The sequence below is a fragment of the Stenotrophomonas sp. Steno-Z10-BAI genome, assembly GCF_056393115.1.
The window spans coordinates 680,022-737,692 of the sequence record NZ_JBWJOZ010000001.1; the positions used below are offsets into that span (position 1 = coordinate 680,022).

Genomic DNA, 57,671 nt, shown 5'->3' on the forward strand with positions numbered 1-57,671 from the left:
CCAGCCGCCTTCAGCGTGCCGACGATGCCGACCTGGTCGGTGACGGCATTGGTCAGCGTGGAGACCAGCGGCGCACCGGCCTGGATCGCGAACAGGTCATTGGCACCGCCCCACACGGTGTACAGCGCGTTCGGGTCGGCCTTGCCACCGTTGGCCGCCAGGTACTGCGCGGTCTGGGTCTTGAGCGAGTACACCGGCACGGCCGGGGTACCCGGGGCGAGCACCTGGCTGGTGTCCACACCGACACGAGCGCCGCCGATGGCGTAATTGTCACCGTTCTGGCCGTTGCCGTGGGCAGCGCCGTTGGTTCCGTAGTAGCTGGCCACATGCTGTGCCCAGGTCCAGCCCGGGTTGGTGGTGAACTGGCCCGTCACCGGCTGCACCGCGGCCGGCAGCAGCGGGCGGAAGTAGCCCGCATCGGTCAGGCTGTCGCCGATGAAGACGGTCTTGGTGTACGGCGACTGCGCCATGGCCGGCATCGCGGCCAGGGCGATGGCCACGGCCATGAGGGAACGGATCGGGCGTTTGCTGAGCAACATGAAAATTCCTTTAGGGTGGGGAAGACGGCGGACGTACGCCGGCGCACGGTGCCATGTTTCCACTGCACCTCGCCGGCATCACGCTGCGCTGCGGCATGACGCCCGGCAGCCCGCCGCCCGGCCATCATTGGCCTGACGCTCGCGGCACCTCTGCCGCGGGGCGCACAGGGTACGCACTGTGGAGTGATTGCGGGACAATACCGTCATGAACATCCAGCTCAACGGCGAGAACCGCCAGCTTCCGCACACCGCCACCGTCCACGACCTGCTGCGCAGCGAGGACCTGCTCGAGCGCCGCGTGGCGGTCGAGGTCAATGGCGAGATCGTCACCCGCAGCCAGCACGCCAGCCACCCCCTGCGCGAGGGCGACGTGGTCGAGATCGTGCATGCGCTGGGCGGCGGCTGAGGCAGCATCGTGACGCGCGATAGGCGATAATTCCGGCCATGAATGCACCTGCCCCCACTGATTCGCTGGTGATCGCCGGCAAGACCTATGCTTCCCGCCTGCTCACCGGCACCGGCAAGTTCAAGGATCTGGAAGAAACCCGCCTGGCCACCGAGGCCGCGGGCGCCCGGATCGTCACCGTGGCGATCCGCCGCACCAACATCGGGCAGAACCCGGGCGAGCCGAACCTGCTCGATGTGCTGCCGCCGGACCGTTACACCATCCTGCCCAACACCGCCGGCTGCTACACCGCCGAAGACGCCGTGCGCACCTGCCGGCTGGCCCGCGAACTGCTGGACGGCCACAACCTGACCAAGCTGGAAGTGCTGGGCGACCAGAAGAGCCTGTACCCGGATGTGGTGCAGACCCTCAAGGCGGCCGAGCAGCTGGTCAAGGACGGCTTCGAGGTGATGGTCTATACCTCCGATGACCCGATCCTGGCCAAGCGCCTGGAAGAGATCGGCTGCGCTGCGGTGATGCCGCTGGCCGCGCCGATCGGCTCGGGCCTGGGCATCCAGAACAAATACAACCTGCTGCAGATCATCGAAGACGCCAAGGTGCCGATCATCGTCGATGCCGGCGTGGGCACCGCCTCCGATGCGGCCATCGCGATGGAACTGGGCTGCGACGGCGTGCTGATGAACACCGCCATCGCCGGCGCGCGCAACCCGATCCTGATGGCCAGCGCGATGCGCAAGGCCGTGGAAGCGGGCCGCGAGGCCTTCCTGGCCGGGCGCATTCCGCGCAAGCGCTACGCCAGTGCCTCCTCGCCGATTGACGGGTTGATCGGCTGATGACCAATCCTTTCGACAGCGCCGGTGCCAAGGCGCCGCCCAAGCCCTTCACCATCACCGAAGGCCGCCGCGAGGTCCGCAGTTTCGTGCTGCGCCAAGGGCGCTTCACCCCCGCCCAGCAGCGCGCGTTCGATGACCGCTGGCCGCGCTTCGGGCTGGATTTCACCGGCGAGCCGCGCGATCTGGATGCCACCTTCGGGCGCGATGCGCGCAAGGTGCTGGAAATCGGCTTCGGCAATGGCGCTGCGCTGCGTTTCGCCGCGCAGCAGGACCCCAGCCGCGATTACATCGGGCTGGAAGTGCACGCGCCCGGCGTGGGCCGCCTGCTCAATGCCCTGGCCGACGACAACGCCGGCCACGTGCGCCTGTACCACCACGATGCCGTGGAGGTGCTGGAAAAGGAAATCGCCGATGGCGCGCTGGATGAAGTGCGCATCTACTTCCCGGACCCGTGGCACAAGAAGCGCCATAACAAGCGTCGCCTGATCCAGCCCGGCTTTGCCGCGCTGCTGGTGCGCAAGCTGCGCGTCGGTGGCCGCCTGCACTGCGCCACGGACTGGGAAGACTATGCCGAGCAGATGTGGGACGTGCTCGACGCCACCGCCGGGCTGAGCAACCGTGCCGGCCCGCGTGGGCAGGTCGAGCGGCCGGAATGGCGCCCGCAGACCCACTTCGAAACCCGTGGCCAGAAGCTTGGCCATGGCGTGTGGGACCTGTTGTACGACCGCACCTGATCCGACAAGGAACCGCGCCACCCCATGGATACCGCGCTGACGCTGACCACCGACATGAAGCTCGTTCTGGGGCTGGTCGGCTTCACGATGGCGATGTTCCTGTTCGAGCGCATCCGCGCCGACGTGGTGGCATTGGTGGTGCTGGTGGTACTCGGCGTTACCGGCCTGATCGCTCCGGAAGAAATCTTCGGTGGCTTCTCCGGTAACGCGGTGATGAGCATCATCGCCACCACCATCCTGGGCGCGGGCCTGGACCGCACCGGGGCATTGAACCGGTTGGCGGCGTGGCTGCTGCGGCGTGGGCATGGCGTGGAGACACGCCTGTTGATGATGACCACCGCGATCGCCGGCTTGAACTCCTCGTTCATGCAGAACCCCTCGGTGATGGCGCTGTACCTGCCGGTCGCCTCGCGGCTGGCCGCACGCACCGGGCTGACCCTGCAGCGCCTGCTGCTGCCGATCGCCGCGGCCATCGTGATGGGCGGTGCGCTGACCATGGTCGGCAACTCGCCACTGATCCTGCTCAACGATCTGCTGGCCTCGGCCAACAACAACCTGCCCTCGGGCCTGGCCACCATCGAGCCGCTGCGCATGTTCGCGCCGCTGCCGATCGGCGTGGCGCTGCTGATCGCCTCGCTGCTGTATTTCCGCTACTTCGGTGATCGCAAGCTGGTGGAGGAAGAGACGCTGGCCAACGACGGCGTCACCCCGTCGCGCACCGAGAGCTACTTCGCCAAGACCTACGGCATCGAAGGCGATGTGTTCGAACTGGTGGTCACCGCCGAGAGCCCGCTGGTCGGCATGACCCTGGGCGAGGCCGAGAACGTGCACGATGCGCCGCTGCTGCTGGCGCTCAAGACCGGCAATGACACCCGCCTGGCGCCGCCAGCGGAGATGCGGATCTGGGTCGGCAGCGTGCTGGGCGTGATGGGCGCGCGCCAGCAGGTCAGCGATTTCGCGCAGAACCAGTTCCTGCGGATGTCCTCGCGGCTGAAACACCTGGGCGACCTGTTCAACCCGAGCCGCGCAGGCATTTCCGAAGCGGTGGTGCCGCCGACCTCCGATGTGATCGGCAAGAGCGCCTCGGACCTGCGCCTGCGCAAGCAGCGCGGCATCAGCCTGCTGGCGATCAACCGCGACAAGCAGGTGATCCGCGAAGACGTGCGCAACGTGGCGCTGCGCGCCGGCGACATGCTGGTCTTCCACAGCATCTGGACCGACCTGGCGCAGGCGGCCAAGAGCCGCGACTTCGTGGTGGTCACCGATTACCCCAAGGGTGAGCAGCGGCCGCACAAGTTCAAGATCGCGATGAGCATCTTCGCCATCACCATCCTGATCGCGCTGACCTCCAAGCTGCCGGTGGCGCTGACCCTGATGACCGGCGTGGCCGGGATGCTGCTGACCGGCGTGCTGCGCATGGACGAGGCCTACGCCTCGATCAACTGGAAAACCGTATTCATGATGGCCGGGCTGATTCCGCTCGGCTGGGCGATGGACAGCAGCGGCGCGGCGGCGTGGATCGCCGGGCACACGATCGACCGCCTGCCGACCGGCATCCCGGTGTGGGTGCTGGAAATCGCGCTGGCACTGTTGACCACGATGTTCTCGCTGGTGATCAGCCACGTGGGGGCAACCATCGTGATGGTGCCCATCGCGGTGAACCTGGCGCTGGCCGCCGGTGGCAGCCCGACCGCGTTTGCGCTGATCGTGGCGTTGTCGGCCTCGAACAATCTGATGACGGCCTCCAACCCGGTGATTTCGATGATCACCGGCCCGGCCAATTACACCCCGCGCGAGCTGTGGCGGGTCGGCGCCCCGCTGTCGTTGATCTATACGGCGGTGGTGGTGCTGATGATCAACCTGATGTTCTAGGGCGTGCCGGCCAGCGGCCGGCACTACCGGTCGGTGGGCGACATCTGAGACGTAGCGGCCAACGGTCGCTACCTACCGATGGGCCCGGGCCCACCGGTCGTTGTCACGCCAGCCAGACCTGCCCGTCGCGCACCTGCACGGACACCGCGCGCAGGCGATCACCGCGACACGGGCCGGCCACGCAATCACCGTTGTCCAACGAGAACGAGGCGCCATGCGCTGCGCACACCAGGTGGCCATCCTTGCTTTTCAGGAACTGCCCCGGGGCCCAGTCCAACCGGCGGCCCGCGTGCGGGCAGATGTTCAGCCACGCGCGCACCTGGTCACCCTCGCGGTACAACACCACCGATTCGCTGTCGCCCTCGATGGTGGCATCGGTTTCGGCGAAACCCCCGTCGGCCATGGCATCCAGGGCGATGAGGGCGGTGGCGGTGGACTCTGGAACGGACATGGCATCTACAACAGGCAGTGGAAGCACAGTGTCTCACGCACTCATGTCACTGGCTCCCGGATGAATACAAGTCATTGATTTGAAATGAACACGCGGTACGTTTAACGACTTTTTCACTCAATGACAAAAGCCAGCACGGATACTCGTCCACTGCTGACCTCAGCCAAAAAGAGTGCCATGTACAGCCGCATCTTCCAGTTCAACCAGTTCCGTGCCCTGTTCGCGCCGCGCAAGCCGCGCCACCCGTTGGTGCGCGTCGCGGTCGGTCTGTTGGGCCTGGCGATCCTGGCCGCGCTGGTGTTCGTGGGTGTGTTCGTGGGCGCGGCGATGATCATCGCCGGTCTGGCATGGAAGCTGCTCGCCCAGCGCAAGAGTGCGCGCACCGTTCCGTCGCAGGTCGTGGACGGCGAGTACCGGGTGGTCCGCAAGCAGGCCTTGCCGATGTCGCGTTGATCCACGCGCATTGCTCCTGATGACGGCCGCGCCCTGCGCGGCCGTTTCTGTTTGTGGCGGCGGGAAAACGCTCTAGACTGCGGCGAAACCTCTCCACAGGACGCGCGCATGACCGATGTAATCCCCACGCCCGAGCAGCCCCGCATTCCGGTCGCCGGCGGCGGTACCTTCCCGGTGCGTCGCATCTACTGTGTGGGCCGCAATTTCGCTGATCACGCGCGCGAAATGGGCGCGGCCGTGCCGTCTGCCGACGATCGCGGCCGCCCGATGTTCTTCAGCAAACCAGCCGATGCCATCGTGGTCGGCCATGACGATGTGATCCCCTACCCGCTCGCCACCCAGGACCTGCACCACGAGGTGGAGCTGGTGGTGGCGATCGGCAAGGACGCGCCTGCCGGCGAGTTGCCGGTCGACCAGGCCGAGGCGCTGGTGTTCGGCTATGGCGTCGGCCTGGACCTGACCCGCCGCGATCTGCAGGCGCAGGCCAAGGCCAAGGGCCACCCGTGGGATCCGGCCAAGGGTTTTGACCAGTCCGCCCCCGTGAGCGAGCTGGTGCCGGCCGGTGAAGTGGGCGATCTGGCCGCCCTCAATCTGTCGCTGGAGATCAATGGCGAGGTGCGTCAGCAATCACTGCTGGACCAGATGATCTGGAACGTGCCGGAGATCCTGCACGAGCTCTCCAAGCTGTGGGCACTGCGCGCGGGCGATCTGGTCTTCATGGGCACGCCCTCGGGCGTGGCCGCATTGAAGCCGGGCGACCGTTTCAGCGCGCGCCTGGAAAACGTGGCCGAGCGCCACGGCATCATCGCTGGATGACATCCGCTGCGTTACGCTGCTGCGTCTTTTTCCCCACTGCGACAGGAGAGCCCGATGGGTGTACTGACTGAGTTCAAAGAATTCGCCATGCGTGGCAACGTCATCGATCTGGCCGTGGGTGTGGTCATCGGTGCGGCGTTCGGCAAGATCGTCACCGCACTGGTGGACAAGATCATCATGCCGCCGTTGGGCTGGATGATCGGCCGGGTGGACTTCTCCGAGCTGGCCTGGACCCTCGCCCCGGCCCGGATTGCCGCCGATGGCAAAGAGATTCCGGCGGTAGTGATCGGCTACGGCGATTTCCTCAACACCGTGGTGCAGTTCGTGATCGTGGCCTTTGCGATCTTCATGGTGGTCAAGTTCATCAACCGCCTGGCTCGCAAGAAGCAGGCCGAGCCGGCCGCCCCGGCCGCGCCGAGTGAAGAAGTGCTGCTGCTGCGCGAGATCCGCGACAACCTCAAGCACTGAGGCAGCACCACCGGTAGTGCCGAAAGCCCCGCTCCGGCGGGGCTTTCGCTTTTGGAAAACAGTATCTGCCGGAGCATGACGTCCCGCCCATGTGCGTGCGGGAGAGGCTGGTAAGCTCGGACGCTTCCGCCCCGTTTCCCGGAGTTCGTCCATGCGTCGCCGCGTCCTTGCCATCGCATCTTCCCTCGCCCTGCTGGCCGCGCCCGCGTTCGCGGCGACCGGTATCACCACGCTGCCGCCGACCTCGCTGGCCACCGCCGCCGAGCTGCGCGAGCAGGCCCTCAAGGACGACACCGGCTGGAAGGTGGTCGAATCGCTGACCACCGAGATCGGCCCGCGCATCGCCGGCAGTGAAGCCGACGCACGCGCCGTGGCCTGGGCGGTGGCGAAGTTCAAATCACTGGGCTTCGACAAGGTCTGGACCGAGCCGGTCACCTTCCCCAAGTGGGAGCGCCGCAGTGAGCACGCCGAAGTGATGGGCAAGCACGCCCAGCCGCTGACCATCACCGCACTGGGCGGCAGCCCGGGCGGCACGGTGGAGGCCGAGGTGGTGCGCTTCGCCGATCTGGCCGCGCTGCAGGCCGCGCCGGCCGGCTCGCTGAAGGGCAAGATCGCCTTCGTCGATTACCAGATGACCGCCTACCGCGATGGCCGTGATTACGGCAACGGTGGCGCGGTGCGCAGCAAGGGCCCGTCCGAGGCGATCCGCAAGGGCGCGATCGGCTTCGTGATGCGCTCGGCCGGCACCGATTCGCACCGCGTGCCGCACACCGGCATCACCCGCTTCGATGACGGCCTGACCCCGGTCCCGGCTGCCGCGCTGTCGGTGCCCGATGCCAACCAGCTGGCGCGCCTGGTCGCGCTCGGCAGCACCACGCTCAAACTCAGCCTGGATTGCGGCTGGGACGGCAAGGCGACCTCGTACAACGTGATCGGCGAGATCACCGGGCGCAGCCTGCCCAAGGAAGTGGTGGTGATCGGCGGTCACCTCGATTCCTGGGACCTGGGCACCGGCGCGGTGGATGACGGCGCCGGCGTGGGCATCACCATGGCGGCCGGCCATCTGATCGGCCAGCTCAAGCAGGCGCCCAAGCGCACCATCCGCGTGATCGCCTTCGCCAACGAGGAGCAGGGCCTGTACGGCGGCAAAGCGTATGCCGAAGCGCACGCCAAGGATGTGGTGCTGCACCAGCTCGCGGCCGAGAGCGATTTCGGCGCGGGCCGCATCTACGCCTTCAACACCGGCTCACCGAACCCGGCCACCTCGCGCGAAGCCACCCGCCAGATCGCCGAGGTGCTCAAGCCGCTCGGCATCGAGTACGCCGCCGACAAGGGTGGCCCGGGCCCGGACGTGGGTCCGCTGGCGGCCAAGGGCGGCGCCTGGGCATGGCTGGCGCAGGACGGCAGCGACTACTTCCACCTGCACCACACCGCAGACGACACGCTCGACAAGATCGACCCGGCCGCACTGGCGCAGAACGTGGCGGCCTACACCGTATTCGCCTATCTCGCCGCCGAAGCCGAGGGCAGCTTCGGCAGCGAAGCCAAGCCGACCACGCCGCCGAGCGAATAAAAAAAAAGCCCGGTCGCAATGCGACCGGGCTACCGGGATAACGTCACACCCCACGCGGTGAGCGCCGCTAGACCTTCGCGGTCCGGACAAGCGGATCGCCGCGCTGCGGGGGTGTCTCTCCTCACCCACGCAGCACAGCGCCCGCCCGGCACTGTGCGCAGTTTGCACTGCATGCACTATGCGATTAATCCGAATCGGATGTAGTCACGACGATTTCGGTGAAACCGATCACACCGTGGGTGGCGCGAATGACGCCGCGCTCCCCCCGAAAACGCTCGCAGTGGTCAAACGCGACTGCGTCCGTACCACTGCGCCAACAATACGGCCGTCGCCGAGGCGACGTTGAGGCTTTCCACGGCACCGGTGCCCGGGATGGAAACCTGGTGGTCGCAGTCCTGCGCCAGCTCGCGATCCATGCCCTCGCCTTCGGCGCCCATGACGTAGACCAACCGCGACGGCAGCGTAGTGGCGAACAGATCATCCCCGCCTTCCACCAGCGTGGCAGCCAGACTCAACCCGGCCGCGCGCAGCTGCGCCATCGCCTCGGGCAGTTCCGGCAGACGCACCAGCGGCACCGCCTCGGCGCCACCTTCGGCCACGCGCGCGGCCGCACCGGACAGCGCCAGCGTGGAATCCGGTGGCAGCAGCAGCCCGGCCACACCGAAGTGCGCCGCCGAGCGCAGGATCGCGCCGAAGTTGTGCGGGTTGCCCACGCCATCCAGCCACAGCGCCAGCACCGGCTTGTCGGCCGGCAGCGTGGCCAGCCATTCGTCCAGCGCCAGCATCGGCGCACGCAGCACGTCGGCCACCAGACCCTCGTGGTGGGTCGTCGCGGCGAGCTTGTTCAGATCGCCGTCTTCCACCACGCGGTAACCGACGCGGTTGGCCACGCACCATTTCAGCACTGGCTGCATGCGCGGGATCAGCGCCTCGGTCAGGTACAGCTTGCGCAGCGCCTGCGGGCGATGCTCGAACAGGGCCTGCACGGCATTCCAGCCGTACAGGCGCAGCTCGTCGTTGCCGCGGCCGGGCGGCGGCGGCGTGCCACCTTCGCGGGGCGGCAACGGCGTGGCGCGCGGCGGCCGCGAGGACGGACGGCGCGCATTCTTCCAGGGATCATTCACTACGGGACAGCTCCAGCTTGCGGGTACGCCAGAAATCGGCGTTCTTGATGCCAAGTGCATCGGGGTCGAAGGTCGGATCCAGGCCGAGCTTCTTTTGACGTTCGTAGTCGCGCAGGGCCAGCATCGCCGGCTTCTGCACGATCAGGATCGCGATGATGTTCAACCACGCCATCAGGCCTACGCCGATGTCGCCCAGCGCCCACGCCATGCCGGCATTGTGGAATGCACCGAAGATCACCATGCCGATGATGCCCAGGCGGAGCAGCAGGACGGTCAGCGGGCGCTTGGCGTTGTTGTTGACGTAGGTCAGGTTGGTCTCGGCCATGTAGTAATAGGCCATGATCGTGGTGAAGGCGAAGAAGAAGATCGCGATCGCCACGAAGGCCGCACCGAAGCCCGGGATGACGGTTTCCACCGCCGCCTGCGCGTAGCCCGCGCCTTCGGCGACACCGGCCAGGCCGGCGAACACGGGCGCGCCGCCCGGGACCGGGGAATACACGTTGTAGGTGCCCGCGGCCAGGATCAGGAACGCGGTGGCGGTGCACACCATCATGGTGTCGAAGTAGATCGCGAAGGCCTGCACGTAACCCTGCTTGGCCGGGTGCGAAACCTCCGAGGCGGCGGCCGCATGCGGGCCGGTACCCTGGCCGGCCTCGTTGGCGTAGATGCCGCGCTTGACGCCCCACTCCACCGCCAGACCCATCATCGCGCCGAACGCGGCATGCGCACCGAAGGCGCTGCTGAACACCGTGCGGAACATGTCCGGCACGCGGTCGTAGTTGATGATCATGATGGTGATGGCCATCAGGATGAAGGCGGCGGCCATGAACGGAACGACCACCTCGGCGAAGTTGGCGATGCGCTTGACGCCGCCGAAGATCACCACCGACAGCAGCAGCGCGACCACGATACCGATGCCCAGCTTGAGCGCCTGCACCGATTCCAGGCCCATGAACTGGCCATCCAGCGGCCCGCACAGGGCGCCGCCGCGGCAGGCGTTGATGATGCTGTCGGCGATGGCATTGGCCTGCACGCCCGGCATCAGGAAGCCGGCGGCGATGATGGTCGCCACGGCGAAGGCCAGGGCGTACCACTTCAGGCCCATGGCCTTTTCGATGTAATACGCCGGGCCACCGCGGTAGCGGCCTTCGGCATCCTTGGTCTTGTAGATCTGCGCCAGGGTGCATTCCACATACGAGGTGGACGCACCAAGGAAGCCCATCACCCACATCCAGAAGATCGCACCGGGGCCGCCGAAGGCGATCGCGGTGGCCACACCGGCGATGTTGCCGATGCCCATCCGGCCGGCCATGGACATGGCCAGCGCCTGGAACGAAGACACGCCCGCGTCGGATTTCTCACCCTGCACGGTGAGCCGGCACATTTCCACGAACCCACGGATCTGCATGAACCGGGTACGGGCACTGAAGTACAGGCCTGCGGCAAGACACAGGAAGATCAGAGCTTTGCTCCAGATGATCCCGTTGATGAAACTGACTACTTCTTCCACGCGCTCTCTCCAGTCGGCGGAAACAAAAGGAACGTCCCCGTCGGCTGGGACCCGGTCGATTCTCCACGATCCGCGCCGGAGTGCGTAGTGGCAATTTCGATGAATGGGCGGCAATGCCGCCCATTCGGGTCAGGCATGGCCGCCGACCGAGGGCGTTTCCGCTTCCTGGCGGGCCAGTTCACGCGCCACGGCTTCCGGCGAGCGGGTGTACGGGGCCAGCAGCGAGTAGAACGCCGGCACCACGAACAGCGACAGGAACGTGGACACGGTCACGCCGAAGATCACCACCACGCCGATCGTGCCGCGGCTGGCCGAACCCGGGCCACCGGCCACCACCAGCGGGATCGCACCGACCACGGTGGCGATGGAGGTCATCAGGATCGGGCGCAGGCGCACCATCGCCGATTCGACGATGGCCTGGTGCACGTTGCGGCCCTCATCGCGCAACTGGTTGGCGAACTCCACGATCAGGATGCCGTTCTTGGCCGCCAGGCCCACCAGCATCACGATGCCGATCTGGCTGAACAGGTTGATCGTGCCACCACTGACATACAGCCCCAGCAGCGCGCCGAGCACGCCCAGCGGCACCGTCAGCATGATCACCAGCGGGTGGATGAAGCTCTCGAACTGCGCAGCCAGCACCAGGAACACCACCAGCAGGGCCATCGCGAAGGTCAGCAGCACGGCGCTGCCCGCGTTCTGGTACTCGCGCGATTCGCCCTTCCAGCTGATCTGCGCATGCTGCGGCAGCTCTTCACTGGCCACCTGCTGGGCCCAGGCGATGGCCTCGCCCAGCGGATAGCCCGGGGCCAGGCCGGCGTTGATGGTGATCGAGCGCAGCCGGTTGAAGCGGTTGAGGCTGCCGGCTTCGGCCACTTCGCTGAGCGTGACCAGGTTGGACAGCGGGACCAGTTCGCCGCCACTGGCACGCACGCGGATCGCGGCCAGATCCGACGGCGAGGCGCGGCCGTCGCGCCCGGCCTGGACCAGCACGTCGTACTCCTCGCCGTTGTCGACGAAGGTGGTGACGCGGCGCGAGCCCATCATGGTTTCCAGCGCGCTGCCGATCGCGGTGACCGATACGCCCAGATCGGCCGCACGCTGGCGATCGATGTTCACGCGCATCTGCGGGCGGGTTTCCTTGTAATCCGAGTCCGCACCGACCAGGCCAGGGTTGTCGGCCATGCGCAGCAGCATGCGGTCACGCCACTGCGCGATCTCCGCGTATTCCGGGCCACCCAGCACGATCTGGAACGGCTGGCCCTGGCTGCGCACCAGGCCGCCACCCACCTGGGTACGCACGCGCACGCCCCGCAGGTCATTGAGGTGGGTCTGCAGCTCGGCCGCTACATCCGGGGTGGAGACATCGCGCTGACGCCAGGGCTGCAGGAACACGCTGATACGGCCGGTATGCATTTCCTCGCTGGAGCCCCAGCCGCCGGGCACGCGCGGGTTGGCACGCACGATCGGCTCATCTTCGCCGACGAAACCGGAGACGATCTTCTCGACCTGCTGGACCTGGCCGACGGTGTAATCGAAGCCCGCACCTTCCGGGCCATCGATCATGATCTGGAAGGAGCCGCGGTCTTCGGCCGGGGCCAGTTCGGAGGGCAGCACCTTGAGCAGCAGCGCGCTGGCCAGCAACGAGAGGATCATCACCACGATGTAGACCCAGGTGCGGGTCACATGCGCTTCCAGGAAACGCCCGTAGGCGGCCGACAGGCGATCCAGATTGCGGTTGATCACCCCGTGCAGGCCCTTCGGTGCCTGGCCGGTATGCGGCTTGAGCAGCTTGGAGGCCATCATCGGGGTCAGCGTGAGCGACACGAACGCCGACAGCGCCACCGCCGCGGCCAGCGCGACGGCCAGCTCGCGGAACAGGCGACCGGTGTTGCCTTCCAGGAAGCCGACCGGCAGGAACACCGCGACCAGCACCGCGGTGGTGGCGATCACCGCGAACGCCACCTGGGTGGTGCCGCGTTTGGAGGCGACCAGCGGCGGCTCGCCCAGATCGATGCGGCGCTGCACGTTCTCCACCACCACGATGGCGTCATCCACCACCAACCCGATACACAGCACCAGCGCGAGCAGGGTCAGCAGATTGATCGAGAAACCGAACGCATACAGCGCGATGAAGGCCGCGATCAGACAGACCGGCACCGTCACCGCGGGAATCAATGCGGCACGGAAACTGCCGAGGAACAGCCAGATCACCGCCAGCACCAGCAGCATCGCCTCGACCAGCGTGGCGTAGACGCGATCGACCGCGGCCTCGATGAAGGTGGTGTTGTCGAAGGCCACGAAGATGCGGGTGCCTTCCGGCAGCGTGCTGCTGATCCGGTCGGCTTCCGCGCGCGCTTCACGGGCGACATCCAGCGCGTTGGCGGTGGAGGTCTTGACGATGCCCAGGCCGATGTTCGGCTCGCCATTGCTGCGGTAGTAGGCGCGGCGCTCAGACGAGGCCAGTTCGATCTTGGCCACATCGCCCATGCGCACCACGTACCCATCAGTGCCCTTGCCCAGCGGGATGCCGGCGAAGTCCTCGGGTTTGACGTAGTTGCGCTCCACGCGCAGGGTGAAATCGCGGTCGGCCGATTCGATGCGGCCAGCCGGCAGTTCCACGTTCTCGTTGCGCAGCGCGCTTTCCACATCGCCCACGGTGAGGCCGCGCGCGGCGAGCTGGTCGCGGTCCAGCCAGATCCGCATCGCATAGCGCTGGCGGCCACCGATGCGGACCTGGGCCACGCCATCCAGGCTGGAGAAGCGGTCGACGATGTAGCGGTCGGCGTAGTCGCTCAGCTCCAGCGTATCCATCGAGGTCGAGCTCATGTTGAGCCAGATGATGGGGTCGGCGTCGCTCTCGACCTTGGCGATTTCCGGCGGCCGCGCCTCTTCGGGCATGCGGTCGGCAACGCGGCTGACCGCATCGCGCACATCGTTGGCGGCCGCTTCGATATCGCGGTTGGACGTGAATTCGATACTGACCTGCGAGCGCCCGTTGGAGCTGCGCGCGTTGATCGTATCGATGCCTTCGATGCCGGCCAGCGCATCTTCCAGTACCTGGGTGATGCGGCTTTCGATGACCGCTGCCGACGCGCCGGTGTAATCGACCGAGACCGAGACGATCGGCGGATCGATCGCAGGCAGTTCGCGCAGGGTCAAACGCGTGAATGACATGAAGCCCAGCACGACCAGCAGCAGGCTCATCACCACGGCGAAGACCGGCCGCTGGATGGAAACGTCGGAAAGCTTCATCCGGCGGTGTCCGGTTCGGCCGTCGCGGCCGCGGCCGGCGCGACCGGTGCAGCGTCCTCGGCTTGGATCTTCAGGCCCGGGCGCAGCTTGCCGGTGCCGTCCACCACGATGCGGTCACCCACGGCGAGGCCTTCGCGGATTTCCACCACACCGCTGCGGCGCCCGCCGGCGACGATGTCGGCACGCTCCACGCTCTGGTCCGGCGTGACCCGGAACACGTAGGAATCGCGTCCGACCTGGACGACCGCGATTTCAGGGATGACCAGCGCCTGGCGCTCGGGGCGGAACATGCGCACATCCAGCAGCATGCCCGGGCGCAGTGCGTGATCGGCATTGATGAAGTCCGCACGCACGGTGACCGCACGCGTGCCCGGATCCACGCGGGTATCGATGGTGGCGACCTTGCCTTCGAAGTTGCGGCCCGGATACGCCACGCTGGTCGCGTTGACCTTGTCGCCGGTGCTGAGCGAGGCCAGCTCGGCTTCGGGCACCTGGAAGTCAACGTGCATGCGCTCGATGTCATCGAGCGTGGTGATCGCGGTGCTGGGGGTGACCAGCGAACCGGCGCTGACCTGGCGGATGCCCAGCACGCCGGCGAACGGCGCACGCACCCGGCGGTCGCCGATGTCGGACTGCATTTCGCGCACGCGGGCATCAGCGGCGTCGCGGATGGCGCGCTGCGTGTCCAGCGTGGAGCTGGCCACCAGTTGCTGGGCAGCGAGTTCGCGCTGGCGCTTGTACAGCTGGTCCGCCTCCAGGAACGTGGCCTGGGCCTGCAGCAGCGCGGCTTCCTGGGCCTGGCCGCGCAGGGTGACCAGCGGCGTGCCGGCACTGACCTGCTGGCCACTTTCGAAGTGCACCGTCTCGATGATTTCGCTGACCTTGGCGGTGACCGTCACCGACTCGCGCGCCTTCGCCGTGCCCAGTGCCTGCAGCGTGTCGCTCCATGCCGAAGCCTTCACCACCTGGGTGGTGACCGGTACGGCGTCTGCCTGCCGGCGAGCGGCCTCGTCTTTACTGCCACACCCTGCCAAAGCGACCAAGGCGATGCCAGCGGCGAAGCGCGCTGCGATGCGTCCCAACATGTGATGCAATCCCGGTTGTTTCTCGACCGCCGAGTGTATAGAGGGGTCGAGCCGGGGCATATGTGCCAAGCGTTTACCGGCCTGTTCACATCTGCCGGTGACGGGCGAAGGCCTTTCCGTGCTGGGGCCTGCACAGGATGTATCGCCATGTATCGACGCATGTCGAAGTGCGCGGCACGCGCCGGGGTGTCGGATCCGGCGGCGCCGGGCGCCGGGCGGGAGACAGGTCCCCCACCCGGCCAACGTGCTCAGTAACGATAGTTCACTTTCAGCCAGGCGGTGCGGCCAGGTTCGTTGATGCGCACCGGATCGGCCGGAAAGCCGAAATCGGCGCTGCCGGCCAGGTTCAGATGCTCGCTGTAGGCGCGGTCGAACAGGTTGTCCACGCCCGCACTCACCAGCAGCGCCTCGTTGACCCGGTAGCTGGCGTTCACGGCCAGGGTGGCGAAGCCGGCGCTGGGGCCGAGATCGCGGGCGACCACGTTGCCCTGCCCCGCCGCGACCCGGCCCTGACGCGAGACCGCGCGTGCCAGCGCCCCCACGGTCCAGCGCTCGCCTTCCCAGGCGGTGCTGAGCCGGGCTTCCAGCGGCGGCATCTGCGGCAGCGCGCGGCCGTCATTGCGGTTCTCGCCCCAGGCATAGGCCAGCGTGCCGCCGAGTTTCCACTGCTGCGCCAGCTGCCACTCCGCGCCCGCCTCGGCGCCGGCAATGCGCGCATCGACATTGCTGGCCTGGCTGGTGCTGCCCATCATGCCGCCGTCGCGGTAGGTGAACAGGATGTAGTCCTGGAGGCGCCCGGCATACGCCGAGACCCAGGCGTTGAGGCGGTCGGTGCGGTACTGCAGGCCCAGATCGAGCTGGGTGGTTTTTTCCGGCTGCACGCCGGTGAAGGCGTTGATCGCGCCGGCCGGGCCGAGATTCGGCGAGAACAGTTCCCAGTAGTCGGGCATGCGCTCGCTGTGGCCGACGCCGGCGTACCAGGTCAACGCGGGTGCGATGTCGCGCTCGAACCGCACGAAGCCGCTGCCAAGGCTCTCGCGACGGGTCTGCCCGGCGGTCGGGTTCGGCATCGCCATCATGCCGGCGGTGGCGCGCTCATCCTTCACCTCGGCACGGTCGATGCGCAGGCCACCGACCCAGCGTTGCGCGGTGCCCTCGCCCAGCGTGATCTCGGTGAACGCCCCGAGGTTCCCAAAGCGTGCATCGGTACGCCACGGCTGCTGGCGGTACACGTTGCGACCCATCGCGTTGCGGCTGCGATGGCGGCTGTCCTGCGCATCCACGCCGGCCACGATGGCGATGTCCTGCCAGCGCCATTCCGAGGCGATACGCCCACCGGTGGTGCGGCGATCGACATTGGAGGCCATCGGCATCGGCATGCTGCTGGCCGGGTTCGGCGTGCGCAGCGTGTAGTTGTCCATCACGTGGTCGGCGTCGTTGTAGTAAACGTTGGCCTGCAGCTTGTCCCATGCACCGGGCAGGTTGTCCTTCTCGAAGCGGGCGGCGTAGCTGGTGCGCTTGAACGCGGCACCGTCCATGCCGCGGCCGGCGTAGCGCGCGATCGCATCGCCGGTGCCGGCCGAGAGTTCCAGCACGGTATCGGCATCAGGTATCCAGCCGACGGCGACATCGCTGTTCCACTTGCGCCACTTGGAGGGCACCACATCCCCGTTGCCGTCCTTGTAGTCATCCGATTCGGAGCGGTTGCCGTTGACGCGCACATAGCCCGGCGAAGCGCCGGCGGTGAGATCCAGCACCTGGTCATTGCGGTTGCGCGAGCCGACCAGGGCGCTGGCGTTGATATCCATGCCCGGCTGATCGAAACGCGGGGTATCGCGCTCGAAGCGCACCGTGCCGGCCGAGGCACCGGCGCCCCAGCGCACGCTCTGCGGTCCCTTGATGATGGTCAACCGATCGAAGGTTTCCGGGGCGATGTAGGACAGCGGGTTGTCCATGCGCGAGGGGCAGGCACCGATCAGATTGCCTTCGTTGCTGACGATGTTCAGGCGCGAACCGAACATGCCGCGCAGCACCGGATCGCCGTTGGTGCCGCCGTTGCGGATCGCCGAGAAGCCGGGAACCGTCTTCAGATAATCAGCGCCATCGCTGGCCGGCACCGGCTGCCGCGGCAGGCGCGGATCGGTGACCCAGTGCAGCGGCGATGAGGGCGCGGTGGCGGTGACGACCAGCGTATCGAGGGTGCGGGCGTCGTCGTTGGCGGCATGCAGCGGCAGCGCGACCAGGGCCAGCGACAGGGAAACAGACAGGCGCGTCAGTGCGCCCGCGCTGCGGGAAGAAACGTTCATGGTGGAACTCCAGAAAAGCACGCAGGCACGCGCCGCCATCACGGCGACACAGGCAGAAAAGGCGGTGGATTCAGGAGATCGCGGGCGGGCCGCGTGCGGCGTGGGCGGGCCAGCGCAGGCTGCGTGGCGTGGGCACCGCGCGCAGCACGCGCGGTGCAATGACCGGCATCGCCGGCAACAGCAGGATCAGCACCGCCAGCCACGGCATCAGCCGCGAGGCCATCATGCAGTACTCGCAGGCGTCGCCATGCCCGGCATGCTCGCTCATCGGCGGCGACGATGCGGGGGTGTCGTGGGCGCTTGGCAGGGCGTGCATCGGCATGGGCTGCATCGCCATGTCATGGCGCGCCATGTCGTGCTGCTGCATGTCGTGGTGGTGCACGTCGCGCTGCGCGATGTCGTGCTGCATGTCGTGCCCGGCGTGGGCATCGGGCGGCACCGGCATCGCGTGGGTCATGCCGGTCGGCATCAGCATCACCGGCGCCTCGGCATGCGCCTGCTGCCAGCGGCTGACCAGCGGCGCCAGCGCCATCAGCAGCGTCGCCACGAAGGCAAGCTGCAGAAAAACGGCATACGGGCGACGGCGGACGTTCACCCCGTCATGGTAGCGCCCGAGCGTTGGCCGGCCCACCCGAAGCCCTGCGACCAACCGTCGCAGCAGCCCATTTGAAGCGCCCACCAAACCCCTCACCCCCTCTGGAGAAAAGCCCCCTTCTGTTGAAGGGGGCGCGCCAACGGCGCGGGGTAGAGGGGGAATGCGCGGGCAGCCATCACCGTCGCTAGACGGTGATGGTCTGCGTCAGTGATTCCCAGGTCGGCGGCAGCGGCCAGTTGGCTTCCTGGTTGCCGTCGATCACCCGGCGCAGGTCGCGGGTGTCGATCTGTGGGGCGAGCACATGCACCAGTTCCAGCGCGTAATCGCGCAGCACGCGATCGCGCGGCAGCACGGCCCAGGCGATGCACTCGTCGATCGGCGCCGGGGCCGGCCAGGACCGCAGGTCTTCATCGCTGGCGTTGACCGCCATTTCCGCCAGCAGGCCCACGCCCAGGCCGGTGCGCACATACGTCTTGATCAGATCCGCATCGAGGGCGGTCAAGGCGATGTCCGGGGTCAGCCCGGCGCTGGCGAAGGCGCGCTGCAGCGAGGAGCTGCCGCGGGTGGAGGATTCGTAGCTGATCAGCGGGTGGCTGGCGAGCGCCTGCAGGTCCGGCGCGGCGCCCGGGCGGTCCAGCGCGTGCCCGCGCGGCACCAGCACCAGCCGGCGCCAGCGGTACAGCGGAATGGCCAGGCCGGCAGTGGGCTCACCGCCGGCGGTGCTGATGATGGCGATGTCCGCGTCGCCCTGGCTGAGCAGGTCCAGCGCGTCGCTTTCGGCAGCCTGCTGCAGATGCACGCTGACCTGCGGGTAGGCCTGCTTGATCCGCGCCACTGCCGGCGGCAGCACGAAGCGCGCCTGGGTATGCGTGGTGGTGAGCACCAGCTGGCCCTGGCTTTCACGGCGCTGGTTGGCCGCATAGGTGCGGATGTTGTTGGCCTCGCCCAGGACAGCGCGGGCGCGGCCGATCACTTCCACGCCGGCCGGGGTCACCGCTTCCAGGCTGCGGCCCTTGCGCACGAACAGCAGGAACCCGAGTTCATCCTCCAGCTGCTTGAGCTGTTTGGACAGGCCGGGCTGGGTGGCGTGCACACGGGACGCCGCCAGCGTGATGTTCAGCTCGGCGTCGGCAATGGCGACCAGGTAGCGAAGTTGGGTCAGCGTCATGGGCGGGCGATACGGCGCATGGAGAGGGGCCATCCGACTGTAGGGCAAATGCCGTCACCAGCTTATAACCAAACGTTGTTTAAGAAGGTAATCAGGTCATTTCGCGCGGTCATATGCCAGCGGTACGGTCTGACCGACCCCGGCCCGGCCGCGCGCGGGCGCCTTGCGCCGCCACCGGCCCGACCCTTTCCCCTGCCGCACGGCCCCCGGGCGGCAACGACTTCTGCGGAGCATTCCCATGGCCCTGTACGACTCCATCCTGGACACCATCGGCAACACCCCGGTGGTGCGCCTGCACCGTCTCGCCCCCGAGCACGTCACCCTGTATGCGAAGGTCGAGTCGTTCAATCCCGGCGGCTCGGTCAAGGACCGCCTGGCGCTGGCGATCATTCTCGACGCCGAGGCCAAGGGCCTGCTCAAGCCCGGCGATACCATCGTGGAAGCGACCTCGGGCAACACCGGCGTGGCGCTGGCGATGGTGGCCGCCGCGCGCGGCTACAAGTTCGTGGCCACGATGGTGGAGACCTTCTCGATCGAGCGCCGCAAGCTCATGCGCGCCTACGGCGCCAAGGTGATCCTGACCCCGGCCGCCGAGCGCGGCTCGGGCATGGTCCGCCGTGCGAAGGAACTGGCCGAGGAACACGGCTGGTTCCTGGCCAGCCAGTTCGCCAACCCTGCCAACCCCGCCTATCACCGCAACACCACGGCGCCGGAAATCCTGCGCGACTTCGCCGGCAAGCGGCTGGACTACTTCGTGACCGGTTGGGGCACCGGCGGCACCCTGACCGGCGTCGGCGAAGTGCTCAAGGTCGCGCGACCCGACACCCGCATCGTCGCCACCGAGCCGGAAGGCGCCGCCCTGCTCAAGGGCGATGAGTGGAAGCCGCACAAGATCCAGGGCTGGACGCCCGACTTCGTGCCGGAAGTGCTCAACCGCGGTGTCTACGATGAACTGCTGACCATCGACGACGCGCGCGCCATCGAGACCTCGCGCCGGCTCGCGGCCGAGGAAGGCATCTTCGTGGGCATCTCGGCCGGTGCCACGGTCGCCAGCGCGCTGGATATCGCCGCCAAGGCCGCACCCGGCGCGGTGATCCTGGCGATGCTGCCCGACACGGGTGAGCGCTACTTCTCCACCCCGCTGTTTGCCGACATCAACGAAGGCTCCGATGACGACTGGCTGGCCGGTCTGCCCTGATCTGCCCGTTGGTCCGCAGGAAGGAAGCGCCCGCCCTGATCGGCGGGCGTTTTGCATGGGGCGCTTCATCTGCGGTGAAGCGATCCGGCGGCATCGTGTGAAGGTCAGCCAGCGCTCGCCGGGTCGCACTGCCTGAGACGACGATGACGCAGCCTAGATGTCCTGCAGGTTACGGTGCAGGTCAGGCACGTCATTTCGTTGTATGGACCCGGTATCAGTACGTAAGGAGCGGTACGCATGAAGATCGAAGTGTGGCAGGGCGACATCACGACCCTGGCGGTGGATGCGATCGTCAATGCGGCCAACGAATCCCTGCTGGGCGGCGGCGGCGTGGACGGCGCGATCCATCGCGCGGCCGGTCCGCAGCTGCTCGACGCCTGCCGCGCCCTGCCGGAGATCCGCCCCGGCATGCGCTGCCCGACCGGTGAGGTGCGCCAGACGCCCGCCTTCGAGCTCCCGGCCAGGCATGTGTTCCACACCGTCGGCCCGGTCTGGCAGGACGGTCTGCGCGACGAGCCGGCGCTGCTGGCCAATTGCTACTGGAAATCGCTGCAGCTGGCCGAAAAGCTGGATCTGGAATCGATCGCCTTCCCGGCGATCAGCTGCGGCGTGTTCGGCTATCCGCTGCACCAGGCCGCCCACATCGCCGCCACCGAAACCCTGACCTGGCAGCGCTCGCATCGCCAGCCGCGCCGGATCATCCTGGTGGCCTACAACGCGGCGACGTACAAGGCCTACCAGTCGGCGCTGGCCGCGCTGGGTCAGCCGGTCGAACCGTCAACCTCGGCGATCTTCGCGCCACTGGCGCTCGGGTTGCCGCCGGCGGCGGCGCACTGAGCAGACCACCGCGCAAACAAAAACGCCGGCACAAGGCCGGCGTTTCCGTTGACGGTGGTCAGGCGTGAATCAGCCGTTCCACTTGCCCAGGGCGGCCTGGCCGTTTTCCTTGGCGCGATCGAAGATCGTCTGCTGCGCCTTGGCAACGTTGGCCTTGGTGTCCTTGGCCCACAGCTTCAGCGCGGCCTGCTGCATGGCGCGGCCGTAGGAGAAGCTCAGCGGCCACGGCAGGTTGCCCATCTGGTTCATGGCGTTCAGATGCGCGGTGGACTGCTCATCGCTCTGGCCACCGGACAGGAACACCACGCCCGGCAGGATCGCCGGCACGGTGCTCTTGAGGCACATCACGGTCGACTCGGCCACTTCCTCGACGTCGGCCTGCTCTTCGCAGCCCTTGCCGGAGATGACCATCGAGGCCTTCAGGATGGTGCCTTCCAGCAGCACGTTCTGCTGGTACAGCGCGTCGAACAGCGAACGCAGGGTGGCTTCGGTGACTTCGTAGCAGGTCTCGATGTCGTGGTCGCCGTCCATGATCACTTCCGGCTCGACCATCGGCACCAGGCCGCATTCCTGGCACAGCGCCGCATAACGGGCCAGCGCGTGGGCGTTGGACTCGATGCAGGTGCCCGACGGGATGCTTTCACCGATGTTGATGACTGCACGCCACTTGGCGAAGCGCGCACCCAGCTTGTAGTACTCCTGCAGGCGCTCGCGCAGGCCGTCCAGGCCTTCGGTGACCAGCTCGCCCGGGCAGCCGGCCAGGGCATGGGCGCCCTTGTCGACCTTGATGCCCGGAATGATGCCCTGGGCGGCCATGTACTTGGCGAACGGGACGCCGTCCTTGGTGGACTGACGGATGGTCTCGTCGTACAGGATCGCGCCGGAGATGTGCTCGTTCAGCTTGGGCGTGGTGAGCAGCAGTTCGCGGTAGGCGCGACGGTTCTCCTCGGTGTTCTCCAGGCCGACGCTGGCGAAGCGCTTGCCGATGGTGCCGGTGGATTCGTCGATCGCGATGATGCCCTTGCCCGGGGCGACCATGGCCTGTGCGGTTTCAGCCAGCTGTTCGATGCTCATGTACTTCCTGTGGCGGGTGCGGGAAAACGCCAATTATAGACCCCGCCTCCCGTGAACTGGCCGTCCACGGAATCTGGAAACGATTCCATCCCTAAACGGGCCCAGGGGAGCGAATGTGTCTGGGGGAAAGCCCCCTGAGTGAGGGGGCGGCCGCGAAGCGGCGGGGGTCTGGGAGATGGTAAGAAGGGCCCACGGTTTGCAGCGCAAACCGTGGGGCGACAGCGCGTATGCGATGACGCGTACCCTTAGAGTTCGCCCAGGCCGCTCGCACGGCCGTCTTCGCCCACTTCCAGCAGGCGCAGCGTGTTCGTGGCGCCATGGGTTTCCATGTGCTCGCCGCTGGTGAAGACGACGCGGTCGCCGCTCTGCAGCTGGTTCGCTTCGAACAGCAGGCGGATGCTGCCGCGCGCGGCTTCGCGCGGGGTCAGGCCGCGGCTGTCGAAGTTGATCGGGAACACATCGCGCATCAGCGCCATCTGGCGGCGGGCGCCGTCATGGCGGGTCACCGCGAACACCGGTGCCGAGGCACGGAAGCGCGACAGGTACCGCGCGGTGCCACCGGATTCGGTCATCGCCACGATCGCGCGCACGCCTACGTGCTGGGACAGGAACATGGTGGCCATGGCGATCGCCTGGTCGGCACGTTCCAGATTGCGCGGCGAGGCGCCGAAATCGGTCTCGGTCTGGAACTGGCGTTCGGCACCGAGGCAGATACGCGCCATCGCTTCGACCGCCTTGACCGGGTACATGCCCGCGGCGGTTTCGGCCGAGAGCATCACCGCATCGGTACCGTCGATGACCGAGTTGGCCACGTCCAGCACTTCGGCGCGGGTCGGGATCGGGCTTTCGACCATCGACTGCAGCATCTGGGTGGCGGTGATCACCACCTTGTTCTGCGCCAGCGAGGCCTTGATGATTTTCTTCTGCAGGCCCGGCAGTTCGGCATCGCCGATTTCCACGCCCAGATCGCCACGCGCGACCATGACCACGTCACTGGCGTCGACGATCTCTTCCAGGTTGTCGATCGCTTCGGTGCGCTCGATCTTGGAAACCAGCGCGGCGTAGCAGCCGTGCGACTCGGCGATCTCGCGCGCGTCGTTCATGTCCTGCGCATTGCGGCAGAAGGAGACGGCGATGAAATCCACGCCGATCTTGGCCACGATGCCGATCAGTTCCTTGTCGCGCTCGGTCAGCGCGCCCAGCGACAGGCCACCGCCCTGCTTGTTCAGGCCCTTGCGGTCGGACAGCACGCCATCGTTGAGCACGGTGTTGATGATGCGCTCGCCCTGCACTTCGGTGACCTGCAGCTGCATCAGGCCATCGTCGAGCAGCAGGATGTCACCGGCCACCACGTCCTGCGGCAGGCCGAGGTAGCTCACGCCCACCTGGGTGGTGTCGCCGGCCGGTGCGTTCGGTGAGGCGACCAGGTCGAAGCGGTCGCCCGCCTTGAGCTTGATCTTGCCTTCGGCGAAACGCTCGATGCGGATCTTCGGGCCCGGCAGATCGGCCAGGATGCCCACTTCCACGCCCACGCGGGCGGCGGCGGCACGTACATCGGCAGCGCGCTTGGCCTGGCCGGACGGGTCACCGTGGCTGAAGTTGAGGCGAACCACGTTCACGCCGGCGCGGAAGAGATCCTCCAGCACGCCCGGCGGGTCGGTCGCCGGTCCGAGGGTGGCAAGGATCTTGGTGCGACGCTGACGCTCAATCATGGTTAATGGGCTCCCGTTAAAGGAGTGAAATTAGCACACCCATCACGTCCCATGAATACGATTACACCGCTGGCACGCTTGGGTTTCACCGTTGTCCTGCAGACAGCCCGAGACGACCGGGCGGACAGTCATCTGACCGCCCGCCGGCCAGCGCCAATCGCGGCGGGGCTTTGCGCAGGACATGCGGCGGCGTACGGATCGCCGCCGCGGCCCTCAATCGATCAGGGTGAGCAGGTCGTCCGGTGCCTGCGCGAGGTGCGCCGCCCCGGCCGCTGCGAGCTCTTCGGCACCGCCGAAGCCCCACAACACGCCGATATTGCGCAGCCCGTGATGACGCGCGCCTTCGATATCCATGCGCCGGTCGCCGATCATCCAGCACTGCGCCGGGGTCAGCGACAGCCGGCGCAGGGCCTCGGCCACCAGCTGCGGCTTCTCGCTGCGGCTGCCATCCGGGGTCGCGCCGATCACGTCCTCGAAGCAGTGACCGAACGGCAGGTGCTCGACGATGCGCCGGGCGTGCGGCTCGTTCTTGGCGGTGACGATCGCCAGCCGATGGCCGCGATCCTTCAAGGCCTGCACGACCTGGCCGATCCGCGGGTAGACCTCATGCTCGCGCCAGCCGACCACGTCGAAGCGCTCGCGGTAATACGTCACCGCCTGTTCGACCTGGGCCGGATCGTTGAACAACGGCGCGAAGCTGGTGCGCAACGACGGCCCGATCCAGCGCCGCAGTTCGGCCTGTGGCGGGACCGGTTGGCCCATCTGCGTGAGCGCATGCGCCACGCACCCGGTGATCCCGACGGCCGAATCGATCAGCGTGCCGTCGAGATCGAAGAACAGCACAGCGCGGCTCACGAGCCGCGGGCCTCCAGCGCGGCGACGGCCGGCAGGGTCTTGCCTTCCAGGAACTCCAGGAACGCGCCGCCACCGGTGGAGATGTAGCTCACCTCGCCGGCGATGTCGTACTTGTCCACCGCGGCCAGGGTGTCGCCACCACCGGCGATCGAGAACGCCGGCGAGGCCGCGATGGCACGGGCCAGCGCTTCGGTGCCATGGCTGAAGGCCTCGAATTCGAACACACCGACCGGGCCGTTCCAGACCACGGTGCCGGCCTTGGCGATCAGGCCCACGTAGTGCTGGGCCGTCTCCGGGCCGATATCCAGGATCAGGTCATCCTCGGCCACGTCGGCGACGGCCTTCACCGTGGCTTCGGCGTCCGGCAGGAACTGCTTGGCCACCACCACGTCGGTCGGCAGCGGGATGTCGGCGCCACGCGCCTTGGCATCGGCGACGATCTTCTTGGCGGTGTCCAGCAGGTCCGGCTCATACAGCGACTTGCCGACCGGGTAACCGGCGGCCGCGATGAAGGTGTTGGCGATGCCACCGCCGACGATCAGCTGGTCGACCTTGCCGACCAGGCTGGAGAGCAGTTCGAGCTTGGTGCTGACCTTGCTGCCGGCCACGATCGCCAGCAGCGGCGGGGCCGGGGCGAGCAGCGCCTTGGCCAGCGCGTCCAGTTCGGCCATCAGCAGCGGACCGCCAGCGGCGACCGGCGCGAAGCGGATCACGCCATGGGTGGAGGCCTGCGCGCGGTGCGCGGTGCCGAAGGCATCCATGACGAACACATCGCACAGCGCGGCGTACTTCTTCGCCAGCGCTTCATCGTCCTTGCCCTCGCCGACATTCATGCGGCAGTTTTCCAGCAGCACGATGGAACCCGGCGCGACGTCCACGCCATCGACCCAATCACGCACCAGCGGCACCTGGACACCCAGCAGCTGCGACAGGCGCAGCGCCACCGGGGCCAGCGATTCGGCTTCACTCCACACGCCTTCCTTCGGACGCCCCAGGTGCGAGGTCACCATCACGGCGGCGCCCTTCTCCAGCGCCAGCTTCAGCGTCGGCAGCGACGCGGTGATGCGCTGCTCGGAGGTGATCTGGCCGTTGTCGATCGGCACGTTCAGATCCTGGCGGATCAGCACGCGCTTGCCGGAGAGATCGAGGTCGGTCATGCGAACGATGGACATAAGCAACTCTTTGGCTCTGAAGAAGGAAGGGCGCCGTGCGGCGCAGACCATCATTGTCCCGGCTGCGCGGGTGCATCGCAAATCCATAACAGGGACGGAGGTAGTTAAGCGCGCTTAACTACCCCCGTCCCCGTTAAGACGCGGCTGGCGCAGCAGGCTGACCGCGAAGCCACCGACGATCAGCACGCCGATCACCAGCAGCGCCCACAGCAGCCACTGTTTCCAGTCGCGCTGCGGGGCCACTGCGGCATCGCCAGCGAGCACTTCCGGTGCGCCCTGCACGCTTGCCTGCGCCGGTTGCCACTGCGCGCCATGCTGCTCGCGCAGCTGCGCGATCACCGTGGCCACCGGCGCATCCTGGCGCTCGGCACGCACGCTGCCGGCGGCCACCGCAAACGGCGGCTCGCCCTGGCTGAGGAACACCAGCGCTTCGGGCTGGTAGCCAAGCTTGAGCGTCGGTGCCGGCATCGACTGCGGCTGGCCGGCCACCAGCTTCCAGTAACGATCACGCGTACTGCGTGCCAGTGGCTGGGTCTGCGATTGGCGACGGTCGGCGGCGTCCTGCAGCTGATAGGCCACCCACGGGCCGGCGCGCACCTGCCACGGTTGATCGGCATCGTCGCGGCTCAACAGCGTCCACTGCACCACGCTGTTGTCGGCGGTGGCGATATCGGCCTGCGCGATCGGGAAGCGCCCGTCCAGCTGATACTCGAACTCGCCGGGTTTGCCGGCGGTACCGGTCAGCGACTGCCAGCGCCACGCGATCGCCTGCGCGGCCGGCGCCAACTCGGCCTGCACCGTGGACAGCGCCGGCAAGGCATCGGCGCCGATCGGCAGGATCCGGAAGTACTTGGCCTGGCGCGCGATCTCGATGCGGCGCTGCTGCAGGCGGCGGCCTTCGTGCTGCAGGTCCACCAGCGGCACATCGTCGGCGATGCGCAGCCAATCGCGCAGATCGTTGCTCATCTCCACGCGAACGCGCGCCTGCAGTGGCGACTGTGTCTGCCAGTCCAGGCGCAGCGCCTGCACGCCGGTCTTCAGCGCGCTGGCGTCGATCAGCCAGCCGGCCGGTTGCCCGGCCGCGCCACCGCGTCCCAGCCGCGCTTCCACCCGGCGCACGCTGCCGTCGGTATTGCGCTCGGTCAGCAGCTGCAGATCATCGCCGGAGGTACCGGCCATCGGCGGCAATGGGAACCAGGACAGCGTCTGCCATTGTGGCGCCTGCGCCAGTGGCTGATCGGCAGCCAGCAGCGCCGAAGGCAGTGCCTGGCCTTGTGCGTTGAACACCTGCACGTCGGCCAGGCGTGGCGACACCGCGGTGCGGTAGACGCCATCGTCGAGCGTCAGCCGGTAGGCACCGGCCTGCGGCTGCGCGAGCTGCAGCGGCCATTGCTGGCGATAGGCCTGGCGGTCATCGGCGGCCTGGGCCTGGGCCTGCGCCAGCGCCGGAAGCGCCAGCGCGGTGAAGAGGATCAGCGGGCGAAAGGTCATCAAGACTGCGGCTCCACGGCGGGGTCCGGCGCGCGCGGCGGCGCCGGTGCCAGATAGCCCACGACCGTGCACAGCAGGCCGTAGGCGATGAAAGAAGAAATGCCCAACAGGTTGCCCAGGTGCTGGCGGTCGATCAGCACCAGCTTGGCCAGCACCACGCCCATCAGCACCGCGCCGACCAGCCACAGCACGCGTTGCCCGCGGCGCGAGCCCCACACCCAGCTGATCACGCCGAGCACGCTCCACACCACGGTCAGGCTGGTCTGGGCGAGGGTCGAAGACCACAAGCGCTCGTTCCACGGCACCCCGCCCCAGTGATGCACGGCGTGCAGGGTGATGCTGGTCAGGGCGACGAAGCCGGCAATCGCCAGCACCGGTATGCGCATCGCACGCAGGCCATCCGGCGCCTGCGCAGACCACAGCCAGCGCGCAGCGAGCACCAGAACGGCGAGCTGCGCCAGTTCCACCGGGTTGAGCAGCGGCAGCCACGGCAGCGGTGCTGCGCCGGCCGGGACCAGCAACAGGCCCGCCCAGCTCACGCCAAGCACCGCGAACAACGTGCCCTGCAGCGGCGTGCGCATCGGATCGAAGCGTTCGCCAAGCGGCACCGTCAGCCAGCGCCAGCGCAACAGCGCCACGGCGGTGACGAGCAGCCACGGCAACAGCATCAGGGCCAGGCCCCAACCCTGTGCCAGCGCGAAACGGTCGGCCAGCCACAGGCAGGCCAGCGACACCACGGACGGCCACAGCAACCACCACAGGAACTGCGCCGCCAGCGACGTGCGGTCGTCGCCTGCGCGCAGACACCACAGGCTGCGCACGCCCAGCAGCGCGAACACCGCCCAGGCCAGTGCGCCATAACCGGCGAACGGCTGGTCATGCACATCGGCCTGCCACAGCGCCAACGGGAACGCAGCCAGCACCATCGCCAGCGTGGTGAGCACCAGTGCGCGTGCCGGCCAGCGCCGATGCATCTCGGCGGCCAGCCAACCGGTGACGGCCGCGGCGATCAGCAGCGCATCGGGCTCGCTGCGGTGGGCGACGAAGCGCAGGATCTCGTGGCTGATACTGCCCAGCCACCACAGCAAGCCCCACAGGTAGTACACGATGGCCGGCGACTGCTGCTGCGCGCGGCGATAGCTGAAGGCCGCCGCGAAACCAGCCACCGCCAGCAGCAGGCCGCTCATGAAGGTCGGGTTGGCGATGGCCGTGGCGTCCAGATGCCAGTAATCGGCGCCGACCACGAAGCCGAACGCGGCGCCCAAGGTCAACAACGCACCGGTGACCTGCGGCAGCCAGCGCTGCTGTCGCAGCCCCAGCCAGGCCAGGGCCGCCCCTTCCAGCGCGAACACGCTGGCGGTGGCCCGTGCAGACAGCGCCAGCGGCACCGCCAGCGTCGCAAAGCCCACCGCGAGCACCGCATGCGACTGACCCAGTGCGGCATAGCGCTCGCGCTTGATCAGCACCCACGCCAATCCCGCATACAACGCGGCCAGTGCCAGCGAGCACAACGCCAGCAGCAGGCGATCGTCGTGCAGCAGACCGGCCTGCAACGAAAACGCGATCAGCGGCGTACCGAACACCAGGCTGCCATCGATCAGATCGCGTTTCTCCGCACGCTGCCGGCGCGCATAGAGGATCGGAATCAGCAGGTAGAAGGCGAAGAACAGCAGCAGGAACGGCTCGGTGCTGGCGAACTTGTCCGGGCTGTACTGGAGCACGCCCCAGGCGGTACCGATGCCGAAGGTGAAGGCAAAGCCGAGCAGGTTCAGCGCGCGCCACGGTCGCCACCAGGCAATCGCCAGGATCGCCGCGTTGAGCACCGCGTAATACGAGAAAAGCGCGACATGATTGCCGCTGCCGGTGGACAGCCAGATCGGCGCCATGAAGCCGGCCAGGATGCCGAGCACGGCCAGCGTGCGCGAGTTCTGCACCACCGCCAGCACGCCCATGCCGGCGATCAGCAGCACGCTGAGCGCGAACGCCGGCGCGGCGGGGATCAGGTCATAGCGCTTGAACGCGGCGAAAATGGTCAGCAGCAGGATGCCGATTGCCCCGCCCTGCAGCGCCAGCGCGAACAGGTGCCGGGTATCGCGCTGCACCCAGCCGAACACCAGCCCGGCCAGCGCCGCCAGCGCGATGGCGGCCAGGCGCAGCTCGATCGGTGCGTTCAACCAGCCCTGGTCGCTGGCGTACTTGAGCAGCGCGGCCACACCGGCCAGTAGCACCAGCATGCCGATCTTGACCGGCACATTGCCCTCGGTGAACCACTGTTTGAGGGTGCCGATGATGCGCTCGCCGATGCCCGGTCCCTGCGGTGCGGCAGGTGCCGGCGGTGGTGCAGACCGGGGCGGCAGCGGGGGCGGCTGCGCCGGTTCGTCCAGTGGCGCAACGCGCGCAGCGGGGGCAGTCACCGCAATGGGTGACGCGTCCGGTGTGCGCGGCGCGGCATCCAACGGCGGGGACACGGTGTCGACCGACGCAATGTCGGCCCAGCGCAGCGGCCGTTCGGGCGCGGCGGGTGCCGGCGTGGCGTCCCAGGCCGAGCCTGCCGCGCGTTGCTCCAGCGCGGCGACGCGGCGGCGCAGGCCGGCGATCATCACCAGCGCCACGATCAGCAGCAGCGGGATCGCCAGCAGTACCAGCACCAGCAGGACAATCAGAGCTTCCATTCCAGGCCATCCTCAAGAGGTCGCCCCGGCTGCACCCGGCAGGCGCAGTGCCAGGGCACGCGGGCCATGCTAAAGGATCGGCGGCACACGCGGGATCACGCCCTGGCGGGCGCCCCTGAAACGACAGACCCCGGCACGGGGCCGGGGTCTGTGGAATGACGCAGGGCAGCGCTGGCTTACGCCGCGACGACCTTGACCATTTCCAGGCACTTGTTGGAGTAGCCCCATTCGTTGTCGTACCACGACACCAGCTTGACGAAGGTGCTGTCCAGCGCGATGCCGGCATCGGCGTCGAACACCGAAGTGTGGGTTTCACCGCGGAAGTCGGTCGCCACGACCTTGTCTTCGGTGTAGCCCAGGATGCCCTTCAGCGCGCCTTCGCTCTGTGCCTTCACTTCAGCGCAGATCTCGGCGTAGGTGGCTTCCTTTTCCAGCTCGACGGTCAGATCGACCACCGACACGTCCGAGGTCGGCACGCGGAAGCTCATGCCGGTCAGCTTCTTGTTCAATTCCGGGATCACCACGCCGACGGCCTTGGCCGCACCGGTGGAGGACGGAATGATGTTTTCCAGGATGCCACGGCCACCGCGCCAGTCCTTGTTGGACGGGCCATCGACGGTCTTCTGGGTGGCGGTCGCGGCGTGCACTGTGGTCATCAGGCCACGCTTGATGCCCCACTTGTCGTTGATGACCTTGGCCAGCGGGGCCAGGCAGTTGGTGGTGCACGACGCGTTGGAGACGATCGCCTGGCCGGCGTAGGTCTTGTCGTTCACGCCGAACACGAACATCGGGGTGTCGTCCTTCGACGGTGCCGACAGGATCACCTTCTTGGCGCCCGCGTCGATGTGCTTCTGCGCGGTTTCCTTGGTCAGGAACAGGCCGGTGGATTCGATGACGACGTCCACGCCGACCTCGTCCCACTTCAGGTTGGCCGGGTCGCGTTCCTGGGTCAGGCGGATCTTCTTGCCGTTGACCAGCAGGTCGTTGCCGGAGACTTCCACGTCGGCCTTGAAGCGGCCATGCACGGAGTCGTACTTCAGCATGTACGCCAGGTAGTCCGGCTCCAGCAGATCGTTGATGGCGACGATTTCGATGTCATTGCCGAAGTTCAGCACGGCCGAGCGCAGTACGTTGCGCCCGATGCGACCGAAACCGTTGATGCCAACCTTGATTGCCATGTTCACAAGCTCCTGCAGCCGCGACGGTGCGGCGCCGATGGAAAGGGGCGTTCATTCTAGCAGGGCCGGAACCGGCCCGGCCCGGGGAAGACGAATGGGAACCGGTTACAACGGTAAATACCCGGATTGATCCGGATCAAGGCGCGCAGGCGCATGGACGGGAAAACTGGCGCCATTCCAACCCGCCACGAGACCGTCTCATGCGCAAGACCTCCCCCCTCCTGCTCTCCAGCCTGGCCGCCGCCCTGGCGCTGGCCGCCGCCCCCGCCATGGCCCAGTCCAAGGGTGACTGGACGATCGGTGCCGGCGTGCACCAGGTCGCCCCAAAGTCCAACAACGGCTCGCTGGCCGGCGGCACGCTGAAGGTCGATGTGGACAACGACATCAAGCCGACCATCACCGGTGAGTACTTCATCGCCGACAACCTGGGCATCGAGCTCCTGGCCGCGCTGCCGTTCAAGCACGACATCAACATCGCCGGCCTGGGCAACGTGGGCAGCACCAAGCACCTGCCGCCGGTGGTGTCGCTGCAGTATCACTTCAACAGCAAGGGCAAGGTCTCCCCGTTCCTGGGCGCCGGCATCAACTACACCACGTTCTTCAGCGAGAAGACCGGCGGCGCGCTGGCTGGCAGCACGCTGAAGATGGAAGACTCCTGGGGCCTGGCCGCCCATGCCGGCCTGGATTTCGCGATCAACGACAAGGGCTCGCTGCGCGTTGATGTGCGCTGGATGGACATCGACAGCAAGGTGAAGCTCAACGGTGAAAAGATCGGCACCGTCAACATCGACCCGCTCGCCTACGGCGTGTCGTACGTGTTCAAGTTCTGATCGGCGGATCAGAACCCAACAAGGCAACACCCTCGCAGCAAGACAGTTTCCCCGGCTTCGGCCGGGGTTTTTTTTGGCTCATTCGGCCAACAGATGCCGCGCCGCCGCCTGCGCATGCAGCGTGGTCGTATCGAACACCGGCACCGTTGCATCCTGCGCGCCGACCAGCAGCATGATCTCCGTGCAGCCCAGGATGATGCCCTGCGCACCGCGATCCACCAGTCGCTGCATCACCGCCCGGTAGGTCTCGCGCGAGGCCGGCAGCACCTGCCCCTTCACCAGCTCGCCATAGATGATCCGATGCACCGCCGCGCGGTCATCGGCCTCGGGAATCAGCACCTCCAGGCCATGCGCCTGCGTGAGCCGCCCCGTGTAGAAATCCTGCTCCATGGTGAACGCCGTGCCCAGCAACCCCACCCGTTGCAGCCCGGCGGCCTTGATCGCCTCGGCCGTGGGATCGGCGATGTGCAGCAGGGGAATCGGGATCGCCGCCTGCACCGCGTCGGCCATGCGATGCATGGTGTTGGTGCAGATCACGATGGCCGTCGCACCCGCGCCCTGCAGGCGCTGGGCCGCATCGATCATCCGCTGGGTCGCGGTGTCCCAGTCGCCGGCATGCTGCAGTGCCTCGATCTCGGCGAAATCGAACGACCACAGCAGGATCCGGCCCGAGTGCAGGCCGCCCAAGGTGTCGCGCACGTGCGCGTTGATCAGGCGGTAATAGTGGGCCGAGCTTTCCCAGCTCATGCCGCCGATCAGGCCAACGATGTGGGCCATGGGGACCTCCGGATTCCGCCCGATGCGGGGACCCGGCGAGCCTAGCGCAAGCCGCCGGACGCTGCAGCCGGCCAGATCCCGGCAAGCCCGCGCGCGGCCGGCCCGCTAGAATGCCGCGGATGAAAATGCCTTCCCTGCTCCCGGCCACCGCCCTCGCGCTGGCCCTCACCTTCGTTTCCACCGATGCCCTGGCCTGGGGCGCACAGGGCCACCGCCTGGTGGCGCGGATCGCCGAGACCCGGCTGACCCCGCAGACCCAAGCCGAGGTTGACCGTCTGCTCGCCGCCGAGCCGGACCCGACACTGCACGCCATCGCCCCTTGGGCCGATCAGCTGCGCGCCAAGGATCCGGACCTGGGCAAGCGCTCGGCCGGCTGGCATTACGTCAACATCGGCGAAGACGATTGCCACTATGAAGTGCAGAAGCACTGCAAGAACGGCAACTGCGTGGTCGAGGCGCTGAAGGTACAGACCGCGATTCTCGGCGACCGCAGCAAGTCCGATGCAGAGCGCGCGCAGGCGCTGAAGTTCGTCGTGCATTTCGCCGGCGACATCCACCAGCCGATGCATGCCGGCTACGGCCACGACAAGGGTGGCAACGATTTCCAGGTGCAGTTCAACAACCGCGGTACCAACCTGCACTCGCTGTGGGACAGCGGCATGCTGAACGAGCAGACGCTGGATGACGACCAGTACCTCAAGCGCCTCCTCGCCCTGCCCAAGCCCGCATTCGGCAAGCGCTCCAATATCACTGTCGACGCCGCGCAGTGGGCCGAAGCCAGCTGCCGGATCGCCATTGCACCTGGCGTTTACCCGGACAAGCGTACGCTGGGCCCCAGCTATGCGGCGACCTACCGCCCGGTCGCCGAGCGCGAGCTGCGCGTGGCCGGTGAACGCTTGGCCGTGCTGCTCAACGACACCCTGGGCAAACGCTGAGGTCTGCACCATGTCACCGCACGTCGCCAGTTTCTTCCACCCGGACAGCCACACCTTCAGCTACGTGGTGCATGACCCGGCGACGTTGCAGGCGGCGGTGATCGACCCCGTGCTGGATTACGACCCGGACACCGATGCACTCGGCGCCGGGCCGCTGCAGCCGTTGCTTGCGCATGTGCGCGGGCACGGCCTGCAGGTGCGCTGGCTGCTGGACACCCATGCCCACGCCGACCATGTCAGCGCCGGGCGCTGGCTGAAATCCCAGTGGCCGGATGCGACGCTGGCGATGGGCCAGGGCATCGTGCAGGTGCAGCGCACCTTCGCGCCACGCTACGCGCTGGATGTGCCGACCGATGGCTCGCAGTTCGACCATCTGTTCGCTGACGGCGAGCGCTTCACCCTCGGTGATATCGACGCCGAAGTGATCGCAGTGCCGGGGCACACCAGCGACAGCGTCGCCTATCGCATCGGCGATGCGCTGTTCACCGGCGACTCGCTGTTCATGCCCGACGGCGGCACCGCTCGCTGCGACTTCCCGGGCGGTGACGCGGCGCAGCTGTACCGCTCGATCCAACGGATGTTGGCATTGCCCGATGCGACCCGTGTGTTCATCTGTCATGACTACGGCCCAGGGGGCCGCGAGGTCGCCAATCAGACCACGATCGGCGCGCAGCGCGCGCACAACATCCACCTGCGCGATGGCATCAGCGAGGCGGACTTTGTCGCCACCCGCCAAGCCCGTGATGCCACTCTGCCCGAGCCGAAGCTGATGCAGCCCTCGGTCAAGGCCAACATCCAGGGCGGTCCGGAAAGGTAGCGCCGGCGCTGGCCGCCCCCCCCCCTGTTGCCCGGTTGGCACACTACGCCTTACCTGTTCAGCGTCCTTGCCGGCGCACCACGTGTTGCCCTTTCACGATCTCGAACGTGAAGCCGTACAGCAGACTTACCGGCACCGGTTCGATGCGCTCGGCGCCCTCGCAGTTGCCCCGATCCGTCGGCACGCGCTGCGGAGTGAAATGACAGACGGCCGCGGGCACAAAGCGCCACATCGCCACCGCTTCCTGGGCAGCCTGCATGAGGGGCGCGTTCTCCGGCGCATTGCCGGCGGCACAGTCACTGCGATCGATCACTGGCAGACTGCGTTCGACCTTGCCTTCCGCATCGATCACCAGTTGCAGGCACACCGTCGTCGGTGCCAGCGCGCGGCGCGGATCGCGATCACCGACAGCCGGGTCCGGCCCCGCATTGAGCTGCGGCATCCGGTAACCTTCGGTCGGCCCCAGCTGATACGTCTCCACCTTTCCGCTCCCCTGAGCGCCGACGTTCGGATCCAGACGCTGGTGATCCACGTTCTCGGCACGCGTGTCCACCGTGGTCGACGAGGGGTGACTGGCACAGCCGGCCACCAGCATCGCCAGGACCACGGCCAGCGGCCCCCGCTTCACAGCGTCGGGTCCGATGCATCGAGTTCGAATGTCATCGGAATCTTCAACGCCGAGGCAACGGCCTGTCCATTCCGGCGCGCCGGTTCGAACGTCCATTGCTTGGCTGCAGCGATCGAGGCTTCGTCGAACACGCCGGCCGGTGTCGAACTGAGTACCCGGACATCGCCCGGCTTGCCAGCCGCATCGACCTCCACGCGCAACATCACGCTGCCGGAAATGCCCTGATCGAACGCCGCCTTGGGATACGTCGGCGGCGTCAGGTCACGGGCCTGCGCGCCCGCATCGCTCGTTGCCGCTTTGGCCTGCGCCGGCTCGGCACCCGCGCCGCCCTGGCTGGCCCAGGCCACCGTGCAGAGCCCGACACACAGCCCGACCACCAGCACCTGGCCGGTCATCCACGGCAATGCCTTCCGCTTGTGTTCCTTCAACATGGCAATACGCTCCTTCAACATCGGTTGGCTGCGCCAGTGGCAGGCCATCGGTGCAACCGGGTGGACCAACTGCGCCTTGAGCAGCGCGTTGGCGTAGAGCCGGCGCAGGGCCGGATGCGGATCGACCGTGCGCGCGTCGCAGGCCAGTTCCTGGTCACGCAGGAAGCGGCGCGCCGCCCACGGCAGCAACGGGTGGAACCAGAACACGCACCGCAGCGCGGCCAGCGCGGCGTTCGCCCAGGGATCGCCATGGCGGCGATGGCTCTGTTCGTGACGCAGGATCAGGTCCTGCTCGGCGGGGCTGAAGCGCTGCTCGAAGTCCGGGCCCACCACGATCCGCGGCCACCACAGGCCAACCAGCGCCGGCAGGCCCGGGTCGCCACTGGCCTGCCAGCTGCCATCCGTGCGCGGCTGCAGCGCGCCCAGGGCATGCTCGAAGCGGCGCTGCGCGCGCCAACTGATGCCAGCCATCGCCACCGCGCCCAGCAACCACACCGTCAACAGCAGCAGCGGCCACTGCGAGGCGTCGGTGGGCACGGCCGGCGCGCGCAGGGCCGAGGCCATGGCCATCACCGGGGCGGTCTCGGTGATCGTCAGCGGCGGCACCGGCAGGTACGGGACAATCAGCATCAGCGGCAGCAACCACCAGCTGCGGTAGGCCAGCGCTGCGCCCCCCAGGCGCAGCAGCAGGGGCCTGGCGGCGGCCACTACCAGCGTCGCCACCGACAGCCATACGCTGGCCTGCAGCAGTCCATCGAGCAGCTCAGTCATGGTCCAGCGCCTGGATCAGCTGCTTCAGTTCGGCGATGTCCTGCGCGCTGAGCTCGCCGCGCTGGCTGAAATGCGCCACCAGTGGCGCGATGCGGCCGTCGAAGACACGGCCCAGGAAGCCTTCGCTCTGCTCGGCCACCCAGGCCTGGCGCTGCAGCACCGGCGAGTACAGATACCGGCGCCCCTCACGGCCGGCGCTGATCGCGCCCTTGGTCAGCAGCCGGTTGAGCAGGGTCTTGATGGTGGGCTCGGCCCAGTCCCGGCTGGCCAGCGCGGCGACCACCTCGTCGGCGCCCAGCGGGTGGCTGCGCCACAGCACCTCCATCACCACGGCTTCGGCTTCACTGATCTGGCTCATCATTTACATCCGTAATCGACGATTCGATTACGCCCGTAATCAGCACCGGTGTCAACCCTTCGACGGCCGGTTCATGCAGCCGCTGCCAGCATCGGCGCATGCCCCACGGAGCCCTCGATGAGACGCTACCGAACATTCGATGAAGTCTCGCGTCGCCGTCTGTTCAAACCGGAAATGCTGTAATGACCCGCATGATTTCGCAGGATAGCGCCGCATGACCGAACACCTGACCGACCTGGACGCCGCCGTCGACTGGCTGCTGCAGCGGGTCGATGGCCCCCTGCGCATTGGCGCCCCACTCGCCCTGGGCAAGCCGCACCGGCTGCTCAACGCCCTGTATGCCCGTGTGGAAAACGACGCCTCGCGGCCGCTGCAGCTGTATACCGCGCTGTCACTGAACCCGCCGCCCGGCGGTGCCGGGCTGGAAGCACGCTTCATGAAGCCGTTCGCCGAGCGTCATTTCGGGGAGGACTTCCCGCGGCTGGCCTACGCCGATGCAATGGTGCGCGACCAGCTGCCGTCGCATGTGCAGGTGGAAGAGTTCTACATGCAGTCCGGCGCATTGTTGAATTCCTCGCAGGCCCAGCGCAGCTACACCAGCCTGAACTACACGCACGCCGCCGATGCGGTGGCGCAGCGCGCGCCGCATGCAATCGTGCAGAAAGTGGCGATGCGCGCGAATGATCGGCGCCTGTCGCTGTCGTGCAACAACGACATCACCCAGGACACACTGGATGCGATGGTCGCGCGCGGGCTGCCACGCCCGCTGATGATCGCCGAGATCGATCCGCAGCTGCCCTATCTGGCCGGCTCGGCCACGGTGGATGTGTCGTTCTTCGATCTGGTGATCACGCCGCCGGGGCCCTACCCGGCGCTGTTCGGCCTGCCCCGCCAACCGGTCAGCGATGCCGACTACGCGATCGGCCTGTACGCCAGCACGCTGGTGCGCGATGGCGGCACGCTGCAGATCGGCATCGGCACGCTGGCCGATGCGCTCAGCCATGCGCTGGTGCTGCGGCATACCGACAATGCGCGTTACCGCCAGATTCTGCAGGCGCTGGATCCCGGTCTGGCCAACCACCCGACCGTGCTGGAATGCGGTGGCCTGGAGCCGTTCGAGATCGGCCTGTATGGCTGCAGCGAAATGCTCAACGAAGGCTTCCGCCGGCTGGTCCAGACCGGGGTGATCCGGCGCAAGGTGCATGACGATCTGGCCTTGTTGCAGCGGATCGAGAACGGCACCGCCTGGACCACCGACTACGCCACGCTCGAGGCCGAGGGCGAGTACCTGCACGGCGCGTTCTACCTGGGCTCGCCGGAGTTCTACCAGTGGCTGCGCGACCTGCCTGATGACGAGCGCAGCGCGATCGGCATGCGCCGCATCAGTGAGATCAACCAGCTCTACGGCGGCGATGAAACGCTGGAGCGGATGCAGCGCCGCGATGCGCGTTTCTTCAACTCCTGCATGATGGCCACCGCGCTCGGCGCCGCCGTCTCCGATGCGCTGGAAGACGGCCGCGTGGTCTCCGGCGTGGGCGGCCAGTACAACTTCGTGGCGATGGCGCATGCCCTGCCCGGCGCACGCAGCGCGCTCATCTTCCGCGCCACCCGCGAGGACAAGGGCGTCCTGCACTCCAACGTGCGCTGGAACTACGGGCACGCCACGATCCCACGGCATCTGCGCGATCTGTACATCAACGAGTACGGCATCGCCGACCTGCGCAACATGACCGACGAGGACTGCGTGATCGCCATGGCGGCGATCACCGATGCACAGTTCCAGGCCGCGTTGCTGGACAAGGCGAAGGCCTCGAAGAAGCTGGCGACTGGTTTCACCGCGGCCGGTGATGGGCAGCGCAACACGGCCGCCGCCGTCAGCGCCGCGCTGGCACCGTTCCGCCAGTCCGGCCTGCTGCCGGACTATCCGCTGGGCAGTGATTTCACCGAGGTCGAGCAGCATCTCGTCAAAGCTTTGGGCTGGCTCAAGCAGAACACCCAGACACCGATGGCCAAGCTGCGCACGGTGCTGTCAGCGGTGACGCAACCCGCCGGCGATGGCGATCAGGCCTATCTGCAGCGGATGGGGCTGGATGCGCCGACGACGTTCGGCGAACGCATCGAGGCGCGGTTGCTGCGGCTGGGGTTGGCGCGCACTGCGGCCGGGTGATGTGTAGATCCGCGCCATGCGTGAAGGAGGGCGTGGTGTTTGCCCTTCAACACGCGAAAAGGCCGGGGAGATCCCCGGCCTTTCGCGTTGCAGCTACCGGGCAGCGCCCGGCGCCACCATCAGTTCGCCTGCTGCGCCTTGGCCGCAGCCACGACGTGCTCGGCCGTAATGCCGAAGTGCTTGTACAGCGCCTCCGCCGGGGCCGACGCACCGAAGGTATCGATACCCACCACCGCACCGTCCAGGCCCACGTACTGGCGCCAGAAACCGGTGACACCGGCTTCCACGGCCACGCGGTTGCGCACGGCGTTGGGCAGCACCGACTCACGGTACGCCGCGTCCTGACGCTCGAAGACATCGGTCGACGGCATCGACACCACGCGGGTCTTGATGCCGGCGGCATCCAGTTCCGCCTTGGCGGTCACGGCCAGGCCCACTTCCGAACCGGTGCCGATCAGGATCACGTCCGGCACGCCACCTTCCGCATCAGCCAGCACATACCCACCGCGCGCGATCTGTGCGACCTGCTCGGTGCTGCGCGGCTGGTGCGGCAGGTTCTGGCGGCTGAACACCAGGCAGCTCGGGCCGTCCTTGCGGGTGATCGCGGCCTTCCAGCTGACCGCCGATTCGACCGCATCGCACGGGCGCCACACATCGTTGTTCGGGATATAGCGCAGCGAGGCCAGATGTTCCACCGGCTGGTGGGTCGGGCCGTCTTCGCCGAGGCCAATCGAATCGTGCGTGTACACGTGGATCGCGTGGGCCGGGATCAGCGCGCTCATGCGCACGCCGTTGCGGGCGTAATCGCTGAACACCAGGAAGGTGGCGTCGAACGGAATGAACCCGCCATGCAGGGCCAGGCCGTTGGCGATCGCGGTCATGCCGAACTCGCGCACGCCGTAGTACACGTAGTTGGCGTTCGGGTCATCGGTGGCGACCGACTTGCTGGCCTTCCACAGGGTCAGGTTGGAGTGCGCCAGATCAGCCGAACCGCCCACCAGTTCCGGCAGCAGCGGCGCGAACGCTTCGATCGCCAGCTGCGAGGCCTTGCGCGAGGCGATGGTCTGGCCATCGGCCTGGACCTGGGCGATGTAGGCATCGGCCTTGGCGATGAAATCGGCCGGCAGCTCGCCGTGCGAACGACGGATCAGCTCATCGGCTTCGGCCGGGAACTGCGCGGCGTACTTGTCGAACTGCTGTTCCCACTCGGCCTGGCGCAGGGTGCCGGTACCGCCGGCACGCCAGCCGGCGTAGATTTCTTCCGGAATCTCGAACGGGCCGTACGGCCAGCCCAGCTGCTTGCGGGTCGCTTCCAGCTCATCCTTGCCCAGCGGGGCGCCGTGGCTGGATTCCTTGCCGGCCTTGTTCGGTGAACCGAAGCCGATCGTGGTGCGGCAGCAGATCAGGGTCGGCTTGTCGAACTGCGACAGCGCGCTGTCGATGGCGGCCTTGATGCTGTCCGGATCGTGGCCATCGACGCCGCGCACCACGTTCCAGCCATAGGCTTCGAAACGCTCGGGGGTGTTGTCGGTGAACCAGCCATCGGTGTTGCCGTCGATGGAGATGTGGTTGTCGTCCCAGAAGCAGACCAGCTTGGACAGGCCCCAGGTGCCGGCCAGCGAGGCGGCTTCATGCGAGATGCCTTCCATCAGGCAGCCATCGCCCAGGAACACCCAGGTGCGGTGGTCGACGATCTCGTGTTCCGGGCGGTTGTAGCGCTGTGCCAGCAGCTTCTCGGCCAGGGCGAAGCCCACGGCGTTGGCCAGACCCTGACCCAGCGGACCGGTGGTCGTCTCCACGCCGGGGGTTTCATGGTGCTCCGGGTGGCCGGCGGTCTTGCTGCCCAGCTGGCGGAACTGCTTGAGCTGCTCGATCGGCAGGTCGTAGCCGCTCAGGTGCAGCAGCGCGTACTGCAGCATCGAGCCGTGGCCGTTGGACAGCACGAAGCGGTCGCGGTTGAACCACTTGGGATTCTTCGGGTTGTGACGGAGATAGTCGTTCCAGAGCACTTCGGCGATGTCGGCCATGCCCATCGGCATGCCGGGGTGACCGGACTTGGCGGTTTCGACCGCATCAGCGGCAAGGAAGCGGATGGCATTGGCCAACTGGCGGCGGGTAGGCTGCGTCATGGTTCTGTCGGAGTCGGGAGGCTCCCGCGGAGCTGCGGGCAGCCCATTGTCCCACAGGTGATCGGCGGGGTCAGGCCGGAGACAGGCCAGGCCCTTAACGACAACGCCCCGCACAAGGCGGGGCGTCGGGAACCTGCAGGCCTGCGCGGGCTTAGTCGCGCGGGGCGGGTGCCGGGGCCGGGGCCACCGCGGCCACGACCGGACCATCGTCCACCTCGCCCTTGGCCACCAGGGTGGTCAGGGCCAGATCGCCGGTGACGTTCAGCGCGGTACGGCACATGTCCAGGAAGTGGTTCACGCCCAGGATCAGGCCGATGCCCAGCGGGTTCACGCCGACCATGGCGCAGATCATCGCCACCACCGGCAGCGAGCCGGAGGGCACGCCGGCGGTGCCGATGCCGCCCAGGATGCAGACGGCCATGACCATGAACTGCTGGCCGATGCTCAGGTCCACGCCGAAGAACTGCGCCAGGAAGATGACCGTCACGCCCTCGAACAGTGCGGTGCCGTTCTGGTTGGCGGTGGCGCCCACGGTCAGCACGAAGCGCGAGACCTTCTGCGGCAGGCCCATCTGGTCGGCCACGCGCAGCGCGGTCGGCAGGGTGGCGTTGCTGGAGGCGGTGGAGAAGGCCATCACGGTGGCCTCCTGGGTGTCGCGGAAGAACGCCAGCGGCGAGCGCCCGGAGAGCCACACGGCCACGCCGTAGGTCACCACCATGTGCAGGCCCAGCGCCAGCACCACCACGCCCACGTAGGCGCCCAGGCGGATGATCAGCTCGAAGCCGAACAGGGCGGCCAGGTTGAACATGAAGCAGGCCACCGCGTACGGGGCCAGGCGGATGACCAGATTGATCAGCGTCATCGAGACTTCGAAGATGCCTTCGATGGCACGACGCAGCGGGGCCACCTTCTCTTCAGGCGAAAGCACCATGCCGATGCCGAACATCAGCGCGAAGAACATCAGCGACAGGATCGCGCTGTTGCTGGAGGCCGCCTCGACCACGTTGCCCGGCACGATCGACAGCAGCATGTCCATGCCCTTCGGCGTGCCATGGATACCGGCGACGATTTCCTTGCTGCGTTCGGCGTTCTCGGCCAGCATCTGCGCGGCCACGACCGGGTCCACGCCCACGCCGGGCTTGAGCACGTTGACCAGCACCAGGCCGATGCCCACGGCGATGCCGGACAGCACGATGGTGTACGCCAGCGTCTTCCAGCCGATGCGGCCAAGGGCGCGGATGTCGCCCATCTCCGACACGCCCATGATCAGCGCCGAGAAGATCAGCGGCACGATCAGCATGAAGATCAGATTGAGGAACAGGCCCGAGGCCGGGGTGGTGATGTAATCCATCACCCACTTGGCACCGGTATGCAGGCCGTCGATGCTGCCACCGAGGGCATGGACGGTCAGCCCGAGGACCAGGCCGATGATGAAGCCAATGCCCATTTTCCAGTGCAAAGGCAGTTTCTGCCGGGTCGTTGCGGCCTCAGTCATGGAGCGGCGTTCCTCGAAAAAATGAAATCAGCTTAGCAAAGCCGGCCGCCCTGACCGACACGCCTTTTTATGAATGCGCGGATGGGTACAACGGCGCGAGGCCATTGTTCTGCGTGCCCGCACGGGCCCGCCAGTGCGGTCCGTCATGAAAGGCGCGCCGCAGCGCCTGCCTTGCCTGGCCCACATCACCGCCCTGCCCGCCCCAGCGGACCGCCTGCATCTGGATCAACGTCTCGCGCTGTTGTGCGTTGTCGAGGCGCTCCAGCACCTGCTCGAAGGTCTGCACACCGCCCATGCCAGCCAGCACGGCGATGATCTCGTCCAGGCCGCCGGCTTCCATCGCCCGGCGCAGGTCGGCACGTGTGTACGGGCTTCCGGACGAAGCGACGGGCACGCCCGCTTCGGCATCGCGCACGGCGACACGACGACCGCGACGGCGCCAGCCCCAGAGCAGGGTCAGCAGCCACAGCACGGCCAGGCCCGCCGACAGTGCGATCCAGCCCCACGGCCGCGGTGCGCCCTGCGCCGGCGCCAGCTGCAGATCGGTGGAGGCCGCCGCCGGTTCGCCCGGCAGCGCCGAGGTGGTGTCCACCGGCAGCGCCGGCGCGGTACTGCCGGCCACACCGGCGGCGATGTCCAGCTGCAGGTCCGGCAGGCTGGCATTGCGCGGCTGCCCGGCCGCCACATCCCACCACGCCATGCGCAGCCCCGGCACGGTCATCGGCCCGGCCTGACGCGGCACGATCGCAAACCGCCGGGTCAGCTTGAGCTGCGGGGTGGTGCCGTTGAAGGTTTCATCGAACTGCGGCGGCTCGGCAAACACCTGCGCGCCGGGGCCGACATCGGGCACAGGCAGTTCAGGGAACTGCGCCTTGGTCGCGCCCTCGGCCACGGCCTCCACCACGATCGTGGCCGCCTCACCGGCACGGCCGGTGGTGGGCGCTGCGGTGTAGCGCAGGCGCAGCCCGTGCAGCGGCAGCCACGGTTGCGGTGCAGAGGCGGGTTGCGCCTGGACCTGCAGCGTGCGCTCGGCCGATGCGGCACGCAGGCGGCCATCGCCGCCGAACATGTCATTGAAGAAGCCGCCCGCGCTGCGCCCGTTGAACTGTGCCGCCGGCAGCACCAGCGGCCCGCTGCGCTCGGGAATCAGCAGGAAGCGCCGTTCCACCACGTTGTAGCGGCGCCCATTGACCTCGCGCACCAGGGTGCGGTCATCGCCCACCCGCTGCAGCGAGGCGCCGGCCGGTGTATCGAGCACCAGTTCGCCACTGAGCAGTTGCGCGGCGTAGAACAGGCGCACCACCACGCCGACACTCTGCTGCACATAGGGCGTGGGATCGTCGACCTCGGTTTCGAGGAAGGCCGCAGCATCACCACTGGCCGCCGCGGGCGCGGACGCGCTGCTGGCGCCGACCTGCAGGGTCAGCGGCTGGGTGCGGCTGCTGCCCACCTGCAGGGCAGCTATCTGCAGGGTGCCGGTGCGCTTCGGGCTGAGCGCGACGGCATACAGCGCGCGCGCGGTCATCGCGCCATTGCTCCACTGCACCTGGCGGCTGCTGGTCTGGCTGCTGAGATCGAAGTCGGTCCGCAGCGGGCCATAATCCGGCGCGCCGCCGCCCGCATCGGATTCGATGTTGAGGGTGACGGTATCGCTGTCGGTGATCTGCTCGCGGTCGAGCCAGGCGCGGGTCTGCGCGTGCGCGGCCATGCTCGCGCACAGCAGCAGGGCAAGCCCTGCGCGCAACCAGCGCTGTATCGTGGAATGTGTCATCGCCCTTCCCGTTTCCTGCGTTCGTTTTCCAGCTGGAACTTGGCCCGCAGCAGGCTGCCGGGGTCATCCGGTACCCGCCGCATCCAGGCCTCGACCGCCTGCTGCTGCTCGCGCTGCTGCGGGGTGCCGCTGACCTGGCCCTGCGCCTTGTCGTTGCCGTCGTTCTGCCCCTGGTGCTGCATCGCCTGCTGCATGCGCTCGCGCTGGGCCGCGTCAGCCTCGGCCTGCGCCTGGCTGTCGGCGGCCTGCGGCGACTTGCCGCCCTTGGGTTGGCCATCCTTTGCATCAGCGGATGCGGACGGCGGTGACTGCCCCTGTTCGCCCTTGTCCTGCGGCAGCGACGCGTCCCCATCCTTGCCTTGACCCGGGTTCTTGCTGGGATCGGGCTGGTCGGAGGGCGGCTTTTTTCCGTCCTTCTGATCGTTGTTCTGATCGTTGTTCTGTGGCGGCCTGCGCTTGCGGGCGGCATCGACGGCGGCGCGGTTGGCGACCGCATCGGCCATGCCCGGATGCTGTTTCAGCGCACGGTCGTAGGCCTCGAGGGCGGCATCGTACTGGCCCTGTTTCGCCAGCGCGTTGCCCAGGTTGTACCAGCCGGCATCGGTATCGATGCCCTCGAACTGCTGCTGCGCCGCCTTGAAGTCGCCCTTGCGGTAGGCATCCACGCCGGTGGACAGGCGTTGCTGATCGATCTGGTCGGCGCGTTGCCACCACGTTCCCTCGGCGGCGTGGGCCGTCGTCGGCAGCGCCATCGGCAGCGCCGCCATCATCACCAGCACCGCCAACGCGCCGCGCCGCCGGAAGGCGAACAGGGCCAGCAGCATCAGCGGTGGCAACAGCCAGAACCCTTCATCGCGCCACGTGCGGCCCTGCCCTTCGCGGCTGTCATCGGCACTGACCCGCGGGGTCAATACGTCGAGCGCCGCGAGATCCTTGTCATCGGAGGCGATACGCGCATAGCGGCCGCCGCCACGGCTGGCGACACCCCGCAGCGTGCCCTCCTCCAAGCGCGCCGGCACGATCTGACCCTCGCCGTTGCGGTAGGCCGCGCCCTGCGGCGTACCCAGCCCGAGCACGGAGACCACGAAGCCCTGCGCGCGTGCCGAGGCAGCGGCCTGTTCGGCATCCGCATCGGCGCGATCGGTCAGCAGGAGAATGTCGCCACCGCGTGCGCCGGATTGCTGCAGCAGCTTCACCGCCGTCTCCAGCGCACGGTCGGCACGCTGGCCATCGCGCGGCATCACCTCCGGTGCCAGCGCATCCAGATACAGCGCGACATTGGCCATGTCGTCGGTCAGCGGGGCCACGGTATACGCGTCGTCGGCGTACACAAGCAGCGCGACTTCGCCGCCCTGGCGCTCGCGCAGCAGCGTGGCCAGCTTGGCGCGCGCCTGCAGCAGACGCGACGGTGGCAGATCGGTCGCGGTCACCCGCGAAGAGAGATCCAGCGCAACCACCAGCGGCGACGGCGTCTGCCACAGCGGCTGCGCGATCTGTCGCCACGAAGGACCGGCCAGCGCCACGATGGCGATCGCCGTGCCGAGCAACAGCAGGATCAACCCGCCCCAGGCACGACGGTCGCGGCCGACCAGGAGATGGCGCAGCAGATGTGCATCCACCGTCTGGCGCCAGACATTGGCGCGATGGCGACGCAGCCACCAGATCGCCACCAGCAGCGGCAGCACGAGCAGCGCCCACAAGGCATCGGGGCGGACAAAATGCAGGGCGTTCCAGCTCGCGCTCATGTCCAGCGCCTCGGCAACAGCCACGCCAAGCCGGCCAGCAGCAACGCCAGTGCCAGCGGCGGGGCGTAGCGTTCGATCCGCGGCCGCACCGCCGGGCCGGCCGATTTGACCGGCTCCAGCCGTTCCAGCTCGGCATAGATGCCGGCCAGCTCATCGGTATTGCGCGCACGGAACGAGCGCCCGCCGGTGAGCTCGGCAATCTTGTTCAGAGTCGCTTCGTCGACCGGGTCTTCGCCGGGGGCGATCTGCACGCCAAACAGGCTGATGCCCCCGTCGCCGCCGAAGGCCACCGTATAGACGCGCACACCTTCGGCCTGGGCCAGCTCGGCCGCGCGCAGCGGTTCAAGCACGCCGGCATTGCTGACCCCGTCGGTGAGCAGGATCAGCACGCGCTGCCCTTCCGGCTGTTCGCGCAGGCGTTTGACTGCCAGCGCGATCGCATCGCCGATCGCGGTCTCGCGCCCGGCCAGGCCGACCACGCTGTCGCGCAGCTGGTCACGCACGCTGGTGAGGTCGGCCGTCAACGGGGTCAGCGTATAGGCACGCTCACCGAAGATGAGCAGGCCGACACGATCACCCACACGGCGGTCGAGGAAATCGGCGAGCACGGCCTTGGCCGCGGTCAGCCGCTCGACCACCTGATTGCCAAGCATCATGTCCGCTTCGCTCATGCTGCCGGAGACGTCCACCGCAAGCATCATCTGCCGGCCCTGCTGTGGCGGCGTCACCGCTTCGCCCAGCTGCTGCGGTCGCGCGGCGGCCACGCACAGGCAGGCCCACGCCAGCCACAGCAGCGCGCGCCCCAGTCGTGGCCCGGCACCGCCCGAGGCAGCCCCGAGCGACTGCAGCTGATCGGCCGCATACGGCACCCGCAACGCGGCACCTTCACCGGGCCGCGAGGGCCACCAGCGCATCAGGATCGGCAAGGGCAGCGCCCACAACATCCACGGCCACGCCAGGCTGTCCACCCAGCTCAACCACGTGGGCACTGTCATCGCGATCATCGGCCGCGCTCCGTCAGCAGCGACAGATAGCGGCGGCGGGCCAGCACGCGCAGCCGCTGCACCGCCTCGGCATCCACGCTCGGTCGATAGCCACCATCGAGCAGCAGCGCACCATCGCCCTCGGAAAACGCCCGGCTGTTCTTCTCATCCAGGAACGCCAGCCACGCGTTGCCCTGCAGACGTTCCGCCCCGGGCTGGTACTGACGTGCCGCGCGGCGCAACAGCTCGGCGATCGCCGCCACCTCCCGCACCGGCGAACCGGCCTGGGCGACCTGTGCATCGAACAGATCCAGCCAGCGCTGGCGCGCACGCCGCCGGCGCCAGTACCAGACCCAGATTCCCGCCACCACCAGCACGATCGCGCCGAACACCAGCCACCAGCCCGGCGCGGGCGGCCACCAAGGCGGTGACGGCGGCAGCTGCACATCGCGCAGCGGCAGCGAGGCGGCGGCGCTCATGCCACCACCGCCGTCGGCAAGGGGCTGAGCCAGCTGTCGCTGGCATCGTCGGTGGCCACCACATGCACCTGGATGCGGCGGGCCGCCAAGCGGCTCTGCAGCGCTTCCAGGGGCGCAACGAAGCGTGCGCGCCAGTGCTCACGCACCGCGGCGCTGCGCAGATCCAGCAGCACGCGGCGCCCCTGCGAAAGGAACGGCAGCGCATCGGCCGGCGGTGCCAGCTCCAGCGGATCGACCAGCAGCATCACCACCACCTCGTGGTGCATGGCCAACGCGGCCCAGCGTGCACTGCTGATCGTGGCGGCGCGCGCCGGATCGGCCAGCACCACCACCCGGGCACCGGGGCGCAGCAGACGTGCCGCCTGCTCCAGCGCGCGATCCAGGCCGGCGTCTTCGGCAGGCGGCTCGGCATACCAGCGGGTCAGGGCGTCAAGCACGCGCAATACACCGCGGGTGCCCCCGGCCGGTGCGATCGGCGGCTCCTGGGTGCTGCCACGCACCGCAGCCAGGCGGTCACCCTGGCGCTGCGCCAGCCACGCCGCCACCGCACCGACGCGCGCGGCCTGCACGGATTTGAAGCGGACCCGGGTGCCGAAATACAGCACCGGATCGGTGTCGGCGACCAGCAGCGTCAAGCGTTCGCGCTCGGCCTGAAAAAGTTTGGTATGCGCACGCCCGGTACGCGCGGTGACGCGCCAGTCGATATGCCGCGCGTCATCGCCCGGCACATAGTCGCGGGACTCGGCGTATTCCATCCCACGCCCGCGCGCGGGCGACGGCGCACTGCCGGCGTGACCCAGCCGGCCACGCCGTGCCGGCGGCGCACGGTGCGCACTGCGGCGCAGCGCCACCAGCTCGGCCAGGCTCGGCCGCAGGCCATCACCTTCCAGCGGCGTAGCCGTATGCACGGGCGTATCCATCGCGCTCAGGGCGCCGGCACGCGGGCCAGCAGCTCGGCGACCAGACGCTCGCCATCCCAGCCTTCGGCGGTGGCTTCATAGCTGGGCAGCACGCGGTGCCGCAGCACGTCGGGCGCGACGTTGCGCACATCTTCCGGGGTGACGAAGTCGCGGCCGGCCAGCCAGGCCCGGGCGCGTGCACAGCGCTCCAGCGCGATGGAGCCACGGGGGCTCGCGCCCCAGGCGATGCGCCGGGCCAGCGCCGGGTCGTAACGCGCGGCATCGCGCGAGGCCAGCACGATCTCGATGAGATAGCGCTCCAGCGCGGGCGCGACATGCAGCGACAGCACCGCCTTGCGAGCGGCGAACACATCGCTCAACGGCATGCGGGCCGGCGCGGCGGCCGGGGTGGACAGCGCTTCGCGCGCACGCTCGCGGGCCAGGCGCAGGATTTCGGTTTCCGCCTCCGAATCCGGATAACCGATCCTTACATGCATCAGGAAGCGGTCGAGCTGGGCTTCGGGCAGCGGGAAGGTGCCCTCCTGCTCGATCGGGTTCTGCGTGGCCATCACCAGGAACAGCGACGGCAGCGGATAGGTATGGCGGCCGACGGTCACCTGGCGCTCGCCCATCGCTTCAAGCAGCGCGGACTGCACTTTGGCCGGGGCACGGTTGATTTCGTCGGCAAGCAGGATCGGATGGAAGATCGGACCGGGCACGAATTCAAAGCGACCTTCCTGCGGGCGCCAGATCTCGGTACCGGTCAGATCGGCCGGGAGCAGGTCCGGGGTGAACTGCACGCGTGAGAAATCCGCATCGAGCCGGGCGGCCAGCGCACGGATCGCGGTGGTCTTGGCCAGGCCGGGGGCGCCCTCGACCAGCAGGTGGCCATCGGCCAGCAATGCGGTCAGCAGGCGCTCGACGAGCGCGCTCTGGCCGACGATCTCGGAGGACAGGCCGTCACGCAGCGCGCGGAAGGCCTCGTGCAGGCGGTCGTGCTCCACCGGAGCGGGCGTGGGGGTATCGGGCATGGGGGGCGGCAGATTCATGGCATCCATGTGACCTCCACGGTGGGCAGAGGTTCCATCGCCATGATGGCAGGACAGCGCCGGTTACAACATCAAGATTGGCTGAACGCAGAAAGGGCCGCACGTGGCGGCCCTTTCGTCATTGCAGCAGCGGTGCGGCTCAGTTGACGGCCGGATTGGCCTTGGCCACGCGCAGCACCTTCGGGGTCACGAACACCAGCAGTTCGGCCTTGTCCTTGTTGCGGCTGCGCTTCTTGAACAGATTGCCCAGGAACGGCACGTCGCCCAGGAACGGCACCTTGTTGATGCTGGTGCGGTCGGTGAACTCGTACACGCCACCGATCACCACGGTCTGGCCGTCGTCCACCAGCACCGCGGTGTTCACTTCGCGGCGGTTGATGGTCGGGACCTGGCCGTAGCCTGCCAGCAGGATGTAGCTCTCCACTTCATCCTTCTTGACCGCCATGTTGAGGAACACACGGTTGTCGTTGGTGATGGTCGGGGTGACCTTCAGCTCCAGCACCACTTCCTTGAACTGGACATTGGGCTGGGCCGCGGCGCCGGCCGCACCACCACCGCTGATGGTGACGTAGCCGATTTCCTTACCCTGCTTGATCACCGCTTCGCGCTGGTTGGTGGTCACCACGCGCGGGTTGGAGATGACTTCGCCGCGCGATTCGGCCTGCATCGCCGAGAGCTCCACATCCAGCAGATAACCGGCATTGAGGATCGACAGCGCCAGCGAACCCGGGTTGTTGATCGCCGCCACCGGCAGGTTCCAGTTCAGGCCTTCGGCGAACTTGGTCGCGCCACGCACCGGGATCGCGCCGGTGCGGCCACCGGCCACCCACTCGTTGATCGCCTTCTGGTACTCGGTGTCCTTGGTGCCGCGGTCGTTGATGTTGTTGTGGTTCTGATCGGTGTTGGCCCCGAAGAACACGTCCTGGCGGCTGCCACTGATGCCGAACTTGGCGCCGAGTTCACGCGCGAAGGTATCGGTGGCGATCACGATCCGGCTTTCGATCAGCACCTGGTCGACCGGACGGTCGATCACGCTGATCAGCTCACGCATGCGCGCGATCTTCTTCGGAATGTCGCTGATCATCAGGGTGTTGGTGCGCTCGTCGGCCACGATACGGCCGCGCGAGGACAGGAACCCGCTGTCTTCCTGCGAGCTGCCACCACTGCCACCGCTGCCGCCGCCGATGCCCTTGGCTTCGGTCAGCGCTTTGAAGATCGCCCCGGCGTTGTGGTAGTTGATCTGCACGTAATCGGTGACCAGATCCTCGCGGTTCTCGATCGCGATGCGCGCGTCTTCCTTGTCCTGCTCGAACTTGGCCAGTTCCGGCTGCGGTGCCACCCAGATCACGCCGCCATCGCGGCGCTTGTCCAGGCCCTTGGCCCGCAGCACGATGTCCAGCGCCTGGTCCCACGGCACGTTGATCAGGCGCAGGGTCACGTTGCCCTGCACGCTGTCGGAGGCGACCACGTTGAGGTTGGATTCCTCCGCCACCAGCTGCAGCACGGTGCGTACCGGCACGTCCTGGAAGTTGAAGGTGACCGGCTTGCCGCTGTAGCCGCGCTGGCCCAGGGCCGCCGCGGCCTGGCTGACCGAGGTGGCGGTGACCGCGCCGGTCGCCGGGGCGGCCTGGCGCGGGCTGATCTCGACCACATATTCGTTGCCGCTCTGGTAGGCCAGCGACTCGAACGCGGTGTTGGTGCTGAGCACCAGCTGCGTGCCGCCGCCATACGGCTTGGGATCGATGCGCTGCACGGGCGTGGCGAAGTCGGTCACGTTGATCGACTTCTGCAGGTTTTCCGGCAGGCGCGCGTTGCCGACGTCGATGACGACGCTGTTGCCCTGGCTGCGCAGATCCGGGCTCGCGCCCTGGCCATCGAACTGCAGGATCAGCCGGCCGGCGCCATCGTCGCCGCGCTTGAAGTCGATCTTGGACACCGACAGCGAGGCCGGCGCGGTCGCCGGCGCGGTGGTGGCCGCCGGTTTGGGCACTGCGCCGCTGGGCGTGGCCGCCATCAGCGTGCCGTTGGCCACCATGAGCGCGACTCCCAGCGCGCACAGGTGGAGCAACTTCTGGCGCCGGACGGAACGCAGCCGCATGGCGTTGGAAAAGGTCATCGTGCTATCCCCATAATCATTCATTGATCTTCAAGCGCGAGCGTTGCCGGCCGTTCCAGCCAGCCACCCGCGCCATCCGGCACCAGTTCAATCAGCTCAATCCGGTCCTCGAAGACCCCGGTCACCCGCCCGTCGCTCTGCCCCAGATAGACGCCCGGACGCACCCGATAGGTGACCTTGTCCGGTGCCATCACCAGCACGACGAGTCCGCCCCCACGGCCGATCGAACCCACCATGTCCAGGCTGTCCAGCGGGAAATCTTCCAGCGGCTCCTTGCGGCGGTTCGGATCCGGACGCAGCCCCGATCCCCCTTGCGGATTGGTCCAGGCGTCGGTGAACGGGTCGCGCATCCCCTGCGCGGAATATTCAAACGTCTCGAACTGCTGCATCACCGGCAGCGGCTCAAGCGGCGGCGCCGGACGCGCACGCACGTCGGCCACCCACTTCTCCAGGTTCGGTGCATCGCCGGGCGTACTGGTCACGCCGCGTGCGCAGCCGGCCAGCAGCACGACCATCAACAGACCACCTACCCGTGCGGTCGACGTCAGAGGGCTCATTTCCGGCCTCCCTTCGCAGCCTTTTCTTTCTCGGCGGCGGCCTTCTCCTGGGCTTCCATCTCCACATCATCCAGGTAACGGTAGGTCTTGACCGTTCCGGACAACTCCAGCGCACCGCTGCGGGCGGTGATGCCGGTCTTGGGATCCTTCGGCTTCAGGTTGATGTCGTGCATGGTCAGGATGACCACGCGCGGCAACGAGGCCACACCACTGACGAACGCGCCGAACTGGTGGTAACTGCCCACCATGCGCAGGGCGATCGGCTTTTCAGCGTAAAACTCCTTGGGCTGCTCCGCACCGGGCTGGAACAACTCGTTGGACAGGCCACTGGACAACGCGGTCTGGGAGATGTCGATGATCAGATCGGGCATCTCGGTCTTGCTGGGCAGCTGGCGCAGCATCTGCTGCAGCACCTGTTCCATCTGGGTCAGCTGCTGCTTGAGCGGCTCCAGATTGACCGCGCGGCCCTGTTCCTTTTCGAACTCGGTGCGCAGCTGGGTCTCGGTGCTTTCCAGCGACGCCAGCTCATCGCGCTTGCCGCTGATCAGCAGGAACCAGGCCATGATCACGATGAACAGCGCCAACAGCGCGCAGAACACGACCTTGGCCTTCTGCGGCCAATTGCCGATGTTGTTGAAGTCCAGCTCTTTGAGGTTGATCTTCTGGCTCATGCGGCGGCCCCCTTCTGGGCCGGGGCCGGCGCCGCCGGTTGGGCAGGTTGCGCGGAGGGCGTGGGCGGCACGATGCGGCTGTTGCCGGCCGGCGGGGCCGGATCAGCGGCATCAGGCGAGGCCGGTGCGTTGGGCGCCGGGGCCGGCGACAACGGGGCCACCGGCGGAACCGGGGTAGCGCCCGGCGGTGCCGGATCGGCGGTCGGCTCGATCACGCTGCCATCGGCGGCCAGCTCGGTAACGCTGCTCTGGGCCGGCAGATTCACCTTGACCACGAACATGTACGGCAGCGACTTGATGTCCGCCACCGGGCTGCTGGCGGCACCGGCCTTGTCACGCTCCGGCGCCTTGGCCTCGATGATCGACAGCTCCGGATTGGTCATCCAGCCCGAGCTTTCCAGGTTGCGCATGTAGGCACTGACACGGGCATTGGACTGGGTGCGGCCTTCCAGGGTGAGCACGTCGCCCTCCTGCTTGAGCGTGGTCAGCACCACCCCGTCGGGGATGGTCCGGACCAGCGCATCGAACAGGTGCACCATCTGCGAGCGCTTGGCCTGCAGTTCCTCGATCACGGCCTTGCGCGCCAGCAGGCGGTCCTTCTGGCGGTCCAGGCGTTCGATTTCCTTGTTCTGCTCCTTGACCTTCTCGATCTCGGCCTGCAGGAAGGTGTTGCGATCGCTCTGCCCGCTGACCTGACGGTCGTAGTAGAACCAGATCAACAGCGAGAGCAGCAACCCACCGATGGCGGCGGCACCGAGCATGGCGTAGAAGTCGCGCTGGCGTTGCTTGCGCCGTTCGGCGCGCCAGGGCAATAAATTGATGCGCGCCATCAGTCAAAGCTCCTCAGCGCCAGACCGGTGGCGATCATCAGCGCCGGGGCATCCTGGGCCAGGGCGTGTGCCTGCACCTTCGGGCCGAGCGTCATCTGTGCCAGCGGGTTGGCCACCACGGTGGCCACGCCCAGCTGCTCTTCCACCATATCCGGAAGGCCGGTCAGGGCCGCGCAACCGCCGGCGAGCACGATGTGATCGACCCGGTTGAACTCGCTGCCTGCATAGAAGAACTGCAACAGACGGCTGATCTGCTGGACCGTGGCTTCCTTGAACGGCTCCAGCACTTCCATCTCATAGCTTTCCGGCAACCCGCCCTGGCGCTTGGCCAGCCCGGCCTCTTCGTAGGTCAGCCCATACCGGCGCATCACTTCGTCGGTCAGCTGCTTGCCGCCAAATACCTGCTCGCGGCTGTACAGGCTGCGGCCACCGCGCAGGACGTTCAGGGTGGTCATGGTGGCGCCGATGTCCACCAGCGCGACCACGCCATCACTGGCCACCGGCAGCTCGCTGGCGACCAGGGCAAAGGCGTTCTCGACCGCGAAGGCCTCCACGTCCATGACCCGTGCCACCAGCCCGCCCAGTTCCAGCGCCGACTGGCGCAGCTCGACGTTCTCTGAACGCGAAGCGGCCAACAGCACCTGGACCATTTCCGGGTTGTTCGGAATCGCACCCAGCACTTCGAAATCGAGGTTCACTTCCTCGATCGGGTACGGGATGTAGTTGACCGCTTCGAGCTCGACCTGGGCTTCCATGTCGTTCTCGTCCAGATCGGCGGGCATCGGGATCAGCTTGGTGATCACGGCCGAGCCGGCCACGGCCGCGGCGGCATGCCGTGCCTTGGTTCCAGAGCGGTTCACGGCGCGTCGAATGGCCTCCCCGACCGCTTCGACCTCCACGATGTTCTTTTCCACCACCGCATTCGGCGGAAGTGGTTCCACGGCGTAATGTTCCACGCGGAAACGATTGCCGCTGCGGGATAACTGCAACAGCTTTACTGCAGTCGAGCTGATATCGACGCCGATAAGAGGCGACTGGCTTTTTGGGATAAGCCCCACGGTTTCTCCCCTGCCGATGGGCACTTGGACGCAGAACCTGCGACCGCGCATTAATAACGTTTTTTTTGCAAATCGCAACCGTCAAGCTGTAAAACGAGCACTACGGCTCGTTTCACGCGTCCCCAGACGGTGATCGACTGCTCTCCCCGGGAACACCCCCAGCCGTTCCCTTGCGTAATCTATACTCTGCGACCACGAAATTCGCAATCGGAATCTGTCACTGATGACACGTCTTCGCCGTTGGCTGCGCTGGATGCTGGTCGCGTTCCTGGTCCTGGCATTGATCGGCGCTGCGGTTGCCGGCGGCCTGTATTACGCCGTCTCCTCCAAGCTCCCGGACGTGCAGACCCTGCGCGACGTGGAGATGCAGGAGCCCATGTACGTCTATGCCAGCGATGGCAAGCTGATGGCGGTGTTCGGGGAAACCCGGCGCACCCCCATCACCATGAAGGACGTCCCCGAGCGCCTCAAGCAGGCGTTCCTCGCTACCGAGGATGCGCGCTTCTACGAGCATGGCGGCGTGGACTACAAGGGCATCGGCCGCGCGGTCTGGCTGCTGGCCACCACCAGTGACAGGCGCGTGCCCGGTGGTTCGACCATCACCCAGCAGGTCGCCCGCCAGTTCTTCCTGAGCTCGGAATACAGCTACACCCGCAAGCTGGCCGAGATCCTGCTGGCACGCAAGATCGAGAGCGAGCTGAGCAAGGACGAGATCTTCGAGCTCTACCTCAACAAGAGCTTCTTCGGTAACCGCGCGTATGGCGTGGCCGCCGCGGCCGAGTTCTATTACGGCAAGAAGCTGGGCGAGCTGGACCTGGATGAGATGGCCTCGCTGGCCGGCATCCCCAAGTTCCCTTCCTCGGGCAACCCGATCAGCAACCCCGAGCGTGCCCGTGAGCGCCGCGACTTCTATGTGCTGCAGCGCATGGCCAGCCTGGGCTTCATCTCCCAGGCCGAGGCCGACGCGGCCAAGGCCGTGCCGATGCATGCCACCGCGCATGAGCCGCCGGTGCAGGTCGAAGCGCCTTACGTGGCCGAACTGGTGCGCCAGGAAATGATCGCCCGCTTCGGCGGCGACGTGGTCAACAAGGGTTACCACGTGACCACCACGATCAACGCCGAGCTGCAGACCGCGGCCAACCTGTCGGTGCGCGATGGCCTGCTGGCCTACGACCACCGCCACGGCTGGCATGGCGTGGAGCAGCACGTGGAGGTGCCGGCCGACGCCGATGCCGCCGCGCTGGCCACCAAGCTGGCCGGCATTCCGGCCCAGACCGGCCTGCTGCCGGCGATCGTGGCAGCCACCGCCGCCGATGGCAGCGCGACCGTGGTGCTGGGCAACCGCAGCGAGGTGGTGCTGCCGGCCAGCGCTGCCCGCTGGACCAACAAGACCCCGGCCAAGCTGGTCACCCGCGGCGACATCGTGCGCGTGCGCGCCGGCGAGAAGGAAGGCGAGTGGCTGCTCGACCAGATCCCGCGCGGCCAGGCCGCGCTGGTCTCACTGGACGCTGAAAACGGCGCACTGAAGGCACTGGTGGGCGGCTTCAGCTTCTCCGGCAACAAGTTCAACCGTGCCACCCAGGCGCGTCGCCAGCCGGGCTCGAGCTTCAAGCCCTTCATCTACGCGGCCGCCTTCGACAAGGGCTTCAACCCGGCCTCGATCGTGCTCGATGCCCCGGTCGTGTTCCGCGACCGCCGCGGCAAGACCTGGTCGCCGCAGAACGACGGCGGCGGCTTCCGCGGCCCGATGCGCCTGCGTGAAGCGCTGGTGCAGTCGCGCAACCTGGTCTCGGTGCGGCTGCTCGATGGCATGGGCGTGGATTACGCGCGCAAGTACATCAGCGAGTTCGGCTTCGCCGAGGCCGAGCTGCCGCCGAACCTGTCGATGTCGCTGGGCACCGCCTCGCTGACCCCGCTCTCGGTGGCGCGTGGTTACGCGGTGTTCGCCAACGGCGGCTCGCGCGTGGACACCTGGCTGATCGACCGGGTGACCGACCGCGACGGCGTGGAAGTGTTCAAGGAGAACCCGGCCATCGCCTGCCGCGACTGCGCCGGCACCAGCGGCGTGCCGGTCAGCCAGGTGGTGGATGGCTTCAACTTCGGCTCCGCACCGGCGGCCAATGCCGCGCCGGCCAAGCCGCAGCAGGCCACGTCCACCGCCGCCGCCGAAACGCCGGTAGCGGTGAACCCGGATGCCAAGGTCGCCCCGCGCGCGATCGATGCGCGCACCGCGTATCAGCTCAACTCCATGATGCGCGACGTGGTCCAGCGCGGCACCGGCACCGCGGCCAAGGTGCTCGGCCGCGAGGACGTGGGCGGCAAGACCGGCTCGACCAACGATCACCGCGATGCGTGGTTCTCCGGTTTCGGTGGCCCCTACGCGACCACCGTATGGGTCGGCCGCGACGACTTCCGCTCGCTCGGCTACCGCGAGTACGGCGGCCGCGCTGCCCTGCCGATCTGGATCGAGTACATGCGCGTGGCGCTGAAGGACACCCCGATCGCGCAGAACGAGCCGCCCTCGGGCATGGTCCAGGCCACGCTCAACGGTGCGACCGAGTGGGTCAAGGTGGAGGACATGGAGAAGCTGGAGGAGTACGACTTCAACAGCCATGCGCCACAGGCCGACGACGCCGCGTTCGATATCTTCTGACCGCATGCGCCGGCTACGCCCGGCGCCGCGATGGAATACAGGCCGGGCATTGCCCGGCCTTTTTTTGGTTCTTTTCCATCAGCATGGCAAGCATGGAGCGCGCTCTGCATCTTTGCAGGCGCGGCGGCCAGGGAGTCGGGCGCTG

The 57,671-nt window shown here is 67.6% G+C and carries 48 protein-coding genes (1 of these 48 only partly in view); 15 read left to right on the forward strand and 33 right to left on the reverse strand.

Annotated elements, in window-relative coordinates:
* A protein-coding gene (locus AC06E9_RS03140) for an autotransporter outer membrane beta-barrel domain-containing protein (protein WP_121039301.1) crosses the window boundary here: on the reverse strand, window positions 1–539 show its 5' end (the start). 1,291 nt of this gene lie to the left of the window's left edge; the window shows 539 of its 1,830 coding nt (coding positions 1–539); the start codon lies at window positions 537–539; the stop codon falls past the left edge of the window.
* Between the two features lie 205 nt (window positions 540–744).
* On the opposite strand from AC06E9_RS03140, the gene thiS reads away from it, so the two are divergent.
* Genes thiS through AC06E9_RS03160 form a run of 4 tightly spaced genes read left to right on the forward strand, consistent with a single transcriptional unit; the run spans window position 745 to window position 4,384 of the window.
* Window positions 745–945, forward strand: a complete 201-nt coding sequence (gene thiS / locus AC06E9_RS03145; protein ID WP_121039303.1) for a sulfur carrier protein ThiS — start codon at window positions 745–747, stop codon at window positions 943–945.
* A 38-nt stretch (window positions 946–983) separates the two neighbouring features.
* Entirely contained in the window at window positions 984–1,778 is a 795-nt protein-coding gene (locus AC06E9_RS03150; protein ID WP_121039307.1) for a thiazole synthase, read from the forward strand.
* Window positions 1,778–2,512, forward strand: a complete 735-nt coding sequence (gene trmB, locus AC06E9_RS03155; protein ID WP_282263545.1) for a tRNA (guanosine(46)-N7)-methyltransferase TrmB — start codon at window positions 1,778–1,780, stop codon at window positions 2,510–2,512. The genes AC06E9_RS03150 and trmB overlap by 1 nt, the downstream gene beginning before the upstream one ends.
* A gap of 24 nt (window positions 2,513–2,536) precedes the next feature.
* The gene (locus AC06E9_RS03160) at window positions 2,537–4,384 is read left to right on the forward strand and encodes an SLC13 family permease (RefSeq protein WP_121039313.1); all 1,848 of its coding nucleotides are present in this window, start codon (window positions 2,537–2,539) and stop codon (window positions 4,382–4,384) included.
* Between the two features lie 103 nt (window positions 4,385–4,487).
* Here AC06E9_RS03160 and AC06E9_RS03165 read toward each other — a convergent pair whose 3' ends face one another.
* Window positions 4,488–4,835, reverse strand: a complete 348-nt coding sequence (locus tag AC06E9_RS03165; RefSeq protein ID WP_121039316.1) for a Rieske (2Fe-2S) protein — start codon at window positions 4,833–4,835, stop codon at window positions 4,488–4,490.
* Between the two features lie 177 nt (window positions 4,836–5,012).
* Here AC06E9_RS03165 and AC06E9_RS03170 point away from each other — a divergent pair, with 177 nt between their 5' ends.
* The 4 genes from AC06E9_RS03170 to AC06E9_RS03185 all read left to right on the forward strand — a co-directional run bounded on the left by AC06E9_RS03170 (window position 5,013) and on the right by AC06E9_RS03185 (window position 8,145).
* Window positions 5,013–5,288 carry a hypothetical protein gene (locus AC06E9_RS03170; protein ID WP_121039319.1) on the forward strand — a complete coding sequence of 92 codons (276 nt, stop codon included), beginning with the start codon at window positions 5,013–5,015 and terminating at the stop codon, window positions 5,286–5,288.
* 108 nt (window positions 5,289–5,396) lie between these two features.
* Complete coding sequence (locus tag AC06E9_RS03175) at window positions 5,397–6,104, forward strand: fumarylacetoacetate hydrolase family protein (protein WP_121039322.1); 708 nt, start codon at window positions 5,397–5,399, stop codon at window positions 6,102–6,104.
* A gap of 54 nt (window positions 6,105–6,158) precedes the next feature.
* Window positions 6,159–6,572: a large-conductance mechanosensitive channel protein MscL gene (gene mscL, locus AC06E9_RS03180; RefSeq protein WP_121039325.1), complete on the forward strand. Its 414-nt coding sequence runs from the start codon at window positions 6,159–6,161 to the stop codon at window positions 6,570–6,572.
* A 151-nt stretch (window positions 6,573–6,723) separates the two neighbouring features.
* Window positions 6,724–8,145, forward strand: coding sequence for a M28 family peptidase (locus AC06E9_RS03185; protein ID WP_152152499.1), 1,422 nt, complete (start codon window positions 6,724–6,726; stop codon window positions 8,143–8,145).
* A 284-nt stretch (window positions 8,146–8,429) separates the two neighbouring features.
* Here the strand turns inward: AC06E9_RS03185 and AC06E9_RS03190 are convergent, their stop codons facing one another.
* The 7 genes from AC06E9_RS03190 to AC06E9_RS03220 all read right to left on the reverse strand — a co-directional run bounded on the left by AC06E9_RS03190 (window position 8,430) and on the right by AC06E9_RS03220 (window position 19,188).
* Window positions 8,430–9,269 (reverse strand): TrmH family RNA methyltransferase, encoded by an 840-nt coding sequence (locus AC06E9_RS03190; protein ID WP_121039331.1) that lies wholly within the window; start codon window positions 9,267–9,269, stop codon window positions 8,430–8,432.
* Window positions 9,262–10,779 (reverse strand): alanine/glycine:cation symporter family protein, encoded by a 1,518-nt coding sequence (locus AC06E9_RS03195; RefSeq protein ID WP_121039334.1) that lies wholly within the window; start codon window positions 10,777–10,779, stop codon window positions 9,262–9,264. The genes AC06E9_RS03190 and AC06E9_RS03195 overlap by 8 nt, the downstream gene beginning before the upstream one ends.
* A 129-nt stretch (window positions 10,780–10,908) precedes the next feature.
* On the reverse strand, window positions 10,909–14,034 hold the full coding sequence (locus tag AC06E9_RS03200) for an efflux RND transporter permease subunit (RefSeq protein WP_478055463.1): 3,126 nt from the start codon (window positions 14,032–14,034) through the stop codon (window positions 10,909–10,911).
* Window positions 14,031–15,119: an efflux RND transporter periplasmic adaptor subunit gene (locus tag AC06E9_RS03205; RefSeq protein WP_152152505.1), complete on the reverse strand. Its 1,089-nt coding sequence runs from the start codon at window positions 15,117–15,119 to the stop codon at window positions 14,031–14,033. Before AC06E9_RS03205 ends, AC06E9_RS03200 begins: the two co-directional genes overlap by 4 nt.
* Window positions 15,120–15,367: 248 nt before the next feature.
* Window positions 15,368–17,425 (reverse strand): TonB-dependent copper receptor, encoded by a 2,058-nt coding sequence (locus AC06E9_RS03210; RefSeq protein ID WP_478055464.1) that lies wholly within the window; start codon window positions 17,423–17,425, stop codon window positions 15,368–15,370.
* Window positions 17,426–17,495: 70 nt separating this feature from the next.
* Window positions 17,496–17,957 (reverse strand): hypothetical protein, encoded by a 462-nt coding sequence (locus AC06E9_RS03215; RefSeq protein WP_428999833.1) that lies wholly within the window; start codon window positions 17,955–17,957, stop codon window positions 17,496–17,498.
* 247 nt (window positions 17,958–18,204) lie between these two features.
* Window positions 18,205–19,188 carry a LysR family transcriptional regulator gene (locus tag AC06E9_RS03220; RefSeq protein WP_121039345.1) on the reverse strand — a complete coding sequence of 328 codons (984 nt, stop codon included), beginning with the start codon at window positions 19,186–19,188 and terminating at the stop codon, window positions 18,205–18,207.
* Window positions 19,189–19,426: 238 nt separating this feature from the next.
* Here AC06E9_RS03220 and cysK point away from each other — a divergent pair, with 238 nt between their 5' ends.
* Window positions 19,427–20,386, forward strand: coding sequence for a cysteine synthase A (gene cysK, locus AC06E9_RS03225; RefSeq protein ID WP_088432710.1), 960 nt, complete (start codon window positions 19,427–19,429; stop codon window positions 20,384–20,386).
* A gap of 237 nt (window positions 20,387–20,623) precedes the next feature.
* Window positions 20,624–21,223, forward strand: coding sequence for an O-acetyl-ADP-ribose deacetylase (locus AC06E9_RS03230; RefSeq protein WP_121039351.1), 600 nt, complete (start codon window positions 20,624–20,626; stop codon window positions 21,221–21,223).
* A gap of 69 nt (window positions 21,224–21,292) precedes the next feature.
* Here AC06E9_RS03230 and AC06E9_RS03235 read toward each other — a convergent pair whose 3' ends face one another.
* The 7 genes from AC06E9_RS03235 to gap form a co-directional block, all read right to left on the reverse strand.
* The gene (locus AC06E9_RS03235) at window positions 21,293–22,297 is read right to left on the reverse strand and encodes a class I fructose-bisphosphate aldolase (protein WP_121039354.1); all 1,005 of its coding nucleotides are present in this window, start codon (window positions 22,295–22,297) and stop codon (window positions 21,293–21,295) included.
* A gap of 245 nt (window positions 22,298–22,542) precedes the next feature.
* The gene (pyk, locus tag AC06E9_RS03240; RefSeq protein ID WP_121039358.1) at window positions 22,543–24,009 is read right to left on the reverse strand and encodes a pyruvate kinase; all 1,467 of its coding nucleotides are present in this window, start codon (window positions 24,007–24,009) and stop codon (window positions 22,543–22,545) included.
* A gap of 213 nt (window positions 24,010–24,222) precedes the next feature.
* Window positions 24,223–24,864, reverse strand: a complete 642-nt coding sequence (locus tag AC06E9_RS03245; protein WP_478055465.1) for an HAD hydrolase-like protein — start codon at window positions 24,862–24,864, stop codon at window positions 24,223–24,225.
* Window positions 24,861–26,036: a phosphoglycerate kinase gene (locus tag AC06E9_RS03250; protein ID WP_121039363.1), complete on the reverse strand. Its 1,176-nt coding sequence runs from the start codon at window positions 26,034–26,036 to the stop codon at window positions 24,861–24,863. Before AC06E9_RS03250 ends, AC06E9_RS03245 begins: the two co-directional genes overlap by 4 nt.
* Before the next feature lie 114 nt (window positions 26,037–26,150).
* Window positions 26,151–27,527, reverse strand: a complete 1,377-nt coding sequence (locus tag AC06E9_RS03255; protein WP_478055466.1) for a DUF3999 domain-containing protein — start codon at window positions 27,525–27,527, stop codon at window positions 26,151–26,153.
* Window positions 27,527–30,199, reverse strand: a complete 2,673-nt coding sequence (locus AC06E9_RS03260) for a DUF2339 domain-containing protein (RefSeq protein ID WP_478055467.1) — start codon at window positions 30,197–30,199, stop codon at window positions 27,527–27,529. The genes AC06E9_RS03255 and AC06E9_RS03260 overlap by 1 nt, the downstream gene beginning before the upstream one ends.
* 176 nt (window positions 30,200–30,375) lie before the next feature.
* Window positions 30,376–31,377, reverse strand: coding sequence for a type I glyceraldehyde-3-phosphate dehydrogenase (gene gap / locus AC06E9_RS03265; RefSeq protein WP_121039371.1), 1,002 nt, complete (start codon window positions 31,375–31,377; stop codon window positions 30,376–30,378).
* 200 nt (window positions 31,378–31,577) lie between these two features.
* On the opposite strand from gap, the gene AC06E9_RS03270 reads away from it, so the two are divergent.
* Window positions 31,578–32,207, forward strand: a complete 630-nt coding sequence (locus AC06E9_RS03270) for an OmpW/AlkL family protein (RefSeq protein WP_121039374.1) — start codon at window positions 31,578–31,580, stop codon at window positions 32,205–32,207.
* 78 nt (window positions 32,208–32,285) lie between these two features.
* Here the strand turns inward: AC06E9_RS03270 and AC06E9_RS03275 are convergent, their stop codons facing one another.
* On the reverse strand, window positions 32,286–32,984 hold the full coding sequence (locus tag AC06E9_RS03275) for an aspartate/glutamate racemase family protein (RefSeq protein ID WP_282259020.1): 699 nt from the start codon (window positions 32,982–32,984) through the stop codon (window positions 32,286–32,288).
* Between the two features lie 119 nt (window positions 32,985–33,103).
* Here AC06E9_RS03275 and AC06E9_RS03280 point away from each other — a divergent pair, with 119 nt between their 5' ends.
* Both AC06E9_RS03280 and AC06E9_RS03285 read left to right on the forward strand, forming a co-directional pair.
* Window positions 33,104–33,919, forward strand: coding sequence for a S1/P1 nuclease (locus tag AC06E9_RS03280; RefSeq protein ID WP_282259022.1), 816 nt, complete (start codon window positions 33,104–33,106; stop codon window positions 33,917–33,919).
* A 10-nt stretch (window positions 33,920–33,929) separates the two neighbouring features.
* On the forward strand, window positions 33,930–34,736 hold the full coding sequence (locus AC06E9_RS03285; protein ID WP_478055468.1) for an MBL fold metallo-hydrolase: 807 nt from the start codon (window positions 33,930–33,932) through the stop codon (window positions 34,734–34,736).
* A 58-nt stretch (window positions 34,737–34,794) separates the two neighbouring features.
* Here AC06E9_RS03285 and AC06E9_RS03290 read toward each other — a convergent pair whose 3' ends face one another.
* Genes AC06E9_RS03290 through AC06E9_RS03300 form a run of 3 tightly spaced genes read right to left on the reverse strand, consistent with a single transcriptional unit; the run spans window position 34,795 to window position 36,924 of the window.
* A complete protein-coding gene (locus AC06E9_RS03290; RefSeq protein WP_121039385.1) occupies window positions 34,795–35,364 on the reverse strand; it encodes a hypothetical protein in 570 nt (189 codons plus the stop codon).
* Complete coding sequence (locus AC06E9_RS03295; RefSeq protein ID WP_478055469.1) at window positions 35,361–36,566, reverse strand: M56 family metallopeptidase; 1,206 nt, start codon at window positions 36,564–36,566, stop codon at window positions 35,361–35,363. The genes AC06E9_RS03290 and AC06E9_RS03295 overlap by 4 nt, the downstream gene beginning before the upstream one ends.
* Complete coding sequence (locus AC06E9_RS03300) at window positions 36,559–36,924, reverse strand: BlaI/MecI/CopY family transcriptional regulator (protein ID WP_121039391.1); 366 nt, start codon at window positions 36,922–36,924, stop codon at window positions 36,559–36,561. Before AC06E9_RS03300 ends, AC06E9_RS03295 begins: the two co-directional genes overlap by 8 nt.
* Before the next feature lie 214 nt (window positions 36,925–37,138).
* Here AC06E9_RS03300 and AC06E9_RS03305 point away from each other — a divergent pair, with 214 nt between their 5' ends.
* A complete protein-coding gene (locus AC06E9_RS03305) occupies window positions 37,139–39,091 on the forward strand; it encodes an acetyl-CoA hydrolase/transferase C-terminal domain-containing protein (RefSeq protein WP_478055470.1) in 1,953 nt (650 codons plus the stop codon).
* 119 nt (window positions 39,092–39,210) lie between these two features.
* Here the strand turns inward: AC06E9_RS03305 and tkt are convergent, their stop codons facing one another.
* The 13 genes from tkt to AC06E9_RS03370 all read right to left on the reverse strand — a co-directional run bounded on the left by tkt (window position 39,211) and on the right by AC06E9_RS03370 (window position 54,873).
* Complete coding sequence (gene tkt / locus AC06E9_RS03310) at window positions 39,211–41,220, reverse strand: transketolase (protein WP_478055471.1); 2,010 nt, start codon at window positions 41,218–41,220, stop codon at window positions 39,211–39,213.
* Between the two features lie 151 nt (window positions 41,221–41,371).
* The gene (locus tag AC06E9_RS03315; protein WP_152152534.1) at window positions 41,372–42,715 is read right to left on the reverse strand and encodes a dicarboxylate/amino acid:cation symporter; all 1,344 of its coding nucleotides are present in this window, start codon (window positions 42,713–42,715) and stop codon (window positions 41,372–41,374) included.
* 67 nt (window positions 42,716–42,782) lie between these two features.
* A complete protein-coding gene (locus tag AC06E9_RS03320; RefSeq protein ID WP_478055472.1) occupies window positions 42,783–44,486 on the reverse strand; it encodes a BatD family protein in 1,704 nt (567 codons plus the stop codon).
* Window positions 44,483–46,231 (reverse strand): VWA domain-containing protein, encoded by a 1,749-nt coding sequence (locus AC06E9_RS03325; RefSeq protein WP_478055473.1) that lies wholly within the window; start codon window positions 46,229–46,231, stop codon window positions 44,483–44,485. The genes AC06E9_RS03320 and AC06E9_RS03325 overlap by 4 nt, the downstream gene beginning before the upstream one ends.
* Window positions 46,228–47,226: a vWA domain-containing protein gene (locus AC06E9_RS03330; RefSeq protein ID WP_121041202.1), complete on the reverse strand. Its 999-nt coding sequence runs from the start codon at window positions 47,224–47,226 to the stop codon at window positions 46,228–46,230. The genes AC06E9_RS03325 and AC06E9_RS03330 overlap by 4 nt, the downstream gene beginning before the upstream one ends.
* A gap of 5 nt (window positions 47,227–47,231) precedes the next feature.
* Window positions 47,232–47,693, reverse strand: a complete 462-nt coding sequence (locus AC06E9_RS03335) for a DUF4381 domain-containing protein (protein WP_121039409.1) — start codon at window positions 47,691–47,693, stop codon at window positions 47,232–47,234.
* Complete coding sequence (locus AC06E9_RS03340; protein WP_478055474.1) at window positions 47,690–48,613, reverse strand: DUF58 domain-containing protein; 924 nt, start codon at window positions 48,611–48,613, stop codon at window positions 47,690–47,692. The genes AC06E9_RS03335 and AC06E9_RS03340 overlap by 4 nt, the downstream gene beginning before the upstream one ends.
* Before the next feature lie 5 nt (window positions 48,614–48,618).
* A complete protein-coding gene (locus tag AC06E9_RS03345) occupies window positions 48,619–49,641 on the reverse strand; it encodes an AAA family ATPase (RefSeq protein ID WP_121041204.1) in 1,023 nt (340 codons plus the stop codon).
* Between the two features lie 139 nt (window positions 49,642–49,780).
* The gene (locus AC06E9_RS03350) at window positions 49,781–51,757 is read right to left on the reverse strand and encodes a type IV pilus secretin PilQ (RefSeq protein ID WP_461770223.1); all 1,977 of its coding nucleotides are present in this window, start codon (window positions 51,755–51,757) and stop codon (window positions 49,781–49,783) included.
* A gap of 20 nt (window positions 51,758–51,777) precedes the next feature.
* Window positions 51,778–52,272, reverse strand: coding sequence for a pilus assembly protein PilP (locus AC06E9_RS03355; RefSeq protein WP_226956626.1), 495 nt, complete (start codon window positions 52,270–52,272; stop codon window positions 51,778–51,780).
* A 38-nt stretch (window positions 52,273–52,310) separates the two neighbouring features.
* Entirely contained in the window at window positions 52,311–52,985 is a 675-nt protein-coding gene (locus AC06E9_RS03360) for a type IV pilus inner membrane component PilO (protein WP_121039421.1), read from the reverse strand.
* Window positions 52,982–53,815: a PilN domain-containing protein gene (locus tag AC06E9_RS03365; protein ID WP_121039424.1), complete on the reverse strand. Its 834-nt coding sequence runs from the start codon at window positions 53,813–53,815 to the stop codon at window positions 52,982–52,984. The genes AC06E9_RS03360 and AC06E9_RS03365 overlap by 4 nt, the downstream gene beginning before the upstream one ends.
* Window positions 53,815–54,873 carry a pilus assembly protein PilM gene (locus tag AC06E9_RS03370; RefSeq protein ID WP_019183880.1) on the reverse strand — a complete coding sequence of 353 codons (1,059 nt, stop codon included), beginning with the start codon at window positions 54,871–54,873 and terminating at the stop codon, window positions 53,815–53,817. The genes AC06E9_RS03365 and AC06E9_RS03370 overlap by 1 nt, the downstream gene beginning before the upstream one ends.
* Window positions 54,874–55,096: 223 nt before the next feature.
* Between AC06E9_RS03370 and AC06E9_RS03375 the strand changes: the two genes are divergently transcribed.
* Window positions 55,097–57,526 carry a penicillin-binding protein 1A gene (locus tag AC06E9_RS03375; RefSeq protein WP_152152542.1) on the forward strand — a complete coding sequence of 810 codons (2,430 nt, stop codon included), beginning with the start codon at window positions 55,097–55,099 and terminating at the stop codon, window positions 57,524–57,526.
* Window positions 57,527–57,671: the final 145 nt, after the last annotated feature.

Bases quoted from the DNA above. Each gene is read 5' to 3' on its own strand.
- thiS (WP_121039303.1), top strand. From the start codon at position 745: ATGAACATCCAGCTCAACGGCGAGAACCGCCAGCTTCCGCACACCGCC.
- AC06E9_RS03150 (WP_121039307.1), top strand. From the start codon at position 984: ATGAATGCACCTGCCCCCACTGATTCGCTGGTGATCGCCGGCAAGACC.
- trmB (WP_282263545.1), top strand. From the start codon at position 1,778: ATGACCAATCCTTTCGACAGCGCCGGTGCCAAGGCGCCGCCCAAGCCC.
- AC06E9_RS03160 (WP_121039313.1), top strand. From the start codon at position 2,537: ATGGATACCGCGCTGACGCTGACCACCGACATGAAGCTCGTTCTGGGG.
- AC06E9_RS03165 (WP_121039316.1), bottom strand. From the start codon at position 4,835: ATGTCCGTTCCAGAGTCCACCGCCACCGCCCTCATCGCCCTGGATGCC.
- AC06E9_RS03170 (WP_121039319.1), top strand. From the start codon at position 5,013: ATGTACAGCCGCATCTTCCAGTTCAACCAGTTCCGTGCCCTGTTCGCG.
- AC06E9_RS03175 (WP_121039322.1), top strand. From the start codon at position 5,397: ATGACCGATGTAATCCCCACGCCCGAGCAGCCCCGCATTCCGGTCGCC.
- mscL (WP_121039325.1), top strand. From the start codon at position 6,159: ATGGGTGTACTGACTGAGTTCAAAGAATTCGCCATGCGTGGCAACGTC.
- AC06E9_RS03185 (WP_152152499.1), top strand. From the start codon at position 6,724: ATGCGTCGCCGCGTCCTTGCCATCGCATCTTCCCTCGCCCTGCTGGCC.
- AC06E9_RS03200 (WP_478055463.1), bottom strand. From the start codon at position 14,034: ATGAAGCTTTCCGACGTTTCCATCCAGCGGCCGGTCTTCGCCGTGGTG.
- AC06E9_RS03205 (WP_152152505.1), bottom strand. From the start codon at position 15,119: ATGTTGGGACGCATCGCAGCGCGCTTCGCCGCTGGCATCGCCTTGGTC.
- AC06E9_RS03210 (WP_478055464.1), bottom strand. From the start codon at position 17,425: ATGAACGTTTCTTCCCGCAGCGCGGGCGCACTGACGCGCCTGTCTGTT.
- AC06E9_RS03215 (WP_428999833.1), bottom strand. From the start codon at position 17,957: ATGGCGCTGGCGCCGCTGGTCAGCCGCTGGCAGCAGGCGCATGCCGAG.
- AC06E9_RS03220 (WP_121039345.1), bottom strand. From the start codon at position 19,188: ATGACGCTGACCCAACTTCGCTACCTGGTCGCCATTGCCGACGCCGAG.
- cysK (WP_088432710.1), top strand. From the start codon at position 19,427: ATGGCCCTGTACGACTCCATCCTGGACACCATCGGCAACACCCCGGTG.
- AC06E9_RS03230 (WP_121039351.1), top strand. From the start codon at position 20,624: ATGAAGATCGAAGTGTGGCAGGGCGACATCACGACCCTGGCGGTGGAT.
- AC06E9_RS03235 (WP_121039354.1), bottom strand. From the start codon at position 22,297: ATGAGCATCGAACAGCTGGCTGAAACCGCACAGGCCATGGTCGCCCCG.
- pyk (WP_121039358.1), bottom strand. From the start codon at position 24,009: ATGATTGAGCGTCAGCGTCGCACCAAGATCCTTGCCACCCTCGGACCG.
- AC06E9_RS03250 (WP_121039363.1), bottom strand. From the start codon at position 26,036: ATGTCCATCGTTCGCATGACCGACCTCGATCTCTCCGGCAAGCGCGTG.
- AC06E9_RS03255 (WP_478055466.1), bottom strand. From the start codon at position 27,527: ATGACCTTTCGCCCGCTGATCCTCTTCACCGCGCTGGCGCTTCCGGCG.
- AC06E9_RS03260 (WP_478055467.1), bottom strand. From the start codon at position 30,199: ATGGAAGCTCTGATTGTCCTGCTGGTGCTGGTACTGCTGGCGATCCCG.
- gap (WP_121039371.1), bottom strand. From the start codon at position 31,377: ATGGCAATCAAGGTTGGCATCAACGGTTTCGGTCGCATCGGGCGCAAC.
- AC06E9_RS03270 (WP_121039374.1), top strand. From the start codon at position 31,578: ATGCGCAAGACCTCCCCCCTCCTGCTCTCCAGCCTGGCCGCCGCCCTG.
- AC06E9_RS03275 (WP_282259020.1), bottom strand. From the start codon at position 32,984: ATGGCCCACATCGTTGGCCTGATCGGCGGCATGAGCTGGGAAAGCTCG.
- AC06E9_RS03280 (WP_282259022.1), top strand. From the start codon at position 33,104: ATGAAAATGCCTTCCCTGCTCCCGGCCACCGCCCTCGCGCTGGCCCTC.
- AC06E9_RS03285 (WP_478055468.1), top strand. From the start codon at position 33,930: ATGTCACCGCACGTCGCCAGTTTCTTCCACCCGGACAGCCACACCTTC.
- AC06E9_RS03295 (WP_478055469.1), bottom strand. From the start codon at position 36,566: ATGACTGAGCTGCTCGATGGACTGCTGCAGGCCAGCGTATGGCTGTCG.
- AC06E9_RS03300 (WP_121039391.1), bottom strand. From the start codon at position 36,924: ATGAGCCAGATCAGTGAAGCCGAAGCCGTGGTGATGGAGGTGCTGTGG.
- AC06E9_RS03305 (WP_478055470.1), top strand. From the start codon at position 37,139: ATGACCGAACACCTGACCGACCTGGACGCCGCCGTCGACTGGCTGCTG.
- tkt (WP_478055471.1), bottom strand. From the start codon at position 41,220: ATGACGCAGCCTACCCGCCGCCAGTTGGCCAATGCCATCCGCTTCCTT.
- AC06E9_RS03315 (WP_152152534.1), bottom strand. From the start codon at position 42,715: ATGACTGAGGCCGCAACGACCCGGCAGAAACTGCCTTTGCACTGGAAA.
- AC06E9_RS03320 (WP_478055472.1), bottom strand. From the start codon at position 44,486: ATGACACATTCCACGATACAGCGCTGGTTGCGCGCAGGGCTTGCCCTG.
- AC06E9_RS03325 (WP_478055473.1), bottom strand. From the start codon at position 46,231: ATGAGCGCGAGCTGGAACGCCCTGCATTTTGTCCGCCCCGATGCCTTG.
- AC06E9_RS03330 (WP_121041202.1), bottom strand. From the start codon at position 47,226: ATGACAGTGCCCACGTGGTTGAGCTGGGTGGACAGCCTGGCGTGGCCG.
- AC06E9_RS03335 (WP_121039409.1), bottom strand. From the start codon at position 47,693: ATGAGCGCCGCCGCCTCGCTGCCGCTGCGCGATGTGCAGCTGCCGCCG.
- AC06E9_RS03340 (WP_478055474.1), bottom strand. From the start codon at position 48,613: ATGGATACGCCCGTGCATACGGCTACGCCGCTGGAAGGTGATGGCCTG.
- AC06E9_RS03345 (WP_121041204.1), bottom strand. From the start codon at position 49,641: ATGAATCTGCCGCCCCCCATGCCCGATACCCCCACGCCCGCTCCGGTG.
- AC06E9_RS03350 (WP_461770223.1), bottom strand. From the start codon at position 51,757: ATGACCTTTTCCAACGCCATGCGGCTGCGTTCCGTCCGGCGCCAGAAG.
- AC06E9_RS03355 (WP_226956626.1), bottom strand. From the start codon at position 52,272: ATGGTCGTGCTGCTGGCCGGCTGCGCACGCGGCGTGACCAGTACGCCC.
- AC06E9_RS03360 (WP_121039421.1), bottom strand. From the start codon at position 52,985: ATGAGCCAGAAGATCAACCTCAAAGAGCTGGACTTCAACAACATCGGC.
- AC06E9_RS03365 (WP_121039424.1), bottom strand. From the start codon at position 53,815: ATGGCGCGCATCAATTTATTGCCCTGGCGCGCCGAACGGCGCAAGCAA.
- AC06E9_RS03375 (WP_152152542.1), top strand. From the start codon at position 55,097: ATGACACGTCTTCGCCGTTGGCTGCGCTGGATGCTGGTCGCGTTCCTG.